Source organism: Streptomyces sp. STAM6 (assembly GCF_054963715.1).
The window spans coordinates 1-51346 of the sequence record NZ_JBUEFZ010000039.1; the positions used below are offsets into that span (position 1 = coordinate 1).

Genomic DNA, 51346 nt, shown 5'->3' on the forward strand with positions numbered 1-51346 from the left:
ATCCGACTTTATCAGAAGATTCTGAGTCGAATTTCCGAACCTTCCCGGGCACCCTGTCAGGCACACAGATGTGCCGGGTTCCCGTTCAGGTGGAGCCGTAAACGTACTGGAGCGGGGCGCCCCGATGCAAATCGAGGGGCCCCGCTCCGTGTACGAGCCGACGAGGCGTCAGACCTCAACGACCACAGGGAGGATCATCGGGCGCCGGCGGTAGGTGTCGGACACCCACTTGCCGATCGTGCGGCGGATCAGCTGCTGCAGCTGGTGGGGCTCCGCGACGCCGTCGGCGGCCGAGCGGGCGAGGGCGTCCTCGATCCTCGGAATGACCGCGTCGAACGCGTTGTCCTCGATTCCGGAACCGCGGGCCGCGATGTGCGGACCGCCGGTGATCTTGCCCGTGGTCGAATCGACGACCACGAAGACGGAGATGATGCCCTCGTCGCCGAGGATGCGGCGGTCCTTCAGGGACGTCTCGGTGACGTCGCCGACGGAGAGGCCGTCGACGTACACGTAACCGGCCTGGACCTTGCCGACGATCTTGGCCTTGCCCTCGACGAGGTCGACGACGACGCCGTCCTCGGCGATGACGATGCGGTCCTTCGGGACACCCGTCAGGGCGCCGAGCTCCGCGTTGGCGCGCAGGTGGCGCCATTCGCCGTGGACCGGCATGAGGTTCCGCGGCTTGCAGATGTTGTAGAAGTACAGCAGTTCCCCGGCCGAGGCGTGCCCGGAGACGTGGACCTTGGCGTTGCCCTTGTGGACGACGTTGGCTCCCCAGCGGGTGAGGCCGTTGATCACGCGGTAGACCGCGTTCTCGTTGCCGGGGATGAGGGAGGACGCCAGGATGACCGTGTCGCCCTGGACGATACGGATCTGGTGGTCCCGGTTGGCCATGCGGGACAGTGCCGCCATCGGCTCGCCCTGGGAACCGGTGCAGACCAGCACGACCTCTTCGTCCGGGAGGTCGTCGAGGGTCTTCACGTCCACGACCAGACCGGCGGGAACCCTCAGATAGCCCAGGTCACGGGCGATGCCCATGTTGCGGACCATGGAGCGGCCGACGAAGGCGACCCGGCGGCCGTACTCGTGGGCCGCGTCGAGGATCTGCTGGATGCGGTGGACGTGGCTGGCGAAGCTGGCCACGATGATCCGCTTCTGGGCACCGGCGAAGACGGAGCGCATGACGTTGGAGATGTCGCGCTCGTGCGAGGTGAAGCCCGGGACCTCGGCGTTCGTGGAGTCCGACAGCAGGAGGTCGATGCCCTCCTCGCTCAGCCGGGCGAAGGCGTGGAGGTCGGTGAGGCGGTTGTCCAGCGGGAGCTGGTCCATCTTGAAGTCGCCGGTGTGGACGACCATGCCCGCGGGAGTGCGGATGGCGACGGCCAGGGCGTCGGGGATGGAGTGGTTGACCGCGACGAATTCGCAGTTGAAGGGGCCGAGCTGCTCGCGCTGCCCCTCGGCGACTTCGAGGCTGTACGGGCGGATGCGGTGCTCCTGGAGCTTGGCCTCGATGAGGGCGAGGGTCAGCTTGGAGCCGATCAGCGGGATGTCGGGCTTCAGGCGCAGAAGGTAGGGGACGCCACCGATGTGGTCCTCGTGACCGTGCGTGAGGACGATGCCCTCGATGTCGTCGAGGCGGTCCCGGATGGTGGTGAAGTCCGGCAGGATCAGGTCGATACCGGGCTGCTCCTCCTCGGGGAAGAGCACGCCGCAGTCGACGATCAGGAGGCGGCCGTCGTATTCGAAGACGGTCATGTTGCGGCCGATCTCCCCGAGGCCGCCGAGCGGGGTGACGCGCAGGCCGCCCTTGGGGAGCTTGGGGGGCGCGCCCAGTTCCGGATGCGGATGACTCAAAAGACTCTCCTCACCACGCACGCCACGTACCGCTGAGGCACGTGGCGCGCATGACATTCGTGCACTTGCTGTTGTCTGGTTGTTGATCTTGATGCAGTTGTTTCATATTCAGTTGTGAAGTCTTTGACTACAGCTCTACCCCGCCGGCGGCGAGATCGATCTTGAGCTGAGTGGTTTCCTCCGGGCTGAGCTCCACGAGGGGGAGGCGCAGCGGGCCGGCGGGCAGGCCCTGGAGGGCGAGCGCGGCCTTGGTGGTCATGACACCCTGGGTGCGGAACATGCCGGTGTAGACCGGGAGCAGCTTCTGGTGGATCTCGGTGGCCTTCTGCACGTCCCCGGAGACGAAGGCGTCGACGAGGGCCCTGAGGTCGGGCGTGACCACATGGCCGACGACGGAGACGAAGCCGACGGCGCCCACGGAGAGCAGGGGCAGGTTCAGCATGTCGTCGCCGGAGTACCAGGCGAGACCGCTGCGGGCGATGGCCCAGCCGGCACGGCCCAGGTCACCCTTGGCGTCCTTGTTGGCGACGATGCGGGGGTGATCGGCGAGCCGGACGATCGTCTCGGTGTCGATCGGGACACCGCTGCGGCCGGGGATGTCGTAGAGCATCACGGGCAGGGCGGTGGAGTCGGCGATGGCCGAGAAGTGACGGTACAGGCCCTCCTGAGGGGGCTTGTTGTAGTAAGGCGTCACTGCGAGCAGGCCGTGAGCGCCGGCGCGTTCGGCGGTGCGGGCGAGCTCGATGGAGTGGTGGGTGTCGTTGGTGCCGATGCCGGCGACGACGTGGGCGCGATCGCCGACGGCCTCCAGGACCGCTCGTACGAGCTGGTCTTTCTCCGCGTCGCTGGTGGTCGGGGACTCGCCGGTGGTGCCGTTGATGATCAGGCCGTCGTTGCCTGCGTCCACCAGATGGGCAGCGAGCCGCTGAGCGCCGTCGAGGTCGAGCGCGCCGTCCGCCGTGAAGGGCGTGACCATAGCGGTGAGAACCCGCCCGAAGGGGGTCTGCGGAGTGGAGATCGGAGCCATGGGTAACACGCTACTCGCTGCTCAGCGCACTGGGACCCCTCGGGGGACGTGATGGGTGTCCCCCTGGGGGGTGCGGGGAGGTGGATCCCGGCACTGCCTGCTCGGGGGTTCAAGCAGTGCCGGGTCCGTTTGATCAGCCTAGATGAACTTCTCGGAACGCCGCAATACGGACACTTCGGGCGGCTGATCCGTACATCTGTGCCTGGCGAGACGGGTGTGGCTCAGGGGGCGACGCGGCCGTTGGCGTTGAAGGCGGCGTAGGTGAGCGGCATCAGCCGCGCCCACTGCTCCTCCATCTTCTCGCCGACCATCTCGATCTCCCGCTGCGGGAAGGACGGCACCTTCGCCAGTTCGTGCTGGGTGCGCAGGCCGAGGAAGTGCATCAGCGAGCGGGCGTTACAGGTGGCGTACATGGACGAGAACAGACCGACCGGGAGCACCGAACGGGCGACCTCGCGGGCGACGCCGGCGGCCAGCATCTCCTGGTACGCCTCGTACGCCTGGATGTAGGAGGACTCCATCGTGTCCCGCACGAGCCGGGACTGCTCCTCGGTGCCCTCGACGAAGACGTACTTGCCCGGGCGGCCCTCCTGGACCAGCTTGCGGGAGGCGTCCGGCACGTAGAACACCGGCTGCAGCTCCCGGTAGCGGCCCGACTCCTCGTTGTACGACCAGCCCACCCGGTGCCGCATGAACTCGCGGAAGACGAAGATGGGGGCGCTGATGAAGAAGGTCATGGAGTTGTGCTCGAAGGGGCTGCCGTGCCGGTCCCGCATCAGGTAGTTGATGAGCCCCTTCGACCGCTCCGGGTCCTTCTGGAGTTCCTCGAGCGACTGCTCGCCGGCGGTGGAGACCCGGGCGGCCCACAGCACGTCGGAGTCGGCAGCGGTGTGCTTGACCAGTTCGACGGTCACGTCGCTGCGGAAGCTGGGCTTGAGCTCTTCGGTGGGGGTGTCGGTCACCGGCGGGGTCCTTCCAATTACGTCGCTCGGGCGGCGCCCACTCTACGGCCCGGCACCGACAGGACACGGCTCGGGACATTGCTCGGTCAATCTGGGGAATTCGGGCACCAAATCGCCGCTGCGTACGTCTGTCCCTGTAGCAGCGTCCATCACGAGCTTTCAAGGAGAGAACTCACATGTTCCGCCGGCGTGAGGCAGTCCCGTTCGCGTTCGTCGCCGAGGCCGACCGCTTCCGCAGTAACGTCACCCCTCCGGACCGCCAGCGGCCCAGTCTGTCGGAGGTGGCGGGCCGTACGCTCCTCGGACTGACCGTCGTCGCCGGTCTGGCCGGGTCGCTGCTGTTCGGGCTGCCTGCCATGGAGTCCGGCCCGTCGGCCGGTCACACGCAGCAGTCCGAGGCCTCGCAGGGCCGCTGACCCCATACGGACCCCTGGGGTGGCCGGGCGTCAGGGCGCTGGGTAGCCTCACCGGGCACAGCCCAAACGAGCGTGCGTATGAGTGAGGATCAGTCGTGCCCCTGCCCTTTCTGACGGCCGATCGTGCTTTCGACGCGAGCAGCGACGACGTCGCGCTTCCGTTCGACGATCACGACCAGTGGCGCCGTCCCTACCGGCCGGGGCCCTGGCGGGTCGCCGCGGCGGCGCTGGCACTGTTGCTCGCCTCGTTCATGCTGCTGGCGACGATGATCATCGCGTTCGCCGGGGCCCTTCCGGGGGTTGCGGTGTGCCTCGGGCTCGCCACCCTGGTCATCTGCTGCGCGCTGCGGGTGCTGCGCATGGGCACCTGGGTGAGCCGCCGGGGGACGCGCAGGGTCGGCTTCTTCCGGACGCAGACCCTGCCCTGGGCGAGCGTCTCGGCCGTACGGACGGTGCAGCAGCCCGTGCGCTGGCTCGGGCTGCCGCGCACCGTGCAGGGGCAGGCGCTCGTCCTCGTACGGCAGGGCGGTGAGCAGCTGACGCTGCTCACCGACCACAACGCCGATTTCCTGTCCCGGGTCGAGGCGTTCGACCGGGCGGCCGACACCGTCGAGGCGTGGACCGCCGAGTACGGGCCGGCTCAGGCCTAGGACGCGGCCGGCCTGCCCTCGTGGAGGGCGATCGCGCGCTGCATCGCCTTGCGGGCGCGCGGGGTGTCACGGGCGTCGTGGTAGGCGACCGCGAGCCGGAACCAGCAGCGCCAGTCGTCCGGTGAATCCTCGGTCTCCTCACGCCGCTTGGCGAAGACGGCGTCGGCCGAGTCGCGGTCGATACGGCCGCCGGGCGTGCGCTTCAGCTCGTCGACCGGCAGGCCGCCCTCCGCCTCGAGCACGGCGGCGAGCCGGTTGGCCTTGGTGACGAACTGCGTGTTCTTCCACAGGAACCAGATGCCGATGACCGGCATGACGAGCACCGCGCCACCGAAGGTGACGGTGAGTGCGGTGCCCTGCTGGATCAGCATGACGCCACGGCTGCCGACCAGGACGAAGTACACGACCAGGACGGCCGCCGTGATGGCGTAGGTGAGCTTCGCGCGCATCAGCCCAGGTCCAGGAAGTGTTCCAGGCCGAAGGTGAGGCCCGGGGTGGTGACCACGCGGCGAGCGCCCAGCAGAATGCCCGGCATGAAGCTGCTGTGGTGGAGCGAGTCGTGGCGGATCGTCAGCGTCTCGCCCTCGCCACCGAGGAGGACCTCCTGGTGGGCGAGCAGCCCGCGCAGGCGCACGGCGTGGACCGGGACGCCGTCGACGTCCGCGCCGCGCGCACCGTCCAGGGCGGTCGCCGTCGCGTCGGGCTGTGGGGCGCAGCCCGCTTCGGCGCGGGCGGCGGCGATGAGCTGGGCGGTGCGGGTGGCGGTGCCGCTGGGGGCGTCCACCTTGTTCGGGTGGTGCAGCTCGACGACCTCGACCGACTCGAAGTAACGGGCCGCCTGGGCCGCGAACTTCATGGTGAGGACCGCCCCGATGGAGAAGTTGGGGGCGATGAGGACGCCGGTCTCCGGGGATGCCTCCAGCCAGCCGTTCAGCTGGCTCAGCCGGTCCTCGGTCCAGCCGGTCGTACCGACGACGGCGTGGATGCCGTGACGGACGCAGAAGTCGAGGTTGCCCATCACGGAGGCCGGCGTGGTCAGTTCGACCGCGACCTGGGCGCCCTTCTCCGCGAGGGTCTCCAGCTTGTCGCCCCGGCCGAGGGCCGCGACCAGTTCCATGTCGTCGGCGGCCTCGACGGCGCGTACGGCTTCGGAGCCGATGCGTCCCTTGGCGCCGATGACCGCGACCCGCAGCTTGCTGCTCATGCTCGTACTTCCTTCGCTTGGCGTCAGGACACCGCTTCGTGCAGGCGGTCCGCCTGCTTGTCCTTCAGGGGGCCGATCACGGACAGCGACGGGCGCTGTCCGAGGAGCTCGCCGGCCACCGCGCGTACGTCGTCGGGGGTGACCGCGGCCATGTGGGCGAGCATGTCGTCGACGGACATCTGGTCGCCCCAGCACAGCTCGCTCTTGCCCATGCGGTTCATCAGGGCACCGGTGTCCTCCAGGCCGAGGACGGTGGAGCCGGAGAGCTGGCCGACGGCGCGGCTGATCTCGTCGTCGGACAGGCCTTCGCGGGCGACCCGGTCCAGTTCGTCCCGGCAGATCTTGAGGACGTCGTGGACCTGGCTGGGGCGGCAGCCCGCGTACACGCCGAACAGTCCGCAGTCGGCGAAGCCCGAGGTGTACGAGTACACGCTGTAGGCCAGGCCGCGCTTCTCGCGGACCTCCTGGAAGAGGCGCGAGGACATGCCGCCGCCGAGGGCGGTGTTCAGCACGCCGAGGGCCCAGCGGCGGTCGTCGGTGCGGGCGAGGCCCGGCATGCCGAGGACGACGTGGGCCTGCTCGGTCTTCCGGTTCAGCACCTCGACGCGGCCGGCCGTGCGGATGGCGCGGTGGCCGTCGCGGGGGGTGACGGGGACGGCGTCGGTGCGGGTGAGGGCACCGGCCTTCTCGAAGGCCTTGCGGACCTGGCGGACGACCGTGGCGTGGTCGATGTTGCCGGCGGCGGCGACGACCAGGTGCGTGGGGTCGTAGTGCTTCTTGTAGAAGCGGCGGATGCGGTCCGCGGACAGGGCTTCGATGGTGTCGACGGTGCCGAGGACCGGGCGGCCCAGCGGGGTGTCGCCGAACATCGTCTTCGCGAAGAGGTCGTGGACGACGTCACCCGGGTCGTCCTCGGTCATCGCGATCTCCTCGAGGATGACGCCGCGCTCGGCGTCGACGTCCTCTTCGAGGATCAGCGAGCCGGTGAGCATGTCACAGACCACGTCGATCGCGAGCGGCAGGTCGGTGTCCAGCACGCGCGCGTAGTAGCAGGTGTACTCCTTCGCCGTGAAGGCGTTCATCTCTCCGCCGACGGCGTCGATCGCCGAGGAGATGTCGAGGGCACTGCGCTTGTGGGTGCCCTTGAAGAGGAGGTGCTCCAGGTAGTGGGTGGCACCGTTGAGGGCGGGGGTCTCGTCGCGCGAGCCGACGTGTGCCCAGATGCCGAAGGTGGCGGAGCGTACGGAGGGCAGGGTCTCGGTGACGATGCGCAGGCCCCCGGGGAGGGTGGTCCTGCGGACCGTTCCGATGCCGTCCTTGCCCTTGAGGAGCGTTTGGGTACGGGCGACGGCCCGCGCCTCCGAAGAGGTGCGGGCCGTCGTCCTGGAACTACGGGACGTCACTTGTCGGTGTCGTCCTTCTCGGTGGCGCCGTCGGCGGAGGCGTTCTCCTCGTCCGCGATCACGGGGATCAGGGAGAGCTTGCCGCGCTGGTCGATCTCGGCGATCTCGACCTGGACCTTGGAGCCGACCGCGAGCACGTCCTCGACGTTCTCCACGCGCTTGCCGCCGGCGAGCTTGCGGATCTGCGAGATGTGCAGCAGGCCGTCCTTGCCCGGGAGCAGGGAGACGAACGCACCGAAGGTGGTGGTCTTGACGACCGTCCCCAGGTAGCGCTCGCCGACCTCCGGCATGGTCGGGTTGGCGATGCCGTTGATCGTGGCGCGGGCGGCCTCGGCGGCCGGGCCGTCGGCGGCACCGATGTAGATGGTGCCGTCGTCCTCGATCGTGATCTCGGCGCCGGTGTCCTCCTGGATCTGGTTGATCATCTTGCCCTTGGGGCCGATGACCTCGCCGATCTTGTCCACGGGGATCTTGACGGTGATGATCCGCGGGGCGTTCGGGGACATCTCGTCCGGGGTGTCGATCGCTTCCATCATCACGTCGAGGATGTGGAGGCGGGCGTCACGGGCCTGCTTGAGGGCCGCGGCCAGGACGGAGGCCGGGATGCCGTCCAGCTTGGTGTCGAGCTGGAGAGCGGTGACGAAGTCCTTCGTACCGGCGACCTTGAAGTCCATGTCGCCGAAGGCGTCCTCCGCACCGAGGATGTCGGTGAGGGCGACGTAGTGCGTCTTGCCGTCGATCTCCTCGGAGATCAGGCCCATGGCGATGCCGGCGACGGGGGCCTTGAGGGGCACACCGGCGTTCAGCAGCGACATGGTGGAGGCACAGACCGAGCCCATGGACGTCGAGCCGTTGGAGCCGAGGGCCTCGGACACCTGGCGGATCGCGTACGGGAACTCCTCGCGCGTCGGCAGCACCGGCACGATCGCGCGCTCGGCGAGCGCGCCGTGGCCGATCTCGCGGCGCTTGGGCGAGCCCACGCGGCCGGTCTCACCGACGGAGTACGGCGGGAAGTTGTAGTTGTGCATGTAGCGCTTGCGGGTCACCGGGGAGAGGGTGTCCAGCTGCTGCTCCATGCGGAGCATGTTGAGGGTGGTGACGCCCAGGATCTGGGTCTCGCCACGCTCGAACAGCGCGGAGCCGTGCACGCGCGGGATGGCCTCGACCTCGGCGGCGAGCGTACGGATGTCCGTCAGGCCACGGCCGTCGATGCGGACCTTGTCCTTGATGACGCGCTCGCGGACCAGCTTCTTGGTCAGCGCGCGGTACGCGGCGGAGACCTCCTTCTCGCGGCCCTCGAACTGCGGGAGCAGCTTCTCGGCGGCGATCTCCTTGACGCGGTCCAGCTCGGCCTCGCGCTCCTGCTTGCCGGCGATGGTGAGCGCCTGGGAGAGCTCGTTCTTCACCGCGGCGGTCAGCGCCTCCAGGACGTCGTCCTGGTAGTCGAGGAAGACCGGGAACTCGCCGACCGGCTTGGCGGCCTTGGCGGCGAGGTCCGACTGGGCCTTGCAGAGGACCTTGATGAAGGGCTTCGCGGCCTCGAGACCGGCGGCGACGACCTCCTCGGTGGGCGCCTCGGCGCCGCCCTTGACGAGCTGGATGGTCTTCTCGGTGGCCTCGGCCTCGACCATCATGATCGCGACGTCGCCGTCCTCCAGGACGCGACCGGCGACGACCATGTCGAAGACGGCGTCCTCGAGCTCGGTGTGCGTCGGGAACGCGACCCACTGGCCGTTGATCAGCGCGACACGGGTGCCGCCGATCGGGCCGGAGAAGGGCAGGCCGGCCAGCTGCGTGGAGCAGGAGGCGGCGTTGATCGCGACCACGTCGTACAGGTGGTCGGGGTTGAGCGCCATGATCGTCTCGACGATCTGGATCTCGTTGCGCAGGCCCTTCTTGAAGGAGGGGCGCAGCGGCCGGTCGATCAGGCGGCAGGTGAGGACGGCGTCCTCGGAGGGACGGCCCTCACGGCGGAAGAAGGAGCCGGGGATCTTGCCGGCCGCGTACATCCGCTCCTCGACGTCCACCGTCAGGGGGAAGAAGTCGAGCTGGTCCTTGGGCTTCTTGGAAGCGGTGGTGGCCGACAGCACCATGGTGTCGTCGTCCAGGTAGGCCACGGCGGAGCCGGCGGCCTGCTTGGCCAGGCGGCCCGTCTCGAAGCGGATGGTGCGGGTGCCGAAGGAGCCGTTGTCGATGACGGCCTCGGCGTAGTGGGTCTCGTTCTCCACTAGCGATTTCTCCGTTACTTTGTCGTCTTTGCGTCCCCGACGCCCGTGTGGCGAGGGACGGGGGTGGAGAAGCGCGCCTTGTGTGCGGGCCGGTCTTCGATCGAAGCACCCGGGGTGTGTGTCCCGGGGGCCACTACCGAGGACCGGCGGCGGCGAGGGGCGCCTCTCCTGTGCCTTTGCGGCGTTATGGGGTTTCCGTTATTGCGTTGTGCGACCAGATTACTGAGCTTGTGCCCAGGTTGGCATTCCGGTCACTGCGCGTACAGCAAAGGGAGCGGCCCCCTCTTGCGTGGGAACCGCTCCCTTCACGGCGTCTTACTTGGCACCGCCGGCCGCACCGCGGCGGATGCCGAGGCGGTCGACCAGCGCACGGAAGCGCTGGATGTCCTTCTTGGCCAGGTACTGCAGCAGGCGGCGGCGCTGGCCGACCAGGATCAGCAGACCACGGCGGGAGTGGTGGTCGTGCTTGTGGGTCTTGAGGTGCTCGGTCAGGTCCGAGATGCGGCGGGAGAGCAGCGCGACCTGGACCTCGGGGGAGCCGGTGTCGCCCTCCTTGGTGCCGAACTCGGCCATGATCTGCTTCTTCGTAGCGGCGTCGAGAGACACTCGGTACTCCTCTTGGTGTTCGATGCGCCCGCGAGTGCCCCTGGTCTTTGTCTCAGGGGAGCTTCCGTGACTCGGAGGCGAAGGTCCGATGAGCGCTGCCTCCAGATGATCCGGAAGCGCGTACACAAACGGCCGTCACACAGCGTACCAGCCCGCGAGAGCCCCGTTCACTTGCTCGTCAGCGAGCGGGCGGCGTTGAAGACGTCCAGGACGGCCAGGCAGAGCGGAACCAGGGAGAGCAGCACGAACCCCTCGGTGAGGTCGAGCAGGCGGCCCCAGAAGGGCGAGAGGCCCTTCCTGGGGATGATCAGCCCGATCGCGGTGATCATGGCGGCGCCCGCGGCGACCGAGGCGGTGAGCCAGATCGTACGGATGTCCAGGCCGCCCCGGTCGCCGTACATGATCAGGTCCTGGACGAGGTCCAGCGGCGGGTTGAGGGAGAGGCCCAGGACGAGCAGGGCGATCGCGGCGATGCCGGCGACCAGGGCACAGGCGACCTGCGAGGTGTAGCGGAAGAGCCGGGCCCGCAGCAGCATGGCGAGCCCGGCGCCGAGGGCGAGGAGCTGGCCCCAGACGTTGCCGGTGAAGCCGAGGACGGCCGCGCAGGCGACGACGACGGCCGCGCAGCCGCCGACCAGGCCGAGCAGCATCTCGTGGCCGCGACGGGCCTGGAGCGCGATGCGCTCGGCGTCGACGGGCTCGGCCTCGGGGGTCTCCTCGCCGGGATTGGCGAACTCGTCGGTGGCGCTGCGGGGCGAGGCGTAGCCGATGGGGAGGCGCGCGAAGCGGGCGGAGAGGCCCGGCAGGAAGGCGACCAGGCCGATGGCGACAGGGGCGCAGACGGCGGCGGTGGCGGTGGCGGAGGCCTTGGTGAGGATCGCGCCGAAGGTGGCGAGGGTGCCGACGACGGCGAGGAAGGTCGCCGCGACGAAGGGGGCGTCGCCGCTCGGGGTGAGCGCGACGAGGGTGACGGAGGCGATCAGGACCGTCACGCAGCCGAGCAGGAACTGCAGCTTGCCGGGGCCGTCGCCGGCGTTCGGGCCGATGATGCCGGAGCCGGCGATGAGCAGCAGCGGCAGGGCGCCGAGGCCGAGCGCGACGGCGGTGGCGCGGTCGCCGTAGACCCGGGCGCGCACGCCGGCGAAGGCGGTGAGCAGCAGGCCCGCGGCGCCCGCGATGATGCCGGGCAGGCTGTGCATGTCGTGGCGCAGCGGGTCGGCGAACCAGAGGACGAAGCCCATCAGGACGAGCAGCAGCACACCACCGACGAGCCCGGCGCCGCGCAGCAGGTCGTCGCTCCACAGGTGACGGTCGCGGGTGACGGCGGAGGCGACGGCGTCGGAGACGTCGTCGAAGACCGCAGGCGGCAGGGACTCGGCGAACGGGCGCAGGGAGAGCACCTCGCCGTCGAGGACCTGCTGGGCGGCGAGTGTGCGGGCGCCGTCGAGGACGGAGCCGTCACGGCGCACCAGGTGGTAGCCGGTGGGGGTACCGGCGGCCTGGGTCTGGCCGGTGAGGCGCAGGATCTCCGGGTAGACGTCGGCGACGGCGATGTCCTCGGGAAGGGCGACATCGATGCGGCTGTCCGGCGCCACGACGGTGACGCGGCAGAAGCCGGTCGCTACGGACGTACTCACGTGTCTGGACCCCCTGATTCGCGGTTGCGCACACTGCGCGCGCCACCCTACCGGGGAGTGGTGCCGGGGGTTGCAAGTAGGATCACCGTCCGAGCGGGGGATGTCCGCTCGGCAGAACTGTCGCGGGGGCGCCGGTGCGGATCGTGCCTTCCGATTTCCGTCCGTATCCGAGGGATTGATGCTCCGGTGAGCCAGATCGTCGTCAAACGCCCGCCGAGGTCCCTTCCGCCGGAAGTGCCCACGGAACAGCTGACTCTGGAGTCCCCGCCCGAGCTTCCGCGGGGGCAGCAGGAAGGCATGCTGATGCAGATCCTGCCGGTCCTCGGCATGGGCTCGTCGGTGGTCTTCTTCTTCTCGCCGCAGGCGCCTCCCTTCATGCGCATCATGGGCGTTCTGATGCTGGTGTCGACGGTCGCGATGATCGCCGCGCAGATCGTCAGGTACCGGCGCGGTACGCAGGGGCAAATTGCCGATGTGCGGCGCGACTACCTCAAATACCTTGCCCAGACCCGGCGTACGGTCCGGAAGACGGCCCGCAAGCAGCGGGACGCGCAGTTGTATCTGCACCCGGCTCCCGAGCAGTTGTGGTCGGTGGTGGCGGAGGGCTCGCGCGTGTGGGAACGGCGCGTGGGCGACAAGGACTTCGGTCAGGTGCGGCTGGGGCTCGGCGCGCAGCAGCTGTCCACTCCGCTCGTCGCGCCTGAGACGGCGCCGGTCGACGAGCTGGAGCCGCTGTGCGCGGGCGCGATGCAGCAGTTCCTGGCGGTGCACGGCTCGTTGGACGGGCTGCCGATGGCCGTGTCGATGCGGGCCTTCTACCACGTGACGGTCTCCGGTGAGCCGGAGGCGGCGCAGGGATCGGCGCGGGCGCTGGTGTCGCAGCTGGTGACGCTGCACTCGCCCGAGGACCTGGTGGTCGCGGTGGTGGCCGCGCCCGGTGCGGTGGCGCGCTGGGACTGGACGAAGTGGCTGCCGCACACCCAGGTGCCGGGTCAGGTCGACGGGGCCGGTACGAAGCGGCTGTTCGGCGACGACCTGGGCGAGCTGGAGCAGATGCTGCGCGCCAAGCTGGACGGGCGGCCGCGGTTCAGCCGGGAGAACCAGCCGGTGCTGGACCAGCCGCACGTGGTGGTGGTCCTGGACGGTGGCATGGTGCCGCCGGACTCGCTGTTCGCGGCGGCCGAGGGGCTGCAGGGCGTGACCATCATCGAGGTGATCTCCGGCGATCTGGACGAGCCGCGCGGTGGCCTCTCGGTGGTCGTGCGGCCGGGGCGGCTGCGGCTGGAGTCGGGTTCCGGTTTCGCGTACGAGGGTGCGGCGGACACGATCTCGCTGCCGGCGGCCGAGGCGCTGGCCCGTCAGCTGGCGCCGCTGCGGATGGGCGGGGGCGACGACGACGAACCCCTGCTGGCCAACCTGGACTTCACGGATCTGCTGAACCTGGGCGACGCGGCCGCGGTGGACGTGGCCCGGACGTGGCGGCCCCGGTCGACGGCCGAGCGGCTGCGGGTGCCGATCGGTGTCGGCGAGGACGGCCAGCCGGTGATGCTGGACCTCAAGGAGGCCGCGCAGGAGGGCATGGGCCCGCACGGTCTGTGTGTGGGTGCGACGGGTTCCGGCAAGTCGGAGCTGCTGCGCACGCTGGTCCTGGGTCTGGCCGTGACGCACTCCTCGGAGACCCTGAACTTCGTGCTGGCGGACTTCAAGGGTGGTGCGACGTTCGCGGGCATGTCGCAGATGCCGCACGTCGCCGCGGTCATCACCAACCTGGCGGACGACCTGACGCTGGTGGACCGCATGGGTGACGCGATCCGCGGTGAGCTGCAGCGCCGGCAGGAGCTGCTGCGCTCGGCGGGCAACTACGCCAACATCCACGACTACGAGAAGGCGCGCGCGGCGGGTGCCCCGCTGGAGCCGCTGGCCTCGCTGGTCCTCGTCATCGACGAGTTCTCCGAACTGCTCACCGCCAAGCCCGACTTCATCGACATGTTCATCCAGATCGGCCGTATCGGCCGTTCGCTGGGTGTGCATCTGCTGCTCGCCTCGCAGCGTCTGGAGGAGGGCAAGCTGCGGGGCCTGGACACGTATCTGTCGTACCGGATCGGTCTGCGGACGTTCTCGGCGGCGGAGTCGCGTACGGCGATCGGTGTGCCCGACGCGTACCACCTGCCGTCGGTGCCGGGTTCCGGCTACCTGAAGTTCGGCACGGACGAGATGACGCGCTTCAAGGCGGCGTACGTGTCGGGGACGTACCGCACGGGCGGGCCGCAGCTGTCGGCGGACCACCTGCCGATCGAGCGGCGCCCCGCGCTGTTCACCGCGGCGCCGGTGCCGGTGGTGTACGCGGCGCCGGACCCGGCGTACCTGTCCTCCTCGCGGAACGAGGAGGACGACGCCCTCGCGGACACGGTGCTCGATGTCATCGTGCGCCGGCTGGAGGGCCAGGGTGTGCCGGCGCACCAGGTGTGGCTGCCGCCACTGGACCAGGCGCCGACGCTGGACCATCTGCTGCCGGGCCTGGCGCAGACCGCGGACCGGGGCCTCACGGCGACGGAGTACACCCGCCCGGGCGGTCTGATCGTGCCGCTGGGTCTGATCGACAAGCCGTTCGAGCAGCGTCGCGAGGTGCTGTACCGGGACTTCTCGGGTGCGGCGGGCCACATGATGGTCGTCGGCGGTCCGCAGTCCGGAAAGTCGACTCTGATGCGGACGCTGATCTCGTCGTTCGCGCTCACCCACACCCCGCACGAGGTGCAGTTCTACGGGCTGGACTTCGGTGGTGGCGGTCTGGCGTCGCTGGCGGACCTGCCGCACGTGGGCGGGATCGCGTCCCGGCTGGACCCGGAGCGGGTACGGCGTACGGTCGCCGAGGTCATGGGTGTGCTCAACCGGCGGGAGGAGTTCTTCCGGGCGAACCGCATCGACTCCATCGCCACCTACCGCCGCAAGCGGGCGGCTGGTGAGCTGCCGGGCGAGGCCTGGGGCGATGTGTTCCTGGTGATCGACGGCTGGGGCGGTTTCAAGAACGACTACGACACCCTGGAGCCGGTCGTCGCGGACATCGCCTCGCGCGGTCTGGGCTACGGCGTGCACGTCGTGATCACGGCGGCGCGGTACATGGAGGTCCGGGCGGCACTGAAGGACCAGATGCTGGGGCGTCTGGAACTGCGGCTCGGCGATGTCATGGACTCCGAGTTCGACCGCAAGGTCGCCGCGAACGTGCCGCCGGGTGTGCCGGGGCGCGGCCAGGTGCCGGAGAAGCTGCACTTCATGGGTGCGCTGCCGCGTATCGACGGCTCCAGCTCCGGACACGATCTGGCGGACGGGACGGCGGCGTTCGTGCAGGCCGTCCGCGGCGGCTGGGCCGGTCCGGCGGCGCCGGGCGTGCGGCTGCTGCCGCGCAAGCTGCCGGCGGAGCAGCTCCCGAAGGGCTTCGAGTACCCGCAGCACGGCATCGCGATCGGCATCGACGAGACCAACCTGGAGCCGGTGTTCGTCGACTTCGAGTCGGATCCGTTCTTCCTCATCTTCGGTGAGAGCGAGTCCGGCAAGACGGCGCTGCTGCGGCTGATCGCCAAGCAGCTGTGCGAGCGGTACACGCCGGAGCAGGCGCGGATCGTGGTCGGTGACTACCGGCGCACCATGCTGGAGGCCGTGGCGCCCTCGCACCTGCTGGAGTACGCGCCGATGGCGTCCGCCATGCAGATGCACATGGACGCGATCAGCACGGTGATGGAGAAGCGCGCGCCGAAGCCGGACATCACGCCGCAGCAGCTGCGCGACCGCAGCTGGTGGACGGGCCCGCAGCTGTTCGTCCTCATCGACGACTACGAGCTGGTGGCGACGAACTCCGGCAACCCGCTCCAGGTGCTGGTGGAGAACCTGCCGTTCGCGCGGGACGTCGGTATCCGCTTCATCGTGGCCCGCAGCGCCGCGGGCGCCTCGCGGGGTCTGTACGAGCCCTTCATGCAGCGCGTGAAGGAGCTGGGCGCGCAGGGCATCGTACTGTCGGGCGACCCGAGCGAGGGCGACATCATCGGCAACGTCCGCCCGCGCCCGATGCCACCGGGCCGAGGCACCTTCGTCTCCCGCAAGCGCGGCACACCGCTGGTCCAGCTGGGCTGGATGCCGGACCGGTAGCCGGAAGTGTCGTGACGACTGTGCCGCGGAGCCGGCGCGACAGCGAGGCGGCGCCGGGCGGGAGGGTTCTCGGGCCGGGATCGACGAGGGCACCGATCTGCTCGGCGACGGCCGGGACGGGGTAGGTGCCGGGGGCGCCGGCGAGCCCGCGACCCCCTGGATGGACCCGATGAGTGAGAGGCTGATGGGCGGCCGTGACGACGTCACGGCCGCCCGCGGCACAGAGCTGGTGCGACTCCTGCCGGGTGACATGGTGCTCAAGCGGAACCCCGGGGGCGAGGGTCTCGGTCCGCATCCCCGCCTCGTACGTGGCCGACGCGGCCGATCGGCCGGGCAGGCGGGAAGCCGTACGAAGAGGCCCCACTTTCGAGTGACCCATGAGCGGGCGTCGCGGCAAGTAGTGTGAACGGGACGCTCGTTCGTACCAGCCCGAAGGGACCCCGCCCATGGCCGAGGCACTCGACAAGGAACGGCAGAAGGAAGAGCTCTACGCCCTGGACATCTCCGGGGTGGAGTGGCAGGGCGCGCCCGGGACGAGTCCTGATGAGGAGCGCGTGGAGATCGCGCATCTGCCGGGTGGGGCCGTGGCCATGCGGTCGTCGCTGGATCCCGGGACCGTGCTTCGGTACACGGAGGCCGAGTGGCGGGCGTTCGTGCTCGGGGCGCGGGACGGTGAGTTCGACCTGACGTAGGCCGCGCACGAGGCGAAGGACCGGAGACGACGAGAAGGGGGCTGCCCGCGGTGCGGGCAGCCCCCTTCCGGGTGCGCGGGGCGCGTCAGTGCATCATGCGGAAACGGGCGGCGTTGCCCTTGTCCGTGTCCTGGTAGCCGATGACCGACTCGTCCAGGAGGCGCGCGATGGTGGCGAGCTCGGCGGTCAGGCCGGCCATGTCGCGGGCCGTCTGGTCCTGGATCTCCTTGTAGGCGAGCTTGGCTTCACCGTCCCAGTTCTCGGCGACGCGGTTGACGTGCGTCATGAGGGTGGTGAGCTGGTCGTTGAGGTACTTCGAGGTGCCCCGGACATCGCTGGCCGCGGTGGTCACTGTGTCGTAATTGACGGCAGTGGTCATTGTCTGCTCCTAGTGGCGAAGTTCAGCTGAAGTGGGACCGGGGTCAGATGCTCAGGATGGCGCTCTGGTTGGCGCCGTTCTCCTGCTCCATCTTGGCGAACGCCCGAAGCCGCTCCTGCTCCTGCTCGTCGAACCCGTCGGCGCTCATCTTGATGAGGTTCTCGAGGTTCTCGAGGTCGCGCTGGACGCTGCGCAGCCGGTTGTTCAGGTTGGTCTGGGCGCTGTCGTAGGCCTTCATCGCCGCACCCTGCCAGCCCGCCTGGATGCGGTCGACCACGCCGTTGAGCGACGTGATACGGGCGTTGAGCTCGGTCTGCAGCGTCTGGACCTTGCCCGCGAGACCGACAAGTTCGCTACTAGTTACATTCAGGTCTTTGCCCGACATCTTGCCCTTCTTCCTTGAACAGTGCTGTTGGCGGAAGCCGATTTGGATGCCGCCCCCGTGCCGGCCCACTCGCGTGATGCCGACAATCACTCTAGTCACTTGGAACGACAGTTCCAACTGCAAAGTCCCTTATGGAGACTTGACTCACTGTGACGTCAGCGGGCTCGCCTGCGGCGGCTGTCCCGGACGACCGTCGCCGTGCCCGCGACCACCGCGACCAGAACGGCGCCGATGCCGAGGGCGTAGGTGGCGTACCGCTCGTTGCGCTCCTGCGGGGTCTCCGCCATCGCCAGGTGCGCCGGTTCGGGCGCGGGCGGCTTCGGCGGACCCGGGTCGGGCGTGGGCGACTCCAACGGGCCCGCGTCGCCGTTCAGGGCGCGCACCGGGTCGACTACCCCCCAGCCGACGTGGTTGTCGCGCCCGTTGACGGACCGTTCGGCCGTCTGCTCGATCTGGGCGACGATCTGGTGGGGCTTCCACTTCGGGTACTTGGCCTTCAGCAGCGCGGCCACCCCCGCCACGTACGGGGCGGAGAAGCTGGTGCCGTTGTCGACGCACTGGCCGCCGCCGGGGACGGTGGAGACGACGTCCACACCGGGGGCGGCGACGCCGACGAACGTGCCGGACTGGGAGAAGGCCGCGCGCTCGTTGTTGCGGTCGGACGAGGCGACGGCGAGCACGCCGGGGAAGGCCGCCGGATAGGTGTTCTTCAGCTTGCCGTCCATGCCGTCGTTACCCGCCGACGCGACGACCACGATGTCCTGCTCGAGTGCCCGCCGCACGGCCCTGGCCAGGGCCGACTGGGGGCCCAGCGCCTGGGTCGTGTCCTGCGAGATGTTGATGATGTCGGCCTTCTCGGCGATGGCGTGGTCGATCGCCTGGGCCATGGTGTCGGCCTTGCCGCTGTTCTTCTCGTCGTTCTGGCGGATCGGGATGATCGTGGCCTCGGGCGCGAGGCCGACGAAGCCGGTGCCCTTGCGCGGGCGGGCCGCGATGATGCCGGCGACCTTGGTGCCGTGGCCGACCTCGTCCACCGTGCCGTCGGTCTTGCCGCGCTTGCTGTCGGTGTCCTCCTTGTCGGGCTTGAGGAAGTCCTTGCCCGCCGAGGCGTCGACGGCCGGCTTGAGCTGCGGGTTGACGTCGTCGACCCCGGTGTCGATGACCGCGACCCGCACGCCCTTGCCCTTGGTGTCCTGCCACAGCTCGTCGAGCAGCACGCGCTGGAGCGGCCAGGGGATGCCCTCGATCTGCTTCTTCATCGGGAAGGTGCACTCCCCGCTGCCGCTGATGCCGAGGCGGGCGGGGGGCGCTTCGGCGTGGGCGGGTGTGGGCGCCAGGGCCAGCCCGGTGAGGACCGTGCAGGCCACCAGCGCGGTCGTTCGGTACGTCACAGGCGTACCCCTCACGAACCCTGCGGCTGGCGCGCGCTGTTGGTGTCGAGTCGCGGGCCCTTGGACAGGAACTCCGACCAGGTGATCGGGACGAGGGTGGGGGTGACCTTCTCGTACCCGAGGCGGATCTGCGCCTGGCTGGGCTCGGGCCGGCCGTCCTGCTGCTTCTCCTGGTCGCCGGTGCCGATCTCGGAGCGCTCGGCGTCACTGTCGCCGTTCGCCTGGACCGCGTACCGCAGGCCGGTGTCGGTGACGAGGAACAGCGATCCGTCGGGCTTGGTCTGGTTGCCCTGGACCTGGGTGTAGAGCAGGCCGCTGCCGGGCGTGACGTAGGTGCTCGTGCCACCGGCGGTGATGTCGGCGGGGTACTTGGTGCCGGCCCAGGTGGACAGCGTGGTGCGGCCCTTGTCGTCGACCTCGCGCAGCACGCTGCACACGGTGTCCCGGGCGCCGTCGCCGCCGGTGCCGTTGACCTGCGTGGCCTTCTTCGCGGGCCAGCGGTACTCGGAGGCGAAGGTGTCGGCGTCGGGGGCGAACGACGAGGCGTCGACCTCGGCGGCCCGGCCGTTCATGTTGAGGGTGTCGGTCTGCGGGGAGTTGATCAGCAGCCACGCGGTGAAGTCGGAGACCTGCTGGACCTTGCCCGGCAGGACGACGAAGTGCTGGGGGCCGGAGCCGGTCTGCGCCTGGAGGACCATGCCGACGCGGTCCTCGGTCTTGCTGAGTCCGCCGCCGATGCCGGCGTTCTCGCCGACCGTGCCGGTGATCCGGGGGAAGTCGACGGGGCTGCCGTCGTGCAGGGTGGCCAGCCAGTCCTCGGTGACGGGCTGCGGCACCTTGTTCAGGCCGACGAGAGTGGTGGTGAGCAGGGAGGCGTCGGTCGGGGTGCCGCGCACCAGGTACTTGGTGCCGGACGCGTCGACCAGATAGCGGGCGCCCTTCTGCCCCTTGACGTAGAGGACCTGGCCGTCCTTCAGCCGCTCCTTGCCGTCGGTGCGGGAGAAGTCGCGGTCGGCGAGGACGAAGGTCGCCTTCTGGACGCTGGCGCCCTTGCCACCGCCGGGCTGCTCGCACACGGCCCACCGCTTGGCCTTGCCGGCGTCGGCCTCGGAGGGCAGCCGGTCCGGGGCGTACGGGATGCCGAGGATCGGACCGCGCGGCGGCTTGCCCGCGTCGAGGATGTCGTCGCTGACCTGGATCACACCGAACTGCTGCGGGGTCAGCAGCAGTCGGGCGGAGGCGAGGTTGAGCACCGGGTGCAGCAGGGTCTTCTTGTCCTTGCCCTTGCCGGTGGACAGCACCACGTAACGGGTCGTGGACTGCTTGCCGACGATCACCTTGGCGCCGGGGGTGTCCCAGCCCTTGGGAGCCTTGGGGCTGAACATGCCGATGGCCCCGAACACCGCCAGCACCAGCGCACCCACGATCAGACCGGGGACGACGGCGCGCAGTGGTCTGGGCGCGCCTTCCTCCGTACCCGTGGGTGAAGGTTGGAGAAAAGCGGCCACCGTGCGCTTCTTCGCAAAGGTGTACGCGTTGAGCTCATCCCGCCGTGATGCCATGAGTCCCCATCTTCGAAAGGCACAGTCACCCGCGAGGGCCGCGGGGAGCATGGCACCCGGGGCCTCGTTGTCGGACCGGCCCCCTACTATGCCTGTTGATCGAGCGCGCTTGTGGGGCGGGTAGGGTGAACCGGCCGCCAAAGCCCTGGCAGGCCAGGGTGATCGGGACGAATTGGGGGAATCGCCATCATGGCTTCCGCGACGCAGACGCGGCCCGCCGCGACCGCGCCGAGCAGGGTGCCGGACCGGTCGAACACCGCTCCTCGCCTCAAGGGCCGTCCCGGACACTTCGGTTCGTTCCGATTGCAACAGCTCGTGCTGATCGAGGTCGCCGCGGCGCTGCTGCTGGTGGCCTGGGTGATCGAGCCGCTGCTGCTGGTGCCGGCCGGTGTGGTCGCCGCGTTGCTGGTGCTGCTGGCCCTGGTGCGCCGTCACCGGCGCTCGCTGCCGGAGTGGCTGGCCACGGTCCTGGCGCTGCGGGCCCGGACGCGCCGTGCGGCGGCACTGACGCTCCCGCCGGGTACGGAGCCGGGTCTGGCGCCCGTCGTCGAGTGCGATCCCGCCCTGCGCACCTACACCTACAGCGACCGGGACCGGCGCCCGGTCGGCATGATCGGCGACGGTACGTTCCTGACGGCCGTGCTGCAGGTCGAGTCGGACGCCACGGCCCTGCGCCCGGACCGCTCCGCCCGGCCGCTGCCGCTCGGTCTCGTGCGTGACGTCCTGGAGGTCGACGGCATCCGGCTGGAGTCGGCCCAGATCGTGCAGCACACCCAGCCCGCGCCCGCCCCGCATCTGCCGCAGCAGTCGGTGGCCGCGCGGAACTACGCGCCCCTGCAGGCGCAGACCGGGTCGCCCGCGGTCCGCATCACCTGGATCGCGCTGAAGCTCGACCCGGAGCTGTGCCCGGAGGCGGTGGCCGCGCGCGGCGGCGGCCTGGAGGGCGCCCAGAAATGCGTGGTGCGCGTGGCCGACCAGCTGGCGAGCCGGCTGACCGGCGGGGGCTTCCGCGCGACCGTGCTGACCGAGGAGGAGCTGACGTCGGCGCTCGCCACCTCCACGTGCGCCAACCCGCTCGCCATCGCGCAGGCGGGCCGGGCCCAGACGCCCGGGCGGCGGACCCAGGAGACGTCACGGACCTGGCGGTGCGACGACCGCCGCCACACCACGTACTGGGTGGGCCGCTGGCCGCAGTTCGGGCCGGGCGGGGCGTCCCTGCCGCAGCTGGTCGCCCTGCTGACCTCCGTCCCGGCGCTCGCGAGCACGTTCAGCCTGACGCTGAGCGGCGGCGACCGGCAGGAGGCGACGATGACGGGGCACGTGCGGATCACCGGGCGCAGCGACGAGGAGCTCGTGGCGGCCCGCCATGAACTGGAGCGGGCCGCCCGCGGGGTGAAGACCGGACTGGTCCGGCTCGACCGCGAGCAGGTGCCCGCGATGCTGGCCACTCTTCCGCTCGGGGGTACGCGCTGATGTCCGTTCCTGTCGTCGGCCCTCCGGCCGGTTCGTCGCCCAGGCCCTCCGGAAGGCGCTCCACGCGGTCCGCCGCGGCGGCCGCGCCGTCGACCACGTCGTCCGCCGTGACGCCGGGCCGGTCCGGGCGGCCCCGGATCGGGTTCGGTCTCATCGGCCCGCGCCGCGACCGGCACTCGGTCCCGCTGGAGCAGCTGGAGTCGCTGGGCCTGCCGGTCGGCGACGACGGCATGGTGATCGGTGTGGACGCCGAGGGGCGGCCCGCGGTCCTGGGCATCAACCGGCCCACGCCGTACGATGTCACGCTCATCGGCGGCCTGTGGACGGCGCAGGTGATGGCGCTGCGGGCGGCCGCGACCGGTGCGCGGGTGGCCGTGGAGACGGGCCGGGCACCGGCCTGGACGGCGCTGGCGCAGGCCGCGGGCGGCGGGCAGCCCTGCATCACTCTGCACGACGTGGGGCGGGTGCCGCCGCAGGGCGCGTCGGCCGGCAGCCCGGTGGTCGTCATCCGCGACTGCGGAATGCGGCCGCCGCGCGGGCGGGTCGTCTCCGGGCCGTGGCAGTCGGTGCTGACGCTGCTTCCGTATCTCAGCCCGGTGGCACCGCGGCTGATGGAGAAGTCGGGCCTGGTCGGTGTGCAGCGGGTGTCCCCCGACGAGGCCGCGCAGATCGGCCGGATCATGAATCTGCCCCGGAGTGAGGCGGAGACGCTCTCCACCCTCGCCGACGGCGTCACCCTGTGGTGTACGGGCAGCGATCGCCAGTTCGTCATGACGCAGGCCACCGACGCCGAAACCGGATTGTTGGGCAGCGCCCGCCGCATGGACTGACGGAGCCGCGCACCCCGGAATCCGTACCGAATGACCCGATTTGACGGTGGCTTTTTTCACGCAGAGGCGTACCGGCGTCACACGAGGGCAGCGCGATGGGTACGGGACGACCGAGGGCGGCCCGACGGGCCTGACGTACGGCCACGGTTGACGATTAGGGTGGGAAGAGCGCGGCACGAACCCGCGCGCGGGAGCACGGCGTCCCCAGGGGGAGAGCCGGGCGGACGGACGACAGGAACGGTCGCCCCCACCCACGACGGCACAAGGGTGCTCGACCACACCAGGAGGCATTGTGAACAGCGATCGGGACGAGATCCGCGGGGGCGGCTGGAACGCGCCGCCCGTCGACGATCAGTCCGACGCGGATCCCGCCGAGATGACGGGTGAGTTCACCATCGACTACACCCCGCCCGCCTGGTACACGCAGAACGCGGGAGACACATCGGGGGGCGGAACGCCCGGCGGTGCGGCGGCCCCCGGAGCGAACGCCGCCGCTTCCGCGGCCACTCCGCCTCCGCCGCCGCCGAACTCCGCCCCGGTGGCCGTGCCGGGGCTGCCGCCCGGCAGCGGGTTCGAGCCGAACTGGACGCACACGCCGCAGCCCGCGGAGCCGGCTCCCGCGCCCGCGCCGGTGGCTCCGCACGCGGCGGTGACTCCGCCCGCGCCGGCTCCGCTGCACGCGCCGGCGCCCGAAGCCACGCCCGCCGTGGCTCCGGCCCCTGATCCCGCCCCTGCCCCGGCCCCCGCACCGATCGCGGGCGCGGCCGAGCAGCCGGCCGGCGAGCCGTCCCGGCCCGTCGCGCCGCAGCCCTTCGGCGGCGGCGACGTGGAGAGCGGCGCGACCATGCGCTTCTCCCCCGCCGCGCTGAAGCGCGAGATGGCGGAGATCGCCGAGCGGGAGGCGGCGAAGGCCGCGGAGAGCGCCGAGGCCGCGGACGGCCCGGCGGCCCCGGAGTCCGCCGGGCCCGCCCGGGCCGCCGATCCCGCCGATGGGGAGACCGCCGGGGAGTCCGGGGCCGAGCCGACGGGCGCGCAGACGGACCCGGCGCCGGAGGCCACGGCGTCCGCCGAGCCGGCCGCAGTCGACTTCACCGGCGAGGCCGAGGCTGCCGACACCGAAACCGACACCGACGCCGCTGCCGCTGCCGCTGCCGCCGATCTCACCGGCGAGGCGGGCGAGACCGAAGCCGGTACCGAAGCCGGAGACAGCGCTACGGGTGGGTACGCCGATCCGGCGGACGCGGCCCCCGAGGCAGGTGCCGAGGCCCCGTCCGCGGGCCCCGACGAGGTCACGGACGCCGCGCCGCAGGACTCCGTGCCGCAGGACACCCCGCCCGCCGACGCGCCGGTCCAGCCGTGGGCCCCCGCGCCCGCCCAGCAGGGTGCGGAGCTGCCGCCGCTGCCGCCCGCGTTCCAGCCCGCCGCACCGACGGGCGCGCCGCAATGGCCCGTTCCGGCGCCGAGCGCGGACCAGTCGGCGCTGCCTGCCGCGCAGCCACCCGCCGGGCAGCAGCCGGCCACCCCCGCTCCCGCTTGGCCGGCGCACCCGTCGCCCGCACCCGCCGCGCCGCTGCCGCCGCAGGCGCCGCAGGGCGGGTACGGCTTCCCGCATCCCGGCCAGCAGCAGCCGCAGCCCGGCCCGCAGCAGCCTCAGTCCGCCCAGGCGGGCCCTCAGGGTTACGGCTTCCCGCACCCCGCGCAGCCGCAGCCCGGCCAGGCCGGTCCGCAGGGTGGGTACGGCTTCCCGCAGTCCGCCGCCAACCCGCCCGCGCAGCAGGGTGGGTACGGCTTCCCCCACCCGGCCCAGCCGCAACCGGCCCAGCCGCAGCCGCAGCCGCAGCCGCAGCCGCAGCCGCAGGCCGCGCACCAGCAGCCACAGCACGAGCAGCCGCAGCCGTCGGCCGCCAACGTGCCCGCGCAGCAGGGCGGTTACGGCTTCCCCCACCCGGGACAGCCGCAGCCGGGACAGCCGGAGACCGGACAGCCCCCGCACCAGCAGCACCAGCAGCCGCAGCCCCGTCCCCAGCCGCCGGTCGGTGGCACCGATGTGGACCCCCGTACAGGAGCCGCCTGGCCCACACCGGTCACGCACGACCAGCGTGAGCGCTCCGTGCCGGGCGCACCGCTCGGATACACCGCGGCGGTCGAGCTGTCCTCGGACCGTCTGCTGCGCAACACCAAGCAGAAGGCCAAGTCCAGCCGCAACCCGTCCGGTGCCGCCGCCCGCTTCAAGCTGGGCGGCAAGAAGGAGGAGGCCGAGCGGCAGCGCAAGCTGGAGCTGATCCGCACACCGGTGCTGTCCTGCTACCGCATCGCCGTCATCTCCCTCAAGGGCGGCGTCGGCAAGACCACGACGACCACCGCGCTGGGCGCGACGCTGGCGACCGAGCGGCAGGACAAGATCCTGGCGATCGACGCCAACCCCGACGCCGGTACGCTCGGCCGCCGTGTCCGCCGCGAGACCGGGGCCACCATCCGTGACCTCGTGCAGGCGATCCCGTACCTCAACTCGTACATGGACATCCGCCGGTTCACCTCGCAGGCGCCCTCCGGTCTGGAGATCATCGCCAACGACGTGGACCCGGCCGTCTCCACCACGTTCAACGACGAGGACTACCGTCGCGCGATCGAGGTCCTGGGCAAGCAGTACCCGGTCATCCTGACCGACTCCGGAACCGGTCTGCTGTACAGCGCCATGCGCGGTGTGCTCGACCTCGCCGACCAGCTCATCATCATCTCCACGCCGTCCGTCGACGGCGCCTCCAGCGCCTCGACGACGCTCGACTGGCTGTCCGCGCACGGGTACGCCGAGCTGGTGCAGCGGTCCATCACCGTCATCTCCGGGGTTCGCGAGACCGGGAAGATGATCAAGGTCGATGACATCGTCCAGCACTTCGAGACCCGCTGCCGCGGTGTCGTCGTGGTGCCGTTCGACGAGCACCTCGCGGCCGGCGCCGAGGTGGACCTCGACATGATGCGGCCGAAGACCCGGGAGGCGTACTTCAACCTTTCGGCGATGGTCGCCGAGGACTTCGCGCGGGCGCAGCAGGCGCAGGGCCTGTGGACGGGTGACGGCCAGGGCGGTATGCCGCCGCACATGGCACCGCCGATGCCCGGGCAGGGGATGCCCGGACAGGGAATGCCGGGGCAGGTGCCGGGGCAGCCGACGCCGGGGCAGCAGCCCGCGCCCGGTCAGCCGTACCCTCCCCAGCAGCCCCAGCAGCCGATGCCCGGCCAGCCGTACCCGGGCCAGCCCGGCCAGTACGGCCAGCCCGGCCTGCCGCCCCAGGGCTGGCAGCAGCCGGCGCCGGGCCAGCCGTTCCCGGGCCAGCAGGCTCCCGGTGCTCCTGGTGCTCCCGGTGCTCCCGGTCAGCCGTTCCCCGGCCAGCAGCCGGTTCCGGGCCAGCCCCTGCCGGGGCAGCAGATCCCGGGGCAGCCGGTCCCCGGACAGCAGCCTTTCCCGGGCCGGCCCGCGCTGCCGGGGCAGCCGGGTCAGCCCGGCCCCCAGGGCCATCCCGGTCAGCCCGGCCCGCAGGGCCAGCAGGGTCATCCCGACCCCCAGGCTCCCGTCCCGCCCGCCGGATGGCACCAGCAGCAGCCCCCGCAGGCGCCGCCAGCCCCTCAGCAGTAAGGCGTCAAGGGACTGGACCAATGAGGGCCCCGCACCGTCGTCACGGTGCGGGCCCTCGCCGTATTCCCGCAGTCCACAACGGGTTTGACGCATCGTTGACTCACCTCGTCACCGCTGGTAAATCTCGCTTCACCAGCTGGCGCCAGAGATCCACGTGCCTTCTTCCGCGAGTCACGACGCGAGGTCAACGTCCATGGTCACTTCGGCTCCACACCGTCCGGCCCGCCCGCACTCCGCACTCCGGCTCCTGATCGCCGCCGGTGTCACCGCCTCCGTCCTCGCCGGCGCGCCTCAGCAGGCCCGCGCCGCAGAGGAGGGGAAGAGCGTCCTCACCGTCGCCGTCTCGCAGAGCGTGGACTCGCTGAGCCCCTTCCTGGCGCAGCGACTGGTCTCCACCAGCATCCACCGGCTCACGTACGAGTACCTCACCAACTACGACGTCAAGGACGCCCGTCCGGTCCCCGGCCTGGCCACCTCGTGGAAGCCGTCGCCCGACAAGCTGACCTGGACGTACACCATCCGGGACGACTCCGTGTGGTCCGACGGCAAGCAGGCCACCGCCGAGGACGCGGCCTGGACGTTCAACAAGATGATGACCGACGAGAACGCGGCGACCGCCAACGGCAGTTTCACGGCCAACTTCAGGAAGGTCACCGCACCCGACCCGCGGACACTGGTGATCGAGCTGAAGGAGCCGCAGGCGACGATGACCGCGCTGGACGTCCCGATCGTGCCCAGGCACGTGTGGGAGAAGGTCGGCGACTTCTCCACCTTCAACAACGACAAGCGGTTCCCGGTCGTCGGGAACGGCCCGTTCGTCATCACGGACTACAAGGTCGACCAGTACGTGAAGCTCCGGCCGAACAAGACCTTCTGGCGCGGGGCGCCCAAGTTCGACGAGCTGGTGCTGAAGTACTACAAGGACGGGGACGCCGCCGTCGCCGCGCTGCGCAAGGGCGAGGTCTCCTTCGTACCGAACCTCACCCCGGCCCAGGCGGCGTCGCTCCGGCACACCACGAACATCAAGGTCAACGACGCGCCGGGCCGCCGCTTCTTCGCCCTCGCCACCAATCCGGGGGCACGCGCCAAGGACGGCGCGAAGTTCGGCAGCGGGCATCCGGCGCTGCTCGACCCGGCGGTCCGCAAGGCGCTCTTCCTCGCCGTCGACCGGCGGACCATCGTCGACAAGGTCTTCCAGGGTCACGCCGTGGAGGGCGAGGGCTACATCCCGCCGCGTTTCGAGCAGTACTTCTGGAAGCCGGAGGGCGCGCAGAGACTGGCCTACGACCCGGCCAGGGCCGAGCGGACCCTGGAGGCGGCCGGATACCGGAAGAACAGCTCGGGCAAGCGCGTCGGCAAGGACGGCAGACCGCTCGACTTCCGCATCCTGTGCCACGCCACCGACCCGAACGACAAAGCCGTCGGCAAGTACCTGCAGGAGTGGTGGGGCAAGCTCGGCATCGGGCTGAAGGTCGACTGCCTCGACAACGTGTCCGACCCCTGGCTGAAGGGTGACTACGACCTGGCCTTCGACGGCTGGTCGGTCAACCCTGACCCGGACTTCGTCCTGTCGATCCACACCTGTGCCGCGCTTCCCGCCACCCCGAAGGACACCGGCGCGACGGACAACTTCATCTGCGACAAGCGGTTCGACGAGCTGTACGCGCGGCAGGTGGCGGAGTACGACCCCGCCAAACGCGCCGAACTGGTCAGGCAGATGCAGTCGCGGCTGTACGACACGGGGTACATGAACGTCATGGCGTACCCGAACGCGGTCGAGGCGTACCGCACCGACCACATCGCGTCGATCAAGACCATGCCGGAGGACGCCGGCAACCTCTGGGGGCAGGACGGCTACTGGAGCTGGTGGTCGGCCGAACCCGCCTCGTCCGGCCGCGACGGCTCGGGCCGTGGTTCGTCCCTCGGTGTGGTGCTGGGCATCGGTGCCGCCGTGGTGGTGGCCGCCGCGCTGGGCGCCGGGATCGCCATGCGCCGCCGCTCCACGGCCGACGACCGCGAGTAGTCGATGGCCGCGGTGAACTCGCCCGCCGATGTGGCGCGGTCCCCCAAGGTCCGCGCCACCCGGCGCGCCTCCGGCAGCGGAACGTCCGGCGGCCTGTCCGCCTATCTGCGGTATCTGGCGGGCAAGGTGGGCGGTGCGGCCGTCTCGCTGCTCGCCGTCCTCGTCACCAGCTTCTTCCTCTTCCGCATCGTCCCCGGCGACCCGGTCAAGGCGATGACGCACGGAATGCCGACGTCCGCCGAACAGATGGCGACCTTGCGCCGGCAGTTCGGGCTGGACCTGCCGCTGTGGCACCAGTTCACGGACTACTGCGGAAAGGCGCTGACCGGCGACTTCGGCATGTCGTACCAGTTCCGGGCCCCCGTGGGGGAGCTGATCGCCCAGAAGGTGCCGGCGACGCTGCTGCTCACCGGTGTCGCCGTGGTGGTCTATTCGGTGATCGGGCTGTGGCTCGGCACCCGGTCGGCCTGGCACCACGGCGGTCCGGGCGACCGGTTCCACACGGGAGTGGCGCTGACGCTGTGGTCCGTGCCGTCGTTCTGGCTCGGCCTGCTGCTCATCATCGTCTTCTCGGTCGGCGTCGGACCGGTCCCCGGGCTGTTCCCGACGGGCGGCATGGAGTCGGGCGACGAGACCGGGTTCGCGTACGTCGTGGACGTCGCCCACCACATGGTGCTGCCAGTGCTCACGCTGGTCGCGGTCGGCTACGCGCAGACGCTGCTGGTGATGCGCTCGTCCCTGCTCGACGAGATGGGCGGCGACTATCTGACGACGGCGCGCGCGAAGGGGCTGCGGGACGACTTGGTGCGCCGTCGGCACGCCGTGCCGAACGCGCTCCTGCCCACGGTCACCATGGTCTTCATCAATCTGGGCCATGTGGCGGCCGGTTCGATCCTGGTGGAGACGGTGTTCTCGTGGCCCGGGCTGGGCGGGCTGTTCTACCAGGCGCTGAGCGTGCCCGACCTGCCACTGGTGCAGGGTCTGTTCGTGGTCTTCGCGGGCGCCATGATCGTCATGAATCTCCTCGCCGACCTGCTGTACCCGCTGCTCGATCCCCGGGTGGGCCGATGACACGCGCGCTGCTCCGGTCCCGCCGCCGGGCGTCCGTGGCCCGCTTCTGGCGCCAGTACCGGTCCCACCGGGCGGGGCTGTACGGGCTCACGGCCCTCGTCCTGATCGCGCTCGCCGCGCTGGCCGCCCCCCTGCTGGTCGGCGACGACGCGCAGAGCGTGACGAACGCGCCCGGCTCGGCACTGGAGCCGCCGAGCGGCGCGTTCCCGTTGGGTACGGACCAGTTCGGCCGGTCACTGCTGGGGCTGCTGGTGTGGGGCGCGCGCGTGTCGCTCGCGGTCGGGCTGCTCGCGGCGGCGCTCTCCGTGGCGATCGGCACGCTCGTGGGGATCCTCGCCGGACACTACGGCGGCTGGTTCTCCACGGTCCTGATGAGGATCACCGACTGGTTCCTGGTGATGCCGGCGCTGGTGCTGGCGATCGTGCTGGCCACGGTGATGTCCCGCGGCATGGGGACGGTGGTCCTGGCGATCGGCATCACCAGCTGGCCGACGACGGCCCGGCTGGTGCGGGCGCAGACGATCGCGGTCGAGTCCCGCCCGTACATCGAGCGGGCCAGGGCGCTCGGCGGCGGGCACGGTCACGTCATGGCCCGGCACGTGCTGCCCAATGTGATGCCGCTGGTGCTGGCGCAGACGACGCTGGGCATCTCCACCGCCATCCTCACGGAGGCGACGCTGGCCTTCCTCGGGCTCGGTGACCCGACGGTGGTGTCGTGGGGCGGCATGCTCCAGGACGCGCGCGAGGCGGGCGCGGTGTCCTCCGGCCACTGGTGGTACCTGGCGCCACCGGGCGTCGCGATCGCCGTCGTCGCCCTCGCCTTCACCCTGTGCGGGCGGGCGATCGAGTCGGTGCTCAACCCGAAGCTGGGGGTGGGGCCGTGAACCTGCTGGAGCTGCGGGACCTCAGCGTCACCTATGGATCGGGGGCGTCCGCCGTGCCCGCGGTCCGCGGGGTGGACCTGACCGTGGAGGCCGGGCGGAAACTGGGTGTGGCGGGCGAGTCGGGGTGCGGCAAGTCCACGCTGGCGCTCGCGCTGCTGCGGCTGCTGCCCGCGTCGGCCCGGTTGAGCGGGAAGATCCTGCTGGACGGCGAGGACGTGCTGGCCATGAAGTGGGGCCGGCTGCGGGCGGTCCGCTGGGCGGGGGCGTCGATCGTGTTCCAGGGCGCGATGCACTCGCTGAACGCCGTGCACCGGATCGGCGACCAGATCGCCGAGCCGCTGCTGGTGCACCGGCGGGCGACCCCGGCTGCCGCCCGCGCCCGCGCGGGGGCGCTGCTGGAGCAGGTGGGGCTGCCGGCCGGGCGCGCCGGCGCCTATCCGCACGAGCTGTCCGGCGGGCAGCGCCAGCGGGTGATGATCGCGATGGCGCTGGCGTGCGAGCCACGGCTGATCGTGGCCGACGAGCCGACGACCGCCCTGGATGTGATGATCCAGGCGCAGATCCTGCGGCTGATCGAGCGGTTGGTGGCGGACCAGGACATCGGCCTGGTGATGATCAGTCATGACCTGGCGGTGCTGGCCGACACCTGCGACCGGCTCGCGGTGATGTACGCGGGCCGGGTCGTCGAGGAGGGCCCGGCGCGTGCCGTGTACGACGCGGCCGCGCACCCGTACGGCCGGGCCCTTTCGGAGGCCTTCCCGCGCATCGGCGACCCGGCGTCGCGGCGGGCTCCGCGCGGCCTGCCCGGCGATCCGCCCGACCCGTCCGCGCTGCCGACGGGCTGTACGTTCCATCCGCGCTGTCCGGTCGCGCTGGACGCGTGCGCGCGGGAGGACCAGGAGCTGCGGGAGACGGGGGCCGGGCACCGGGCCGCCTGTGTCCATGTCGCCGACGGCGTGAGGAGCCTGCCGTGACCACCACTCCCCTGCTGTCGGCGGCCGGTCTGCGGGTGACGTTCCCCGGGCGCCGGGGCGGTCCGGCCGCCCGCGCGGTGGACGGCGTGGACCTCGACATCGCTGCCGGCGAGATCGTGGCGCTGGTCGGTGAGTCGGGGTGCGGCAAGACGACGCTGGCGCGTTCGCTGCTGGGCCTGGTGGAGCCGACGGCGGGCCGGGTCTCCTTCGGCGGTGAACCACTCGCGTACGGCGCGCGGGCGCTCAAGGCGTACCGCAGGCGCGTCCAGCTGGTGCTGCAGGACCCGAGCGGCTCGCTGAACCCGCGGCACACCGTGTACGACGCGGTGGCCGAGGGGCTGCGGATCCACGGGTGCGCCGGGGACGAGCGGGCGGCCGTCGCCGGGGCGCTCGCTCGGGCCGGACTGCGTCCGCCGGAGCGGTTCTTCCTGCGCTACCCGCACGAGTTGTCGGGCGGGCAGCGCCAGCGGGTCGTCATCGCGGGGGCGCTGGTGCTGGAGCCCGAACTGATCGTCGCGGACGAGCCGGTGGCCTCGCTCGACGCGTCCGTGCGCGGCGAGATCCTGGCGCTGCTGCTGCGCCTGCGGGACGAGCTGGGGCTGGCCGCGCTGGTGGTGACGCACGATCTGGGGCTGGCGTGGAATGTCGCCGACCGGGTCGCCGTGATGTACCTGGGCCGGATCGTGGAGACCGGCACGGTGGAGGAGGTGCTGTCGTCGCCCCGCCACCCGTACACCCAGGCACTGCTGTCGGTGCTGCCGGAGTCCGCGGCGGAACCGGTGGTGCTGGCGGGAGAGCCGCCGGACCCGTCGCGGGTGCCGGGCGGCTGCCGCTTCCACGTCCGCTGCCAGGTGCTGGCGTCGGGTGAGGCGGAACGCGCCGGCGTGGCCGACCGCTGCCGTACGCAGGACCTTCCGGTCCTGGACGGGCAGCGGCGGGAGGCCGCCTGCCACTGGGCGGCGGCCCGCTAGCCAGCGGGTGTCCGAGGGATCGGGCCGGATCAGGGAGCGGTGTCCGGCGGCTTCGGATCCTGGGGCGTGTTGCGAAAGTGGCGTCGTCCGCCCGGAGGGCGGGGCCGGGGGCGCCCGGTGCGGGCGATCGCAGGTCGGAGGGTGGGGGTACCTCCCGCGCCGCCAGGCGCAGGGGGAGAGAGCGCGGCGGGCCGCGCCGACGACCGCCAACGCCGCGAACGTGCGTGCCGGACACCCCCGGCCGGACGGGACTTCCGAAACACGCCCTGGGCGGAGATGCGGGGCGACGCGGACCTTCGGCGAGTGGCGACAACGCCGGGGACGATGTCGCGGGGGTCGCGAGTCCGGCAGGATCCACCGGGCATCCCCCCGGGGGCCCGTCAGGGCCGCTGCCCCGCCTCCTCGGCCTCGCTGTCGTAGGCCCCGGTCAGCTCGCGGCAGCGCTTCACATCTCCGGCCATCGCCTCCAGCAGCGCTTCGATCGAGTCGAACTTCTCCTGGCCGCGGACGTACGCCAGGAAGTCGACCGTCACGTGCAGGCCGTACAGGTCGAGGCCGACACGGTCGATGGCGTACGCCTCGACGGTGCGCTCCGTGCCGTCGAACTGGGGGTTGGTGCCCACCGAGATCGCGGCAGGCATCCGCTCGCCGTCGGCGGTCAGCCAGCCGGCGTAGACACCGTCCGCCGGGATCGCCGTGTGCGGCAGGGTCTCCACGTTGGCCGTGGGGAAACCGAGCTCGCGGCCGCGCTGGGCGCCGCGCACGACGATGCCCTCGACGCGGTGGGGGCGGCCCAGGATCTCGGCGGCGCCCGCCACGTCGCCCTCGGCGACCAGGCGCCGGGCCAGTGTGGAGGAGAACGGCAGACCGCCGCCCGCCTCACCGGTGACGTACAGGTCGACGACCTCGACCTCGTAGTCGTACGTGGTGCCCATCTCGGCGAGGAACTCGACGTTGCCGGCGGCGCGGTGGCCGAAGCGGAAGTTCGGGCCTTCTATGACGGCGCGTGCGTGGAGCTTGTCGACCAGGACCTTCACGATGAAGTCGGCCGGGGAGAGCTGGGAGAACGCGGCGGTGAACGGCAGGATCAGCACCGCGTCGACGCCGAGGCCAGCCATCAGTTCGGCGCGCCGGTGGTGCGGCGCGAGCAGCGGCGGGTGGCTGCCGGGGCGGACGACCTCGGAGGGGTGCGGGTCGAAGGTGACGACGACCGAGGGGATGCCGAGCTCGCGCGCCCGCTCCACCGCCCGCCCGATGATCAACTGGTGCCCGCGGTGCACCCCGTCGTAGGAGCCGATGGTGACGACGCTGCGCCCCCAGTCCTGGGGGATGTCCTCCAAGCCACGCCAGCGCTGCACTGTGACCGCTCCTCGCCCGAACCCATGTATGTCATGACCGATTACGCAGGTCTAAGACTGCCATGCCCGGGCGTCTCGGCCCGCATCGGCATCGGACTGCCCAGCCTCTCGACCGTGCGGCGGGAGCTCGGGCCGACCACCGACGCCCACTGATGCGGTGCCCCGGCCAGCCAGCCGGCGACCAGGGCGGCGAAGCCGGGCACGTCGCGGGCGAGCTCGACCAGCCGCCCGTCGAAGAGCCGCGCGCCATCCGGGGTGCGGACGAGGAGCCGGCCCGTGCGGTGCACGAGGTCGTGGGTGCGTGTCTCGGGCCGCCGGGCCGCCCCGAGCGCGGCGGCCCTGAGCACGGCGTCCAGTACGGCGAGGTCGCGGCTCTCGTACTCCTCGTACTCCAGCAGGACGTCCAGGAGCTCGGCGCGCAGGGCCCGTGAGGACGGTGTGCCGGGCGCCGCGAGGACTGCCGCGAGGGCACCCCGCACCTGGTGGGGGCCGCCCCGCAGGAGTCCGGTGACCAGGGGGAAGAGCACCCCGCGGACGCCCGGCCCGTGTTCCAGGCGGCGGTCGACGTACGCGGCGGCGTGCTCGGCGCCCTCGGGGTGCTGGTCCACATGGGCGCGGACCAGTTCGGCGGCCCGGCGCGCCAGGGCGGGGGTGTTGACCGCGGCCAGGGCGGTCAGCACCTCCGCGGCCGGGGCGCCGGGCGTCCGCAGCCGGGTCCGGAAGGCGGCGATGACCGGCTCGGGGTGGGTGATCAGGGCGGCGGTCAGCGCGCTCGACGGCACGCCCGTGTCGCCGGACCGGTAGGCGGCGAGGGCCCGCGCCAGGTAGCGGCAGCGGGTCTGCGGGTCGCGGACGAGAAGGCCGAGTGCCGCGCCGTGCAGGGCCGCGTCGCCGGGGCGGACGAGCAGGGCGAGGGCCGCGTACCTGAGCAGTTCACGGTCGGTCGTGGTGGTGGCGTACGGGGCGACGAGCCGCCCGTACGCGGCGGCGGCGACCCTGCGGCCCGGGCGCGTGTCGTCGTGCGCCCAGCGGTCGACGGCCCGGCACAGCGCGGACGGCTCGTCCTCGGCGAGGGCGGCGAGCAGCTCGTCGGCCCGGGCGTGGGCGGTGCTGACGAGCGCCTCGCAGAGGTCGTCGACGGCCAGGTCGCGCCTGGCGTACAGCAGGGCCTGGGCGGCCCCGGCGACGGTGGTCCGGGTCTGGGAGCCGGGGGCGGCGGGCAGCGGCCGCTCGTCGGCGAACCAGCGGCACAGCAGGGGCTGTACGCCCCGCGGGTCGGCCGCCAGCCGCTCGGCCACGAGATCCAGGTAACGGGGCCGGTCGTCCTCCACGGGGACATCGCCGGAAGGAACGGCAAGGACGGAACGGACGGGCCCGGCGGCGGCGACGGAGGCGGTAGCGGTAGCGGTAGCGACGGAGGTGGAGGGCGGACCGTCGGCGGGCACCAGCCGCCGCAGCAGGTCCATCCACTCGTCCTCACCGAGCCGGAGCCGCTCCCAGAACCAGGGGCCGAACTCGTCGAGACGGCCGGTCCGCGCCCGGCCGCCCGCGAAGGAGCCCCGGGCGGCGATGCGGTCGGCCAGCAGCCGCAGGACGCCGTGGTAGGGCCGGGCGTCCACGGCCCTCAGCAGGGTCCGCGCGACCAGCCGCGCCGCCCACCACCCGGCCTCCTCGTCACGGTCCGGGCCGCTGCCGCCGCCGTCGAGGGCGTCGACGAGCTCCTCCAGCCGGCGGGCGAGGGCGGCCGGTCCGTGGCCGCGCTCCAGCAGGAGCAGCGCCTGGACCACCGGGCCGATCCGGTGGCGCGGCACCGGCAGTGTGGGGGCCGGCGCCGCGCCGGCAACCTCCCCCGGCCAGGGGCGGACACCGTCGCCGGACGGCTGCCCGGCCGGGAGGCCCGCGGGCCGGCGGTGGACGAGTGCGTCGAGCGCCGCGTCCAGATCGAGGTGGGCGCCCTGGACCCAGTCGGCGAGTTCCTCGTGGGCGAACCGGTAGCCGCCGCCCGCCGGGACGATCAGCCCTTCGGTGAGTACCGCGGAGGCCCATCCGCTGGCCCACGGGAAGAGGTCCTCGAACGCCTCCCGGTCGAGCTGTCCCTGGCCGGGGCCCAGGCAGCGCCGTGCCGCCTCGTGGACCCGGCCGGCCACCCGGGCCGCCAGGACGCGCACGGCGGTGCCCCGCAGGGGTGGACGCGAGGCCGCCGCGATCCGGACGGCGACACGCAGGCACATCAGGTCCAGGTGCGCGGCGAAGACGTCCTCACGGCCGGGACGCCCGGACGCGTCACCGGGGAGGGCCTCGCGCACCTCGGCGAGCAGCCGCAGCGCCAGGGGGTGGCGGGCGTCCGCCGCCGCGATCGCGGTGCCGGGCAGGCCGTAGCGCTCGCGCGCCAGATCGGCCTCAGGGGCGGGCAGCTCACCGATGCGCAGGGCGGCCGGCAGCCGTTCGGCGGGCCACGGGATTCCCGGCCGTGGCGGTCCCGACTGCTCGCTCGGGTGATGCAGCGCGCGGGCCGGGTACAGCGCGCCCGCCTGTTCCCAGTGTTCCGGCCGGCAGGCCACCACCAGGCGGGCGCCGTGTCCGCGCAGCCAGCGCAGGGTGCCGGAGGTCCAGACGGCGAGCCGGTGCGCCAGGAGGGGCGTCATCTCCTCGGGGCCGTCCAGCAGCACGACGAGGGGACGTCCGGCGTCCAGGGCGAGCCGGGCCACCTGCTCGGCGGTGGGGTACAGGGTGTCGTCGCTCCGCAGGCCGGTCGCGCCCCAGCCGGCGACGATGCGGGCGGACCGCTGAAGCGCCCGCCCGACGGCGTCGGCGACCGAGGTGTCGGAGGCCCGCAGGTCGGCGCCGCGCAGCCAGACGGTCGGGGCGGGTTCGGCGCCTGCCGCCCGGCGGGCGGCGAGGCCGCGCAGTTCGGTGCTGCGTCCGCTGCCGGGGTCGCCGACGAGCGCGCACACCAGGGCGTCGGACGCGGCGAAAGCGGCGAACTCACGGGTGATCTCGGGCCGTTCGACCGGATCGGGCCAGTGGCTGGGGCCGCCGACCGTTCCGCCGGTGGTGGCGGTCAGCTCCAGCGCGCCCGCGAGGTTGAAGTCCTGCCCGTAGGCGGGGACGGTCGCGGTGTTGCGCCGCAGCAGGTCGGCGAGAGCGCCGCCGGGTTCACGGGCCGCCGCCGCGGCGAGCGGGACGGCGAAGCCGGCGGCTCGGTGCGCTGCGTGCAGGGCGGTCCCGAGGACGGCCAGGACGGTGCCGGTCGCGGCGTCCATGACGGGCCCTCCGACGGCCTCTCCGCCGTGCCGGAGCGCCTCGCTGCCGTCCGTCCCGATGGCCAGCTCCAGGACTCCGCCCAGCCGGTGGAAGCGGTCGGTGGCGGTGTAGGTCACTTCCGCGCTGCCCAGGACCCGGGCCTCGCGCCAGCCGCGCGCGGGCAGTCGTACGTACGTGCCCGGTTCCACGGCGCGGCGGTCCGCGATGGGCAGGGGGCGCACGCCCAGGCCCTCGGTGCGCACGAGCGCCAGGCCGGCCTCGGGCAGCGGGGTGAGGGCCTCGGGACCGGCGAGCCAGGTGCGCCCGCCGGGCGCCCGCACCACCACCCGTACCAGCCCGTCGACGGCTTCGTGGCCCGTCACGACCGTGCCCCGGTCGTCGGCGACGAAGCCGGTCCCGCGTGTCCGGCCCGCCGGATCACAGACCTCTACCAGCGTCGGCCGGTCCCCGCGTTCCATGATTCGACGGTAGGACCCAGGTGATCACCGCGAGAAGAACGCGATTCGAAAGCGCCCCCGAGTGCTCCCGTCATTCACTCCGAGCGCCTGCCCGACCGAGTGAATCCGCGGGCCGCCGTGGATAGACCCTGTGGGAGGGGGATCGTGGAGCGGGTTCGGAGTGCCGTGCCCGCTCCACGATGGGTCGCCCGGGGTGGTGCTCAGCCGAAGACCGCGAGGCTCTTCGCCTTGCCGTTCCGCTCTTCCACGAGCGCCACGAAGCGGCCCTCGGGGCCGAAGACGGCGACCGGCGCGGAGTCGTAGGCCGGCATGTCCAGCCGTACGCCGTTGAGCAGCAGCCGGGCCCGCTTCTCGTCCACGTCCCAGCGGGGGAACGCGGCAGCCGCGGCCTCGGCGATCGGCATCACGGTCAGCTCCTCCTGGAGCTGGTCCAGGGTCCGCGCGGAGTCGAGCTTGTAGGGCCCGACGCGGGTGCGGCGCAGGGCCGTCAGGTGCCCGCCGACGCCCAGTCCGGCACCGAGGTCCCGGGCGAGGGCGCGGATGTACGTCCCGGAGGAGCACACCACGGAGACCACCAGGTCGACGACGGGGGTCCCGTCCTCGGCCACCGCGTCCCGCATGTCGTACACGGTGAACTGCGAGACGGTCACCGGCCGGGCCGGGATGTCGAACTCCTCGCCGCCGCGCACCCGGGCGTAGGACCGCTTGCCGTCGATCTTGATGGCGCTGACCTTGGACGGCACCTGCATGATGTCGCCGGTGAGCTTGGCGACCTCGGTGTCGACGGCCTCGCGGGTGACCCCGGAGGCGTCGGTGGACGAGGTGATCTCGCCCTCGGCGTCGTCCGTGATGGTGTTCTGCCCGAGCCGGATCGTGCCGAGGTACTCCTTCTCGGTCAGTGCGAGGTGACCGAGGAGCTTGGTGGCCTTCTGGACCCCGAGCACCAGTACACCGGTGGCCATGGGGTCGAGGGTGCCGGCGTGTCCGACGCGGCGGGTCCGGGCGATCCCACGCATCTTCGCGACGACGTCGTGCGAAGTGAAGCCGGACGGCTTGTCGACGATGACAAGGCCGTCCGGCGTGGTGCTGTGCTGGCTCATTCGGCGGCGTCGTCCTCGTCACCGGGCTTGCGGTACGGGTCGGCCTCGCCGGCGTACGCGGCGCCCGAGGACGCCTCGCGCACCTTGGCGTCGGAGGCCCGCGCCTTGTCGAGGAGGTCCTCGATCGTCCGGGCGTTCTCCGGGAGGGCGTCCGCCACGAAGGCCAGGGTGGGCGTGAACTTGGTCCCCGCCGCCCGGCCGACCGCGGAGCGCAGGATGCCCTTGGCGCTCTCCAGGCCGGCTGCCGCGCTGGCCCGGGCCTCGTCGTCGCCGTAGACCGTGTAGAAGACCGTGGCCTCCCGCAGGTCACCGGTGACGCGGGTGTCCGTGATGGTCACGTGCGTACCCAGGCGCGGGTCCTTGATGCCGCGCTGCAGCTTCTCGGCGACCACCTCCCGGATGAGGTCCGCCAGCTTTTTCGCCCGCGCGTTGTCGGCCACTGGTCCTTCTCCTTTTTGCCTTGCACATTCAGTCTTCGTCGGTGTGGAGCCTGCGCCGTACGGACAGCAGCTCCACCTCGGGCCGGGCGGCGACCATGCGCTCGCACCGGTCGAGTACTTCCGTGAGGTGTCCGACGTCGCCGGAGACCATCGCAAGCCCGATCTCGGCCCTGCGATGGAGGTTCTGGCCGCCGGTCTCCGCCGCGCTCACCGCGTACTTCCGCTGGAGCTCGGCGACGATCGGCCGGACGACGGAGCGCTTCTCCTTCAACGACCGTACGTCGCCGAGGAGCAGATCGAAGGACAGTGTCCCCACATACATGTATGTCCGGATGTCCCGCCGGTACGGGTTTATGTGCCGCGGGTCGTCCCCCGGTTCGGCACAGCCAGTGGCCCCGCCGTCGAGGTGGCAGGGACACCAGAACCGTACACGCAACGGCCGGGGCCGATCGACGGAATTCCTTCCGCCGACCGGCCCCGGCTCCCGTGTGCGGGATCAGACGCGCGGCTTCTCGCGCATCTCGTACGTCGCGATGACGTCGTCGACCTTGATGTCGTTGAAGTTTCCGAGGTTGATACCACCCTCGAAGCCTTCGCGGATCTCGGTGACGTCGTCCTTGAAGCGACGCAGACCGGCGATGTTGAGGTCCTCCGCGATGACCTTGCCGTCGCGGATGAGGCGCGCCTTCGTGTTGCGCCGGACCTCGCCGGAGCGGATGAGCACACCCGCGATGTTGCCCAGCTTGGACGAGCGGAAGACCTCGCGGATCTCCGCCGTGCCGAGCTCGACCTCTTCGTACTCCGGCTTGAGCATGCCCTTGAGGGCCGCCTCGATCTCCTCGATGGCCTGGTAGATCACCGAGTAGTACCGGACGTCGACGCCCTCGCGCTCCGCCATCTGCGCGGCACGGCCGGCCGCGCGGACGTTGAAGCCGATGACGATGGCGTCCGAGCCCATGGCCAGGTCGATGTCCGACTCCGTGACCGCACCGACGCCGCGGTGCAGGACCCGGATGTCGACCTCTTCGCCGACGTCCAGCTGGAGCAGCGACGACTCGAGCGCCTCGACGGAACCGGAAGCGTCACCCTTGATGATGAGGTTGAGCTGCTGGATCTCGCCGGCCTTGAGCACCTTGTCCAGGTCCTCGAGGGAGACGCGGCGCACACGCTTGGCGAACGCGGCGTTGCGCTCACGGGCGGCACGCTTCTCGGCGATCTGACGGGCCGTACGGTCCTCGTCGACCACCAGGAAGTTGTCGCCGGCGCCCGGGACGTTGGTGAGACCGAGGACGAGGACCGGGGTCGACGGACCCGCCTCTTCCACGTTCTCGCCCTTGTCGTCGAGCATCGCGCGGACACGGCCGTAGGCGTCGCCCGCGACCATCGTGTCGCCGACCCGCAGGGTGCCTCGCTGGACCAGGACGGTCGCGACGGCGCCGCGGCCCTTGTCCAGGTGCGCCTCGATGGCGATACCCTGCGCGTCCTGCTCCGGGTTGGCCCGCAGGTCCAGCGCCGCGTCCGCGGTGAGGATCACGGCCTCGAGCAGCTTGTCGATGTTCAGACCCTGCTTGGCGGAGATGTCGACGAACATCGTGTCGCCGCCGTACTCCTCGGCCACCAGGCCGTACTCGGTCAGCTGACCGCGCACCTTGGTCGGGTCCGCGCCCTCGACGTCGATCTTGTTGACCGCGACCACGATCGGCACGTCGGCCGCCTTGGCGTGGTTCAGCGCCTCGATCGTCTGGGGCATCACACCGTCGTTCGCCGCCACCACGAGGATCGCGATGTCGGTGGACTTGGCACCACGGGCACGCATGGCGGTGAACGCCTCGTGACCCGGGGTGTCGATGAAGGTGATCCTGCGGTCCTCGTCGTTGACCTCGGTGGCGACCTGGTACGCACCGATGTGCTGCGTGATACCGCCGGCCTCGCCCGCGACGACGTTCGTCTTGCGGATCGCGTCCAGCAGTCGGGTCTTACCGTGGTCGACGTGACCCATGACGGTCACGACCGGCGGACGGGACACGAGGAACTCCTCGCCGCCCTCGTCCTCGCCCCACTCGAGGTCGAAGGACTCGAGCAGCTCGCGGTCCTCCTCCTCCGGGCTGACGATCTGAACCGTGTAGTTCATCTCGTCGCCGAGAAGCTGCAGCGTCTCGTCCGAGACGGACTGCGTGGCGGTGACCATCTCGCCGAGGTTCATCATGACCGCGACGAGCGACGCCGGGTTGGCGTTGATCTTCTCCGCGAAGTCGGTGAGGGACGCACCGCGCGACAGGCGAACGGTCTCGCCGTTGCCGCGAGGCAGCATCACGCCGCCGACCGACGGGGCCTGCATGGCCTCGTACTCCTGGCGCCTCTGCCGCTTCGACTTGCGACCGCGACGCGCGGGACCACCGGGACGACCGAAGGCACCCTGCGTGCCACCACGGCCGCCGGGGCCGCCGGGACGACCGCCGAAGCCGGGACGACCGCCGAAGCCGCCGCCACCGCCACCGGGACCGCCGGGACGGCCGCCACCGCCGCCGCCACCACCGGGACGACCGCCGAAGCCGCCGCCACCGCCGCCGGGACCGGCCGGACGGCCGGCGAAGCCGGGACGACCGCCGCCGCCCGGACGACCGGCGCCGCCACCGGGGCCACGGCCGCCGGGGCCGCCGCCACCGGGACGCGGGCCGGCAGCGGGACGCTGCGGCATCATGCCCGGGTTCGGACGGTTACCGGCGGGGCCGCCACCCGGGCGCGGGGCCTGGGGACGCGGCATGCCACCGGGAGTGGGACGGGCACCACCGGGACCGGCCTGGGGACGGGGACCGCCCTGACCGGCACCCTGCGGACGCGGGCCCGGGGCACCGGGGCCACCGGGACGCGGGGCACCGCCCGGACGGGGCGCCTGGGGGCGCGCCATTCCGGTGGAGCCACCCGAGGTGAAGGGGTTGTTGCCCGGACGCGGACCCGCGGGACGGGCACCGCCCGGACGGGGAGCCTGACGCTCGCCGCCGGGGCGCGGAGCGCCGGGACGGGTACCGCGGTCGCCCTGACCGGAGCCCTGTCCGGGGCGCGCGGCGGGACGGGGACCGGGGGTACCGGGCCGCGGACCGGCGGCCGGGGCCGACGGAGGCGCGGTGAACTCCGGGTTCGCCGGAGCCGGGGCCGCGGGCGCCGGCTTGGGCGCGGCGGCGGGCTTCGGACCCGGAGTGGGACGCGGGCCGGGAGCCGGCGCCGCGGACTTCTCGGCCGCCGCGGGCTTCGGCGCGGGGGCGCCGGGCTTCGGGGCAGCGGGACGGGCCGCCTGCGCCGGGGAGGGCGCGGACGGGCTGGGGGTGCCTCCGGCGCGGCTTGCCGCTGCGGGGGAGGGCTTCGCAGGCGCGGCCTTGCGGGGCGCGCCGGGCTTCGCGGCGGACTTGCCGGCGTTGCCGCCGGGGCCCTGCAGCGCGTCAGTCAACTTGCGTACAACCGGCGCCTCGATCGTCGAAGACGCCGAACGGACGAATTCACCGAGTTCCTGGAGCTTGGCCATGACGACCTTGCTCTCCACACCGAACTCCTTGGCGAGTTCGTATACCCGGACCTTAGCCACTTCGCTCCTTTTAGGTCCGGGTTACCGCCGGACCGTCGCTACTTCATGGGCGTACTCATCGCGTACTCATCGAGTGCTCATCGCAATCTCGACCTACTTCCAACTCGCGAGGTACCTGACCGCACGGGGTTCCGTGCCGTACTTCTTCTTACAGATTCCGCTGCTCCACGAACCGGCGCACTGCCGCCGTTTCGAACGGCCCCTGGGCCCTGAAGGCCCTCGGGAACGCCCGGCGGCGGACCGCCAGATCGAGACAGACCGAGGCGGGATGCACATAAGCACCCCGGCCGGGCAGCGTACCGCGAGGATCGGGGGCGCACTCGCCCTTGATCAACACGATCCGCAGCAGATCGCGCTTGGCCGCTCGCTCCCGGCACCCTACGCAGGTGCGCTCAGGGCATGCGCGGGCATGCGTCCGGCCAGACACGCTCAAGTCTACCTCCCCGCGCCGACCTCACCCCTTTGGGGCAAAAATCGAACACTTGATGGCTGAAATTACCGCGGTGATCCTGTCGTAGCACAACGTGACCACGGCGGAATCCATTCCCGGCTGGGCGCCGGATCCTGTCAGTCCTGCTCGGGGGACTGCTCGGTGTCCGGGCGGATGTCGATGCGCCAGCCGGTGAGGCGGGCGGCGAGCCGGGCGTTCTGCCCCTCCTTGCCGATGGCCAGCGACAGCTGGTAGTCCGGCACGGTCACCCGGGCGGAGCGGGCGGCGAGGTCGACGACCTCCACCTTGGAGACGCGGGCCGGGGAGAGCGCGTTCGCCACCATCTCGGCCGGGTCGTCCGACCAGTCGACGATGTCGATCTTCTCTCCGTGCAGCTCGGCCATGACGTTGCGGACGCGGCCGCCCATCGGGCCGATGCAGGCGCCCTTGGCGTTCAGACCCGAACGGGTGGAACGCACGGCGATCTTCGTCCGGTGACCGGCCTCACGGGCGATCGCCGCGATCTCCACCGAGCCGTCGGCGATCTCGGGGACCTCCAGGGCGAAAAGCTTCTTCACCAGATTGGGATGCGTCCGCGAAAGGGTGACGGACGGACCGCGGACACCCTTGGCGACCCGGACGACGTACGTGCGCAGCCGCAGGCCGTGGGTGTACTCCTCGCCGGGCACCTGCTCCTGCACCGGCAGGATCGCCTCGAGCTTGTCGTCCAGCTTCACCAGGACGTTCTTGGGGTCCTTGCCCTGCTGCACCTGGCCCGCGACGACATCGCCCTCGCGGCGGGCGTACTCGCCGAAGGTGACGTCGTTCTCGGCGTCCCGGAGCCGCTGCTGGATGACCTGGCGGGCGGTGCTGGCGGCGATCCGGCCGAAGTCCGACGGCGTGTCGTCGAACTCCTTGGGCTCCTGGCCCTCCTCCAGATCGGCCGGGTCCTCCTTCGCCCACACCGTGACATGACCGGTCTGGCGGTCCAGCACGACACGGGCGTGGCGGCGGGCACCCTCGGTGCGGTGGTAGGCGATGAGGAGGGCCGACTCGATCGCCTCGACCAGCAGGTCGAAGGGAATCTCCTTCTCCTGTGCCAAGCCCCTCAGGAGCTTCACGTCGATGTCCACGGCTACGCCTCCTCTTCCTTCTTGTCCTTGCGGTTGAACTCGATCTCCACGCGTGCCTTCGCGATGTCCGCGAACGCCACCCGGCGGGCGGTGGGCTTGCGCCCCTTCACACCCGGCACCTCGAGGTCGAGGCCGTCGTCGTCCACGGTGAGGATGCGGGCCACCAGCTCGGCGCCCTCCTGAAGCTGGAGCTTCACCAGGCGGCCGGTGGCGCGGACGTAGTGGCGGTGCTCGGTCAGCGGGCGGTCGGCGCCCGGCGAGCTCACTTCGAGGACGTATTCCTCGTCGCCCATCGCGTCCGTCTCGTCGAGCCTGTCGGAGATGGCGCGGCTCAGCTCGGCGCAGGCGTCGAGTTCCACGCCCTCGTCCGAGTCCACGACGATCCTCAGCATCCGGCGGCGACCGGCCCGGGACACCTCGATCTCCTCGAGATCCAGATCCTTGGCGCTGACGAGCGGTTCCAGCAGCCCGCGCAGCCTCTCGCTCTGGGTGGTGCTCATCCGGGTGACTCCTCGGCCGCGTGTGCTGTTGTGGGATCGTCGCGTGTCGAAACAAAGGGTATCCGGTCGCGGGGGGTGTTGCCGTCCACCTCGCGACGACCCGCAGGTACGCTCGCCTGCGGTGATCTTCAGGGCTGGCCGAGGGAGAGACACGTGGGGCGCACGGGGACGACACGCAGGCGTGCGCTCGTCGCGGCGGGCGCGGCGACCGCGGCCGGGCTCCTGGCCGGCTGCACCTCGGACGACGGCCCGGCCGGCCGGCGGACCCGTACGGCGGCCGAGCGCGCGGCCGCGGCCGAGACGGCGCTGCGCCGCCGGTCGGCGGCCACCAGCACGGCCCTGCTGGAGCGGTACGACGCGGTGATCGCCGCCCATCCGCCACTGGCCGGCCGGCTGACCCCGCTGCGCACCGCGACAGCGGCCCACGCGGCGGCCCTGGCCCCGGCCGGAGGCCGCCCCGGCGCGGGTGGCGCCCCCGGCGCGGGTGGCCAGGCGCGCCCCGCTCCTTCCGATGCCGAGAGGCCGGCGGAGCACCGGGCGCCGACCCCGGCCCCGGCCGTCCCGCCGGGCTCCGCCGGAGCGGCGGCCTCCACGCCGACGAGGCGCCCCGGCACGGCGCCCTCCGCCGGCGCCACGACGCGCCCGGGTCCGGCCGTACCGGCGGATCCGGAGGCCGCGCTCGCCGAGCTCGCCGCGCTGGCCTCCCGTACCGCGAGCGCGCACTCCACGGCGCTGCTGACCGCCCCGCCCGAGTACGCGCGTCTGCTCGCGTCGGTCGCTGCGGCGGTGGCCGGACACGCGTATCTGCTCACCGAGGGGAGCCGGGCATGAGTGCGCTGGAGGCCGCGCAGGCGGCGCTCGCCGCCGAGCACGCGGCGGTGTACGGCTACGGGGTCGTCGGCGGCCGGGTCGGCGACGACCGGCGGGCGGAGGCCCGGGCAGCGTACGCCGCCCACCACGCCCGGCGGGACGCGCTGGAGCGGACGGTGCGCGATCTGGGCGGCAAGCCGCCCGCGTCGGCCGCGGCCTACGCGCTGCCGTTCCCGGTACCCGACGCCGATGCGGCCGTCCGGCTCGCGGCCGAGCTGGAGGACCGGGTGGCGGGCGTCTACTCGGATCTCGTGAGGGCGGCAGAGGGCCCGCTGCGCCGGGAAGCCGCGAGCGCTCTGCGCGAGGCGGCGGTCCGGGCCGTGCGGTGGCGTGGCAGCGGCGTAGCCTTTCCGGGGCTCGCCGAGCGACGGAGCGCGACCGCAAGAGGACTGTGAGCCCGGCCTTTCGAAAGGGAACGACGCACGCATGGGTTTCGAACCGCCGCAGCGACTGGTACGGGCGCTCGGCGAGACGTACGGGGAGGCGGCCGCGGGCGAATGGCTCGGCCGGCTTCCGAAGACCGCCCAGGAGGCACTGGACGTGCGCGGTCTCGCCGCGGACCGGGTGGTCGCCCCGGGCGGCCGCAGCAGTCTGGTCGTCCTCGTGCGGCAGCCGGACGGCGGTCCGGCTGCCCTGAAGATCGCCCCGCCCTTCGCCGCCCCCGATCTCGAACGCGCGGCGCTCGCCCACTGGAACGGCTGGGGCGCGGTGCGGCCACTGGACGACGCCGGGCCGGGTCTGCTGCTGGAACGGCTGCAGCCGGAGGTGTCCCTGCGATCGCTGCCGGAGGCCAAGGCTCTGCTGGAGGCGGCCGGAACGGTGCGCAGGCTGTGGGTCGAACCGCCCGCCGGCCACGGCTTCGAGTCGGTCGCGGAGCGCACGGCGCGACAGGCGGAGGTGATGCGGGCGGTGACGGCACCCGGTCCGGCCGAGCTCGTGTCGGCGGCGCTCGCCGCGCGCGAGGAGCTCGTCGCCGGCGAGGCCGAGGAACTGCTGCTGCACGGCTGCTTCCGGCAGGGCAAGGTGCTGGCCGGCGACCGGGCGCCGTGGCTCGCGGTGGGCCCGGAACCGCTGGTGGGCGAGCGTGCCTATGATCTGGCGCGGCTCGTCCGGGACCGGGTCGAGGACCTGGTCGCGGCCGCGTCGGGCGCGTCGGCGGCCCGACGGCGGGTGAACAGGCTCGCGGACTCGCTGGACGTGGACCGTGAGCGGCTGCGCGGCTGGACCCTGTTCCGCGCGGTCGAGTCGGGCGCCCGTGCCCTGACCTCGGGCCGCCACCAGGAAGCCGAACTGCTGCTCGAATTCGCGGCCTGGCTCTGAGAAGGATCCGACCTCCCCGAACGGGCGTACAGGTGCATTATTGGGCATAACACACCCGATACCACCGGCTCCGACGTCAGGGGGCTGTCATGGTCGAGGAACTGCTGGGAATAGCGGCGGCAGTGGGTGCGGCCGCCGCGCTCTACGTCGCCGCGGCGGCCAAGGTCGTCAAACAGTACGAGAAGGGCGTGGTACTGCGCTTCGGCCGGCTGCGCAGCGGCATCCGCGGCCCCGGGTTCACGATGGTGGTCCCGCTCGTCGAGCGGCTGCACAAGGTCAGCATGCAGATCGTGACGATGCCGGTGCCCGCTCAGGACGGCATCACCCGGGACAACGTCACCGTCCGGGTCGACGCGGTCATCTACTTCAAGGTGGTCGACGCTGCGGCCGCGATCATCCGGGTCGAGGACTACCGGTTCGCGGTCTCCCAGATCGCCCAGACGTCCCTGCGCTCGATCATCGGCAAGAGCGACCTCGACGATCTGCTGTCCAACCGGGAGAAACTCAACCAGGGCCTGGAGCTGATGATCGACAACCCGGCCGTCGAATGGGGTGTGACCATCGACCGCGTCGAGATCAAGGACGTGTCGCTGCCGGAGACGATGAAGCGCTCGATGGCCCGGCAGGCCGAGGCGGACCGTGAGCGGCGCGCCCGGGTCATCAACGCGGACGCGGAGCTGCAGGCGTCGAAGAAACTGGCGGAAGCCGCGACCGTGATGGGCGAGACCCCTGCCGCGCTGCAGCTGCGGCTGTTGCAGACGGTGGTGGCGGTCGCCGCGGAGAAGAACTCGACCCTGGTGCTGCCGTTCCCGGTCGAACTGCTGCGCTTCCTGGAGCGGGCGGCCCAGAACCAGCCCGTCGCCTCCGACTCCGGGAAGGCACCGCAACCGGCCGAGCCGGCCCCCCGGCCCGTGCAGCATCCGGTCAGCCAGTCGGCCCGGCAGCCGGGCCCGGCGCAGGCGGGGCAGCCGACCGCGCACCAGCCGCAGACGCATCCGTTGCACGTGCACGATCCGCACCTGCACGAACCGGCGCCGACCGTCCCTGTGCGGGAGGACGACGCCGGTACGGCAGGCTGCATCTGATCCGGGGACCGCGGCCGGGCGGTGGTGAGGCGGGCGCGGGTCAGGCGGTGGCGGTGAGGCGGGCGATCGCCTCGTCGACCGTGAGCTCCTCGCGCTCGCCGGTGCGGCGGTCCTTCAGCTCCAGGACGCCCTCGCCGGACCGGCGGCCCGCGACGAGGATCTTCGGCACGCCGATGAGTTCGGCGTCGGTGAACTTCACGCCAGGGGAGACACCCGCGCGGTCGTCGACCAGGACCCGCAGGCCCGCGTCCTTGAGCTTCTCCGAGACGTCCAGGGCCAGCTCGGTCTGGAGCGCCTTGCCGGCGGCGACCACGTGAACGTCGGCCGGGGCGACCTCGGCGGGCCAGCACAGGCCCTGGTCGTCGGCGTGCTGCTCGGCGAGGGCCGCGACGGCGCGGGAGACGCCGATGCCGTACGAGCCCATGGTCACGCGGACCGGCTTGCCGTTCTGGCCGAGGACGTCGAGCTGGAAGGCGTCGGCGTACTTGCGGCCGAGCTGGAAGATGTGGCCGATCTCGATCGCGCGGTCCATCTTCAGGCCGGTGGCGCACTTCGGGCAGGGGTCGCCCTCCTCGACCACCACGACGTCCAGGTAGTCGTCGACCTCGAAGTCGCGGCCGGCGACGACGTTCCTGGCGTGCTTGCCCTCCTGGTTGGCGCCGGTGATCCAGGACGTCCCGGGGGCGACCCTCGGGTCGGCGATGTAGCGCACCTTGTCCAGGCCCTGCGGGCCGACGTACCCGCGGACGAGGTCCGGGCGGCCGGTGAAGTCGTCGGCGGTGACCAGCTCGACGGTGGCGGGTGCCAGGTGGTCCTCGAGCTTGCCGAGGTCGACCTCGCGGTCCCCGGGGACGCCCACGGCGACGATCTCCCCGTCGACCTTGACCAGCAGGTTCTTCAGCGTCGCGGACGCCGGGACGCCCAGGTGCTGGGCGAGCGTCTCGATGGTCGGCGTGTCGGGGGTGTCGAGCTCCTCCACCGCGCCGTGCTCGGCGCCCTCGACCGGCGAGAGCGCGAAGGTGACGGCCTCGGTGTTGGCGGCGTAGTCGCAGTTCGGGCAGTAGACGAAGGTGTCCTCGCCCGCCGCGGCCGGGGCCAGGAACTCCTCGGAGGCCGAGCCGCCCATGGCGCCGGAGACCGCGGAGACGATCTTGTGCCGCAGGCCGAGCCGCTGGAAGATCTTGACGTACGCCTCGCGGTGCAGCGCGTAGGACTCCGCCAGGCCCTCGTCGGTGGTGTCGAACGAGTACGAGTCCTTCATCTGGAACTCGCGGCCGCGCAGGATGCCGGAGCGGGGGCGGGCCTCGTCGCGGTACTTGGTCTGGATCTGGTAGAGGATCACCGGCAGGTCCTTGTAGGACGTGCACTGGTCCTTGACCAGCTGGGTGAAGATCTCCTCGTGGGTGGGGCCGAGCAGGTAGTCGGCACCCTTGCGGTCCTTGAGGCGGAACAGCTCGGCGCCGTACTCCTCCCAGCGGCCCGTCGCCTCGTAGGGCTCCTTGGGCAGCAGGGCCGGCAGCAGCACCTCCTGGGCGCCGATCGCGTCCATCTCCTCGCGGACCACGCGGGAGACGTTCTCCAGGACCTTCATGCCCAGCGGCAGCCAGGACCAGATCCCCGCGGCGTTGCGGCGGACGTAACCGGCGCGGACGAGCAGCTTGTGGCTGAGCGTCTCGGCGTCCGCCGGGTCGTCGCGCAGTGTCTTGACCATCAACCGGGACATGCGCTGGACCTGGGCCATGGGGAACTCTCCTGCGGTGAAAAGTGTGATGGCTAGGAGGTTAGCCCTGGGGCACCGCCGGGCGGAAATCAGTTCCGCCCGGCGGCCCCTTCACGCCGCCGCAGCGGCAGCGGCGCCCCCATCACGGCGTACGGCTTGGGGGCGCTGGGAAAGTGGACGCGGCGGGCCAGGTCGGTGTAGCCGAGCGCGCGGTAGAGCGTCCGGGCCGGGTTCTCGACGTCGATGGCGGAGAGGATCGAGCGGGGCTGCTCGGCGCCGTCGGTAATGGTGGTGATGAGCTCGCGGCCGATGCCCCGGCCCTGGAAGTCGGGGTGGACGTGGAGCTCGGTGATGACGAAGGAGTCGTCGAGCCAGCTCTCGCTGCCGGTGCTGCGCAGATACGGTTCGACGACGGTGGACCACCAGTGGCTGCGGTCGTTGGGCATGCCGTAGACGAAGCCCACGAGCCGCCCGGTCCCGGTCAGGGCGCCGTAGGCGCACGCGCCGGGGTTCATCAGATGCCGCAGCACGATGTGGCGGCGTACCCCGATCTCGTCCTCGCTGAGCCCGAAGGCGAGCGCCTGTACGGCCAGCGCGTCGTCCACGCGGGCGGCGAGGTTGATCGGTTCGACCACGACGTCATCCATGCGCCGAACCTTAACTTCTGCGGCGCGCGCTCAGAACAGCACGCTCATGAAGGCGCCGACCTCGCGGAAGCCGACGCGGCGGTAGGCGGCCCGGGCGGGGGTGTTGTAGTCGTTGACGTACAGCGACACGACCGGGGCGACGTCGTCGAGCGCGTACCGCAGGACCGCCGCCATTCCGGTCTCGGAGAGGCCGCGGCCGCGGTATTCGGGGTCCACCCAGACGCCCTGGATCTGGCAGGCCTGGGCGGTCGCGGCGCCGATCTCGGCCTTGAAGACGACTCTGCCGTCGTCGACGCGGGCGAAGGAGCGGCCGGCGCCCACGAGTTCGGCTACGCGTGCCTGGTAGAGCAGGCCGCCGTCGCCGGCCATGGGCGAGATGCCGACCTCCTCGGTGAACATGGCCACGCAGGCGGGCATGATCAGGTCCACTTCGTCCTTGCGGATGCGGCGGACGAGCGGGTCGGGCGCGATGTCCCGCGACGGCTCCTCGGTGACCATGAGCGGCTGGTGTGCGCGGATGTCCCGGGCGGGGCCCCAGCTCGGTTCGAGGAGGCGCCACAGCCGGGCGGTGGGTTCGGCGGGGCCGACGATCGAGGAGCAGCGGCGGCCGGCGCGGCGGGCCCGGTCGGCGAAGGCACGGACGGCTTCGGGGGTGGCGCAGATGGGGACGAGGTTGGCGCCGGAGTAGCACAGGGAGCGCAGCATCCCGTCCGCGTACCAGCCCCACATCTCGCCGCCCAGGCGCCAGGGATCGAGCCCGGCGACCTGGACGCGCGAGGTGACGAACGCGTTGGCGACGGGGTCGCTCTCCAGGACGGCGAGCGCGGCGCCGAGGTCGCTGGGTTCGAGGACCCGGGTGGTGGTCTGCGTCAACACGAGGGGGCCTCACCATGCGTTCCATACGGTTCCTGGCACTGTACCCGGAGGTGCGGGGGATGTGCCGGGAGAGCCGGAAGCCCCGCCGCGGGGGCCGCGGCGGGGCTCGGTGCCGTAGGGGTCGGTACGGACGTCAGCTGACGGAGACCTCGGGCTCGCCGGACGGGATGCC

41 protein-coding genes are annotated in these 51346 nt (G+C 71.8%); 16 read left to right on the forward strand and 25 right to left on the reverse strand.

All coding sequences use genetic code 11. The features are described from left to right. Positions 1-168: 168 nt before the first annotated feature. The 3 genes from ACY34K_RS29510 to thyX form a co-directional block, all read right to left on the reverse strand. Complete coding sequence (locus ACY34K_RS29510) at positions 169-1854, reverse strand: ribonuclease J (protein ID WP_462752525.1); 1686 nt, start codon at positions 1852-1854, stop codon at positions 169-171. Positions 1855-1981: 127 nt separating this feature from the next. Next, positions 1982-2881, reverse strand: a complete 900-nt coding sequence (gene dapA, locus ACY34K_RS29515; RefSeq protein ID WP_462752526.1) for a 4-hydroxy-tetrahydrodipicolinate synthase — start codon at positions 2879-2881, stop codon at positions 1982-1984. Positions 2882-3102: 221 nt separating this feature from the next. Continuing rightward, positions 3103-3843, reverse strand: a complete 741-nt coding sequence (thyX, locus tag ACY34K_RS29520) for an FAD-dependent thymidylate synthase (protein WP_462752528.1) — start codon at positions 3841-3843, stop codon at positions 3103-3105. A gap of 176 nt (positions 3844-4019) precedes the next feature. On the opposite strand from thyX, the gene ACY34K_RS29525 reads away from it, so the two are divergent. Next, positions 4020-4259 (forward strand): hypothetical protein, encoded by a 240-nt coding sequence (locus ACY34K_RS29525; protein WP_462752530.1) that lies wholly within the window; start codon positions 4020-4022, stop codon positions 4257-4259. A gap of 95 nt (positions 4260-4354) precedes the next feature. After that, entirely contained in the window at positions 4355-4909 is a 555-nt protein-coding gene (locus tag ACY34K_RS29530; RefSeq protein ID WP_462752532.1) for a hypothetical protein, read from the forward strand. Here ACY34K_RS29530 and ACY34K_RS29535 read toward each other — a convergent pair. The 6 genes from ACY34K_RS29535 to eccD all read right to left on the reverse strand — a co-directional run bounded on the left by ACY34K_RS29535 (position 4906) and on the right by eccD (position 11987). Further along, positions 4906-5358 carry a tetratricopeptide repeat protein gene (locus ACY34K_RS29535; RefSeq protein ID WP_462752534.1) on the reverse strand — a complete coding sequence of 151 codons (453 nt, stop codon included), beginning with the start codon at positions 5356-5358 and terminating at the stop codon, positions 4906-4908. The genes ACY34K_RS29530 and ACY34K_RS29535 overlap by 4 nt on opposite strands. Next, positions 5358-6113 carry a 4-hydroxy-tetrahydrodipicolinate reductase gene (gene dapB / locus ACY34K_RS29540; RefSeq protein ID WP_462752536.1) on the reverse strand — a complete coding sequence of 252 codons (756 nt, stop codon included), beginning with the start codon at positions 6111-6113 and terminating at the stop codon, positions 5358-5360. The genes ACY34K_RS29535 and dapB overlap by 1 nt, the downstream gene beginning before the upstream one ends. 23 nt (positions 6114-6136) lie before the next feature. Continuing rightward, a complete protein-coding gene (locus ACY34K_RS29545) occupies positions 6137-7516 on the reverse strand; it encodes a M16 family metallopeptidase (RefSeq protein WP_462752538.1) in 1380 nt (459 codons plus the stop codon). Further along, on the reverse strand, positions 7513-9744 hold the full coding sequence (locus tag ACY34K_RS29550; RefSeq protein ID WP_462752539.1) for a polyribonucleotide nucleotidyltransferase: 2232 nt from the start codon (positions 9742-9744) through the stop codon (positions 7513-7515). The genes ACY34K_RS29545 and ACY34K_RS29550 overlap by 4 nt, the downstream gene beginning before the upstream one ends. A gap of 315 nt (positions 9745-10059) precedes the next feature. Next, on the reverse strand, positions 10060-10350 hold the full coding sequence (gene rpsO / locus ACY34K_RS29555; RefSeq protein WP_023586232.1) for a 30S ribosomal protein S15: 291 nt from the start codon (positions 10348-10350) through the stop codon (positions 10060-10062). Positions 10351-10517: 167 nt separating this feature from the next. Next, positions 10518-11987, reverse strand: a complete 1470-nt coding sequence (gene eccD / locus ACY34K_RS29560; protein WP_462752542.1) for a type VII secretion integral membrane protein EccD — start codon at positions 11985-11987, stop codon at positions 10518-10520. Between the two features lie 186 nt (positions 11988-12173). Between eccD and eccCa the strand changes: the two genes are divergently transcribed. Continuing rightward, positions 12174-16127, forward strand: coding sequence for a type VII secretion protein EccCa (gene eccCa, locus ACY34K_RS29565; RefSeq protein WP_462752544.1), 3954 nt, complete (start codon positions 12174-12176; stop codon positions 16125-16127). A 446-nt stretch (positions 16128-16573) separates the two neighbouring features. After that, on the forward strand, positions 16574-16819 hold the full coding sequence (locus ACY34K_RS29570) for a DUF397 domain-containing protein (protein WP_462752546.1): 246 nt from the start codon (positions 16574-16576) through the stop codon (positions 16817-16819). A gap of 85 nt (positions 16820-16904) precedes the next feature. On the opposite strand, the gene ACY34K_RS29575 is transcribed toward ACY34K_RS29570, so the two are convergent. The 4 genes from ACY34K_RS29575 to eccB all read right to left on the reverse strand — a co-directional run bounded on the left by ACY34K_RS29575 (position 16905) and on the right by eccB (position 20536). Beyond that, on the reverse strand, positions 16905-17198 hold the full coding sequence (locus ACY34K_RS29575; protein WP_462752548.1) for a WXG100 family type VII secretion target: 294 nt from the start codon (positions 17196-17198) through the stop codon (positions 16905-16907). Positions 17199-17241: 43 nt separating this feature from the next. After that, positions 17242-17583 carry a WXG100 family type VII secretion target gene (locus tag ACY34K_RS29580; RefSeq protein WP_462752550.1) on the reverse strand — a complete coding sequence of 114 codons (342 nt, stop codon included), beginning with the start codon at positions 17581-17583 and terminating at the stop codon, positions 17242-17244. 155 nt (positions 17584-17738) lie between these two features. Next, positions 17739-18974, reverse strand: a complete 1236-nt coding sequence (gene mycP, locus ACY34K_RS29585) for a type VII secretion-associated serine protease mycosin (RefSeq protein WP_462752552.1) — start codon at positions 18972-18974, stop codon at positions 17739-17741. A gap of 11 nt (positions 18975-18985) precedes the next feature. Then, positions 18986-20536 carry a type VII secretion protein EccB gene (gene eccB, locus ACY34K_RS29590; protein ID WP_462752554.1) on the reverse strand — a complete coding sequence of 517 codons (1551 nt, stop codon included), beginning with the start codon at positions 20534-20536 and terminating at the stop codon, positions 18986-18988. A gap of 189 nt (positions 20537-20725) precedes the next feature. On the opposite strand from eccB, the gene eccE reads away from it, so the two are divergent. From eccE to ACY34K_RS29630, 8 genes are all read left to right on the forward strand, one after another. Then, entirely contained in the window at positions 20726-22009 is a 1284-nt protein-coding gene (gene eccE / locus ACY34K_RS29595) for a type VII secretion protein EccE (RefSeq protein ID WP_462752556.1), read from the forward strand. Beyond that, the gene (locus ACY34K_RS29600) at positions 22009-22839 is read left to right on the forward strand and encodes a hypothetical protein (protein ID WP_462752557.1); all 831 of its coding nucleotides are present in this window, start codon (positions 22009-22011) and stop codon (positions 22837-22839) included. Before eccE ends, ACY34K_RS29600 begins: the two co-directional genes overlap by 1 nt. A gap of 292 nt (positions 22840-23131) precedes the next feature. After that, the gene (locus tag ACY34K_RS29605) at positions 23132-26470 is read left to right on the forward strand and encodes an SCO5717 family growth-regulating ATPase (RefSeq protein ID WP_462752558.1); all 3339 of its coding nucleotides are present in this window, start codon (positions 23132-23134) and stop codon (positions 26468-26470) included. 193 nt (positions 26471-26663) lie between these two features. Continuing rightward, positions 26664-28493: an ABC transporter substrate-binding protein gene (locus ACY34K_RS29610; protein ID WP_462752559.1), complete on the forward strand. Its 1830-nt coding sequence runs from the start codon at positions 26664-26666 to the stop codon at positions 28491-28493. Between the two features lie 3 nt (positions 28494-28496). Next, a complete protein-coding gene (locus ACY34K_RS29615; protein WP_462752560.1) occupies positions 28497-29564 on the forward strand; it encodes an ABC transporter permease in 1068 nt (355 codons plus the stop codon). Beyond that, positions 29561-30448, forward strand: a complete 888-nt coding sequence (locus tag ACY34K_RS29620; protein ID WP_462752562.1) for an ABC transporter permease — start codon at positions 29561-29563, stop codon at positions 30446-30448. The genes ACY34K_RS29615 and ACY34K_RS29620 overlap by 4 nt, the downstream gene beginning before the upstream one ends. After that, positions 30445-31422, forward strand: coding sequence for an ABC transporter ATP-binding protein (locus ACY34K_RS29625; protein WP_462752564.1), 978 nt, complete (start codon positions 30445-30447; stop codon positions 31420-31422). Before ACY34K_RS29620 ends, ACY34K_RS29625 begins: the two co-directional genes overlap by 4 nt. Continuing rightward, positions 31383-32393 carry an oligopeptide/dipeptide ABC transporter ATP-binding protein gene (locus ACY34K_RS29630; RefSeq protein ID WP_462752592.1) on the forward strand — a complete coding sequence of 337 codons (1011 nt, stop codon included), beginning with the start codon at positions 31383-31385 and terminating at the stop codon, positions 32391-32393. The genes ACY34K_RS29625 and ACY34K_RS29630 overlap by 40 nt, the downstream gene beginning before the upstream one ends. A 380-nt stretch (positions 32394-32773) precedes the next feature. On the opposite strand, the gene ACY34K_RS29635 is transcribed toward ACY34K_RS29630, so the two are convergent. From ACY34K_RS29635 to rimP, 9 genes are all read right to left on the reverse strand, one after another. Continuing rightward, the gene (locus ACY34K_RS29635) at positions 32774-33751 is read right to left on the reverse strand and encodes a bifunctional riboflavin kinase/FAD synthetase (RefSeq protein WP_462752566.1); all 978 of its coding nucleotides are present in this window, start codon (positions 33749-33751) and stop codon (positions 32774-32776) included. A gap of 41 nt (positions 33752-33792) precedes the next feature. Next, on the reverse strand, positions 33793-37473 hold the full coding sequence (locus ACY34K_RS29640) for a trypsin-like peptidase domain-containing protein (RefSeq protein ID WP_462752568.1): 3681 nt from the start codon (positions 37471-37473) through the stop codon (positions 33793-33795). A 200-nt stretch (positions 37474-37673) separates the two neighbouring features. After that, entirely contained in the window at positions 37674-38573 is a 900-nt protein-coding gene (truB, locus tag ACY34K_RS29645) for a tRNA pseudouridine(55) synthase TruB (RefSeq protein WP_462752570.1), read from the reverse strand. Next, entirely contained in the window at positions 38570-39013 is a 444-nt protein-coding gene (gene rbfA / locus ACY34K_RS29650) for a 30S ribosome-binding factor RbfA (protein WP_462752572.1), read from the reverse strand. Before rbfA ends, truB begins: the two co-directional genes overlap by 4 nt. 28 nt (positions 39014-39041) lie before the next feature. Further along, positions 39042-39335 carry a DUF503 domain-containing protein gene (locus tag ACY34K_RS29655; RefSeq protein WP_355356107.1) on the reverse strand — a complete coding sequence of 98 codons (294 nt, stop codon included), beginning with the start codon at positions 39333-39335 and terminating at the stop codon, positions 39042-39044. 174 nt (positions 39336-39509) lie between these two features. Then, positions 39510-42593, reverse strand: coding sequence for a translation initiation factor IF-2 (gene infB, locus ACY34K_RS29660; RefSeq protein WP_462752574.1), 3084 nt, complete (start codon positions 42591-42593; stop codon positions 39510-39512). Positions 42594-42741: 148 nt separating this feature from the next. Next, positions 42742-43020, reverse strand: a complete 279-nt coding sequence (locus tag ACY34K_RS29665; RefSeq protein WP_462752594.1) for a YlxR family protein — start codon at positions 43018-43020, stop codon at positions 42742-42744. 140 nt (positions 43021-43160) lie between these two features. Further along, on the reverse strand, positions 43161-44156 hold the full coding sequence (gene nusA / locus ACY34K_RS29670) for a transcription termination factor NusA (RefSeq protein ID WP_462752576.1): 996 nt from the start codon (positions 44154-44156) through the stop codon (positions 43161-43163). 2 nt (positions 44157-44158) lie between these two features. Then, positions 44159-44656, reverse strand: a complete 498-nt coding sequence (gene rimP, locus ACY34K_RS29675) for a ribosome maturation factor RimP (RefSeq protein ID WP_462752578.1) — start codon at positions 44654-44656, stop codon at positions 44159-44161. 153 nt (positions 44657-44809) lie between these two features. Here rimP and ACY34K_RS29680 point away from each other — a divergent pair, with 153 nt between their 5' ends. The 4 genes from ACY34K_RS29680 (at position 44810) to ACY34K_RS29695 (ending at position 47931) form a co-directional block, all read left to right on the forward strand. Further along, a complete protein-coding gene (locus ACY34K_RS29680) occupies positions 44810-45487 on the forward strand; it encodes a hypothetical protein (RefSeq protein ID WP_462752580.1) in 678 nt (225 codons plus the stop codon). Then, positions 45484-45921, forward strand: coding sequence for a DUF4439 domain-containing protein (locus ACY34K_RS29685; RefSeq protein WP_462752582.1), 438 nt, complete (start codon positions 45484-45486; stop codon positions 45919-45921). The genes ACY34K_RS29680 and ACY34K_RS29685 overlap by 4 nt, the downstream gene beginning before the upstream one ends. A gap of 31 nt (positions 45922-45952) precedes the next feature. Beyond that, positions 45953-46846, forward strand: a complete 894-nt coding sequence (locus ACY34K_RS29690; RefSeq protein WP_462752584.1) for an aminoglycoside phosphotransferase family protein — start codon at positions 45953-45955, stop codon at positions 46844-46846. Positions 46847-46935: 89 nt separating this feature from the next. Continuing rightward, entirely contained in the window at positions 46936-47931 is a 996-nt protein-coding gene (locus tag ACY34K_RS29695; RefSeq protein ID WP_462752586.1) for a slipin family protein, read from the forward strand. Positions 47932-47971: 40 nt separating this feature from the next. Here ACY34K_RS29695 and ACY34K_RS29700 read toward each other — a convergent pair whose 3' ends face one another. The 3 genes from ACY34K_RS29700 to ACY34K_RS29710 form a co-directional block, all read right to left on the reverse strand. Further along, positions 47972-49672, reverse strand: coding sequence for a proline--tRNA ligase (locus ACY34K_RS29700; protein ID WP_462752588.1), 1701 nt, complete (start codon positions 49670-49672; stop codon positions 47972-47974). 68 nt (positions 49673-49740) lie between these two features. Beyond that, positions 49741-50298, reverse strand: coding sequence for a GNAT family N-acetyltransferase (locus tag ACY34K_RS29705; protein ID WP_462752590.1), 558 nt, complete (start codon positions 50296-50298; stop codon positions 49741-49743). 30 nt (positions 50299-50328) lie between these two features. Then, a complete protein-coding gene (locus tag ACY34K_RS29710; protein ID WP_462752596.1) occupies positions 50329-51171 on the reverse strand; it encodes a GNAT family N-acetyltransferase in 843 nt (280 codons plus the stop codon). Positions 51172-51346: the final 175 nt, after the last annotated feature.

Excerpts from the sequence above, each read along its gene's own strand:
- dapA (WP_462752526.1), bottom strand. The coding sequence starts at position 2,881 with ATGGCTCCGATCTCCACTCCGCAGACCCCCTTCGGGCGGGTTCTCACC.
- ACY34K_RS29525 (WP_462752530.1), top strand. The coding sequence starts at position 4,020 with ATGTTCCGCCGGCGTGAGGCAGTCCCGTTCGCGTTCGTCGCCGAGGCC.
- ACY34K_RS29535 (WP_462752534.1), bottom strand. The coding sequence starts at position 5,358 with ATGCGCGCGAAGCTCACCTACGCCATCACGGCGGCCGTCCTGGTCGTG.
- dapB (WP_462752536.1), bottom strand. The coding sequence starts at position 6,113 with ATGAGCAGCAAGCTGCGGGTCGCGGTCATCGGCGCCAAGGGACGCATC.
- ACY34K_RS29570 (WP_462752546.1), top strand. The coding sequence starts at position 16,574 with ATGGCCGAGGCACTCGACAAGGAACGGCAGAAGGAAGAGCTCTACGCC.
- ACY34K_RS29575 (WP_462752548.1), bottom strand. The coding sequence starts at position 17,198 with ATGACCACTGCCGTCAATTACGACACAGTGACCACCGCGGCCAGCGAT.
- ACY34K_RS29580 (WP_462752550.1), bottom strand. The coding sequence starts at position 17,583 with ATGTCGGGCAAAGACCTGAATGTAACTAGTAGCGAACTTGTCGGTCTC.
- eccB (WP_462752554.1), bottom strand. The coding sequence starts at position 20,536 with ATGGCATCACGGCGGGATGAGCTCAACGCGTACACCTTTGCGAAGAAG.
- eccE (WP_462752556.1), top strand. The coding sequence starts at position 20,726 with ATGGCTTCCGCGACGCAGACGCGGCCCGCCGCGACCGCGCCGAGCAGG.
- ACY34K_RS29600 (WP_462752557.1), top strand. The coding sequence starts at position 22,009 with ATGTCCGTTCCTGTCGTCGGCCCTCCGGCCGGTTCGTCGCCCAGGCCC.
- ACY34K_RS29610 (WP_462752559.1), top strand. The coding sequence starts at position 26,664 with ATGGTCACTTCGGCTCCACACCGTCCGGCCCGCCCGCACTCCGCACTC.
- ACY34K_RS29615 (WP_462752560.1), top strand. The coding sequence starts at position 28,497 with ATGGCCGCGGTGAACTCGCCCGCCGATGTGGCGCGGTCCCCCAAGGTC.
- ACY34K_RS29620 (WP_462752562.1), top strand. The coding sequence starts at position 29,561 with ATGACACGCGCGCTGCTCCGGTCCCGCCGCCGGGCGTCCGTGGCCCGC.
- ACY34K_RS29640 (WP_462752568.1), bottom strand. The coding sequence starts at position 37,473 with ATGGAACGCGGGGACCGGCCGACGCTGGTAGAGGTCTGTGATCCGGCG.
- truB (WP_462752570.1), bottom strand. The coding sequence starts at position 38,573 with ATGAGCCAGCACAGCACCACGCCGGACGGCCTTGTCATCGTCGACAAG.
- ACY34K_RS29655 (WP_355356107.1), bottom strand. The coding sequence starts at position 39,335 with ATGTATGTGGGGACACTGTCCTTCGATCTGCTCCTCGGCGACGTACGG.
- rimP (WP_462752578.1), bottom strand. The coding sequence starts at position 44,656 with ATGAGCACCACCCAGAGCGAGAGGCTGCGCGGGCTGCTGGAACCGCTC.
- ACY34K_RS29685 (WP_462752582.1), top strand. The coding sequence starts at position 45,484 with ATGAGTGCGCTGGAGGCCGCGCAGGCGGCGCTCGCCGCCGAGCACGCG.
- ACY34K_RS29690 (WP_462752584.1), top strand. The coding sequence starts at position 45,953 with ATGGGTTTCGAACCGCCGCAGCGACTGGTACGGGCGCTCGGCGAGACG.
- ACY34K_RS29695 (WP_462752586.1), top strand. The coding sequence starts at position 46,936 with ATGGTCGAGGAACTGCTGGGAATAGCGGCGGCAGTGGGTGCGGCCGCC.
- ACY34K_RS29700 (WP_462752588.1), bottom strand. The coding sequence starts at position 49,672 with ATGGCCCAGGTCCAGCGCATGTCCCGGTTGATGGTCAAGACACTGCGC.
- ACY34K_RS29705 (WP_462752590.1), bottom strand. The coding sequence starts at position 50,298 with ATGGATGACGTCGTGGTCGAACCGATCAACCTCGCCGCCCGCGTGGAC.